The sequence below is a fragment of the Desulfobotulus sp. genome, from assembly GCF_034006065.1.
Lineage (GTDB): Bacteria > Desulfobacterota > Desulfobacteria > Desulfobacterales > ASO4-4 > Desulfobotulus.
Genome location: NZ_JAVETM010000022.1, coordinates 1 through 57,671 on the forward strand (window position 1 = coordinate 1; position 57,671 = coordinate 57,671).

The window sequence follows — 57,671 nt, forward strand, 5'->3', positions numbered from 1 at the left end:
TTGATGCAATTGAGTCTTTAAAAGAGATATTTATTGACTGTCTTAATTTGTTCTTTATTCCACAAGATTATATAGACAAGCAAAAGGACCAAATCTTATCTCAATAACTCAAGTCCGAAACTTGAGTAAAAGGTTGCGGACAAAACTTCCGCCACAAGGGCGTCCTGATGCTCATCTTTTTCTTCCTCAATTTCAGTAATTCCTTTTTCTGATAAAAATTTTTTCAATTTTTTCTTGGATATACGGGCTATATTCTCACCCCAGAGCGAAAATGCCATGGCATCCACCTCCAGACAGCCCAGACGAAAATCATCTTCTTCATCAAAATAAAAGGTAAGACCCTGGTCAAAATAATATAAAACCCTGGTTTTTCCGAATTCCTTATCTTCAAAGACTTCCTTAAAATCAGGAGATCCCAATTTTTTTTCAATATGCGTTTCATCCATACCAAAAAAAAGATCATCCATCCCTTTTCCAGGCAGAAGATTTACCGATGTATTCATGTATTTTCCTGTTTTTCATGGATCGCTTTTTATGGGGATCCGTGTTAATCCTTCATAAGGAATATCCTTCAAGGATATTCTCCCTTCCGTGTATGCAAGTGCTTTCCGGCTTTCCATGGATAACAAGGAAAGCTTAAAGTGACCTTTGCTGTATGCGCATCCTTTCATACACGCACCGTCTGAACATCTTATGCTGATCCTGTAATCTGAATGGAGCGCCATGGCCCTGCTTTCCAATGCAAATACCCTGACACGTTACCGCGTTGAAGGAAAAGATGACGACATTTCCCTTGAATCTATCCGGGAAAAACTTCAGCACAACCGCTTTCCGGAAATAGAAGACCCCGCCGCTGTTTTTACCAGCGGATGGACCCCTTTTGAGTCCCATTATTTATCCGATTTTTCAGAAAAAACAATTGTATTTGCTAATTTTATCCTTTTTTGCCTGCGCATTGACAAAAAATCAGTTCCTTCCAAAATTCTGAAAAAACAAATGATCCTTGAGACGCAAAAACGGCTGAAAGAATCCGGAAAGGAATTTTTGTCCAAAAATGAAAAAAAAGCCCTGAAGGAAGATCTTGAAGCATCCCTCTTGCTGCGAATTCCCGCCAGCCCCAATATCTATGATCTCTTATGGGATATGGAAAAAAAAGAAGTCTATTTCTTTTCCAGCCAGAAAGCTTCCAATGAAGAGGTGGAGACGCTTTTTACCAAAACCTTTGGACTTCATCTGATCCGTATATTTCCTTATACCGCTGCCATGCACAGCAAGACCCTCACGGATATGGAAAAAGACAGATTCACAACCCTCAGCCCCGTTCGTTTTTCGGAGTAAACATGCTGGATATTGCCGTTGCATACAATCGTTATATTTTCATAGGCCAGGAATTTTTGACCTGGCTGTGGTTCATATCCGAAAACCAAGACAGGCTTTTTCCTGAAATACATCCGGAAATGGGAGATCTGCGCCTTGGCAACCGCATCGTTCTCCAGAACCGCTACGGAGATGACCGCATTGAGACACTCACTATCAAGGGAGATACGGCAGGGCTTGAAGAGGGAATGGTTGCTCTTCAGAAGGGCGCCGTCGTCACAGAGCTTCATATGATTCTCGTATCTGGAGATCATGAATGGATTTTTACCCTGAAGGGCGAACATCTGGGATTTTCCGGTTTAAAAACGCCTGATACCGGTCATGTCACAGAAAAAGATGAGCTTGAGGGCGCTATCATAGAAAAAGTGTTTCTCATTCAGAAAGCCTTTGAGTTTATAGACTCTCTTTTTAATTATTTTATTAAAATCCGAACATCGGAAAAATGGAAAGACCATCTTCTTGAGATCAGAAATTGGGTGAAAAGGGAATCCCAAACCAGAAAAAGTTATTAACAACGACTGACAAAAAAACCATATTTCTTGATCATAAATTATCTTCTTTTAAACCAGAGAAAAAAACAGAATAAAAAAGCTCCCCTTACAAACAACGAGAATCAAAAAAATGAAATTTCAAAAATAATAAAAAAGAACATAAAAATAAATACATAAAACAGTTACCAACATAAATGACCAAGCTTATTATGATGAAGTTTTTATATAAAAAGAAAATCAAAACAAAAATTGAAAGGCCCATGTAAAAATGGTAAAAGGAAAAGCTTTTTTGCAAAAACTCCTTTAATTCCCTGGAATAGAAAAAACAGGAACAAACAAAGGCGAATAAAGCGGAGATACCCATGAAGTGCAGACTGATAAAAAAGGAAGTTCAGGAAACCCTGGGGAAAATACAGGGTATAACAGGAAGAAAAACAACACTTTTTATAACTTCCTCGGTCCGTCTTACAACCCAGGGCAGTGACACCATCTGTATCGAAGCCTCGGATCTTGAAACGGATTTTACGGGAATTTATCCTGCTGAAATCGAAGAGCAGGGTAGCGTCTGCATACATTCAAAAAAATTTTATGAGATTGTAAAAAATTATCCATCTGAATCCATTTTAATTCATGAAGTTGAAAATCGATGGATCGAAATCGGAGAAGATAAACTCTTGTTTCATATTGTAGGCATGAATCCCGATGATTTTCCGGAAATGGGAAAGGAAAACGATGACACCTTCATTTCCGTAGACAGCTTTCTTTTTAAAAAGCTCATAGAAAAAAATATAGCCATTCCTCCCATGATCGAAGAAAAACGCATATACACCCAGGGTCTTTTGTTTGAATCCATGACGGATGAAAACAACAAGCATATTCTTCGGGGTGTTTCCACGGATTCTAAGAGGATGGTAAAATATGACATGCATTCGGATAAACCTTTCATTTTCAAGGGAGAGGAAAAATCCGTTCTGATTCCCAAAAAAGCCTTAAGTGAGCTTTTAAAATTTCTCGATACTGCTACACCTGTAAAAATCGGGATGCTGAACAATCGTTTTGTGGTGATAAAAGATCTTGAAATTTTTTCCATCACCCTTCTTGAAGGTGGGTTTCCAGGGTATCAGGATATTATGAAATTCGATCCTGAAACGGTGGTTGTATTTAAAAAACAAGATCTTATTATGAGCCTTCGGAGAATGTCCATTCTTTCGGATGATGATTTCCGTTCTATTATTTTTTCCTTTGAAAAGGATAAACTCACACTCATGACCTCCAATCCGGATCTGGGGGAATCCCATGAGGAACTCAGTATTGTTTTTGACAGGGATCCCTTTGAAGTCGCTTTTAATCCAAAATTTTTCATGGATGCTTTAGCGCTGGTAGAAGAAGATACGGTTCATGTGTACATACGGAATAATCAGTCGCCCTGTATCATTCAAGGTGCGTCGGATCATCATTTTATTTCTGTAATCATGCCAATAAGAATTTGACTGAAATGATAGAAAAAAAAGAAAATACGTATACAGCAAAAAATATCAAAATCCTTGAGGGACTTGAAGCGGTTCGTAAACGTCCTTCCATGTACATCGGCAATATCGAGACCGAAGGTCTCCATCATCTTGTCTATGAAGTGGTGGACAACTCCATAGATGAGGCTATGGCCGGTTATTGTGATCGAATACAGATCACTATCCATACGGATAACAGTGTCACAGTGAGGGATAATGGCAGGGGTATTCCTACAGAGATTCATGAAAAGGAAGACGTACCCGCAGCGGAGGTTGTTTTAACAAAACTCCATGCCGGCGGAAAATTTGATAATGATACCTACAAGGTTTCAGGCGGCCTTCATGGTGTTGGCATTTCCGTTGTCAATGCCCTTTCTGAAACCCTTGAACTGACAATCTGGCAAAAAAATCAGATATTTCAGCAAACCTTTTCCAGAGGAAAGAAAACCTCTGAACTGACGGTGATCGGAGAAACGGACCTCCAGGGAACGCAAGTCCATTTCAAACCCGATACAACCGTAATGAATACGGATCTTTTTGTTTACGAAACCTTGAGTCGGCGTATGCGTGAGCTGGCCTTCTTAAACAGAGGCGTACGTATTATCATTGAAGATGAACGCTCCGATGAACGTGATGAATTCCATTATGAAGGAGGTATCCGCTCCTTTGTGGAATATCTGAATCGTCAGCATATTGTCCTTCATGATCCCATTGTCATCGAAGGACAACGCAATGAGGTACAGATCGAAGTAGCCATTCAGTATAATGATTCTTATAATGAAAAACTTCATTCTTTTGCAAATAATATAAATACATTAGAAGGTGGTTTTCATTTAAGTGGCTTCAAGGGGGCTTTGACAAGAACTCTCAATGCCTATGCTTCTGGAGATCATATCCCTAAGAATATGCAGACCAAAATATCGGGAGAAGATGTTCGGGAAGGCTTGACTGCCATTGTCAGTATTCGCATAAAAAATCCGCAGTTTGAAGGACAGACCAAGACCAAGCTCGGAAACTCCGAAGTCAAGGGACTTGTGGAATCTCTGGTCAATGAAAAGCTGTCTTTGTATTTTGAAGAAAACCCCTCCATTGCCAAGAAAGTTATTTTAAAAGCAGTGGAAGCTGCACGGGCCCGGGAAGCCGCACGACGGGCCCGAGATCTTGCGCGAAGCAAGGGGGGAATGGGGGATGCCACCCTCCCCGGAAAACTTGCGGAGTGCCAGTACGCAGATCCCAAGGAAAGGGAGCTTTTTCTTGTGGAAGGGGATTCTGCGGGAGGATCAGCCAAACAGGCAAGGGATAGACGATTCCAGGCGATTCTTCCCCTGAAGGGAAAGATACTCAATGTGGAAAAGGCGCGCTTTGATAAAATATTAAAAAGTGAAGAAGTTAAAAATATCATCACGGTTCTGGGCGCTGGTATCGGCAGGGAAGAATTTGATATCGAGAAGATCCGGTATCATAAAATTGTCATCATGACGGACGCAGATGTGGATGGTTCACATATCCGCACCCTTCTTCTTACCTTTTTTTACAGACAAACACCTGAAATTATATCCAATGGATATCTGTATATTGCCCAGCCTCCCCTGTACCGGATCGGAAAGGGTAAGGGCGGTATTTATCTTAAGGATGAAAATGAGTACAGCCGTTATCTTTTGAAAAGAATCTGTGAACTTAAAAATGTTTTCATTGGTGATCAGAAAGAACCGTTGCCGGAAGGAGAGCTGTATCCTTTTTTAAAGAATCTTGATGTCTTCATGAGAAACAAGGAAAAACTCTGGAGACGGGGATATGAACCTGAACTGGTGGATATTCTTCTTTCCGAAGGGATAAGGGAAAAAGATGATCTCAGAAATCAGGAAGTCATGACACGGATTCGTGACCGCTTACTGGCTTCGGATTACGAGGTGAATCAGTTTGTGTGGAATGAGGAAAGGGAGATATTTGAGCTGGTGGTAACGCCACCGGAAAGAAAAATATCCCTTGAAGAAGATTATGCAACGGTACGGGAAAAAAAATCGGTCCGAATTGGCAGAAGTTTTATTTTTTCCCAGGAATATCAAGTTTGTGCAGATCTCAGTTTACAGTTAAAGCCTTATGATCAGGCCCCTTTTAAAATAGGATCCAAAGAATCTCTTCATGTGGATTCTGTGGATAATATGCGGGCTTTTTATAAAAGAATCAGTGAGGAAGCGAAAAAAGGTATCAATATACAGCGTTACAAAGGGCTTGGAGAAATGAATCCGGATCAGCTCTGGGAAACAACCATGGATCCTGAAAAACGTCGCCTCCTCCAGGTAAAAATCGAAGATGCCCTTCTTGCGGACGAAATTTTTACACTCCTCATGGGGGATGAGGTGGAGCCCAGGCGTGAATTTATCCAGAACAATGCTTTGGAAGTTACAATGATTGATATGTAGACTTTTTGGAATTTTGGCTTAACCCAAGGGTAATTCGATCCAATTTTTGCACAAAGAAATCCCGCTCCTTGTTCAAAGGGCGGGATTTCTTGTTTGTCAGCCTATACTTTTTTTATTCAGGTTTTTCTTCTTTTTTCCGGGTATTGCGGCGGGGAGCTTTGGGTTCCGGTTCCAGGGCGATATCCAGCACATCCAGCATTTTATCCACAAAATAGAAGGCCATTTCCTTTTTCACTTTTTTGGGTATTTCTTCCATATCTTTTTCGTTCCATTTTGGAAGAATGAGCGTCTTTATGCCTGCCCGATGCGCGGCAAGCACTTTTTCCTTGATGCCACCTACGGGCAGCACCTCGCCTCTTAGGGTAATTTCACCTGTCATAGCGAGGTTTTCTAAGACTTTTCTTTGAGTTGCAAGGGAGGTAATGGCGGTGAGCATGGTCACACCGGCGGAAGGCCCATCTTTGGGTATGGCCCCCGCAGGTACATGGATGTGCAGATCATTTGTTTCGAAAAAGTCTTCTGGAATATGAAGTTCTTGAGAATCTGAACGGATAAAGCTCATGGCAGCGGATACGGATTCTTTCATGACATCTCCCAACTGACCTGTCAGGGTAAGACGGCCTTTGCCCTTCATGGCTTTGGTTTCCACCACAAGAACGTCTCCCCCTGCGGGAGTCCAAGCCAGTCCCACTGCCACTCCGGGAACCTTGATTTGGGTATTCACTTCCGTATGGATCTTTTTGGGTCCAAGGTAACGGGGAATGTTCATAACATTGATGGATATGGGGTCGGTCTCGCCCTCAGCAATGCGACTGGCCACGCCACGGCAAATGGAGGCAATTTCCCTTTCAAGATTCCTCAATCCTGCTTCCCTTGTGTAATCCTCGATGACGTGACGCACTGCCCCGCTGGTAAAAATAATCTGATTGCTGTTAATGCCATGGGCTTTCCGCTGCCTTGGAATAATGTATTTGTTGGCTATTTTAATTTTTTCATCAAGGGTGTAGCCAGAAAGTTCGATGACTTCCATACGATCCCGCAGGGCAGGCGGAATGGTATGTAATACGTTTGCGGTTGTGATGAACATGACTTTGGAAAGATCAAAAGCTACATCCAGATAGTGATCCACAAAGGCATGATTCTGCTCAGGATCAAGGACTTCAAGAAGGGCGGATGAGGGATCTCCCCGAAAGTCGTTTCCAAGCTTGTCCACTTCATCCAGGATGAAAACGGGATTATCCGTTCCGGATCTTCTCAGGGCCTGAATAATCCTTCCGGGAAGGGCTCCCACATAGGTGCGTCGATGCCCCCGGATTTCTGCTTCATCGCGTACACCGCCTAAGGCCATGCGGACAAATTCTCGGCCCAGGGCTTTGGCAATGGAACGTCCAAGGGAGGTTTTGCCCGTACCCGGAGGTCCGGAGAGGCAGAGAATCGGACCTTTGGAGTCGGGTTTCAATTTACGGACGGCAAGGTATTCAAGAATCCTTTTTTTTGCTTTTTCAAGGCCATAATGATCATCATCAAGAATTTTACGGGCTTTTTTGATATCAATGTTATCTTTACTCGAAATGTTCCATGGAAGAGAAACCATCCAATCCAGATAGGTGGTGACCACATTGTATTCAGCCGAAGAAGGATGCATTCTGGAAAGTCTCTTGAGTTCTCTTTCGGCCTCTTTCCTGGCTTCTTCGGGCAGATTTTTTTCAGCAATCTTTGCGCGGTAATCATCCACCTCAACGGTGGTTTCATCCGTTTCTCCCAACTCTTCCCGAATGGCTTTGAGTTGTTGACGAAGGTAAAATTCTTTTTGTTTCTGCCCCATGTCTTCTTTGACCTGGCTCTGTATTTTTGAGCCGATCTTGAGTATTTCAAGCTGGTAATTTACGATTTTTGTAACTTCTCTCAGCCTTTTTTTAAGATCCACCAGCTCAAGAATTTTCTGCTTCTCTTCATGTGTGGTGTTAATGGTGGATGTGACCATATCTGCAAGAATGCCAGGTTCTTCAATGTTTCTGGCCATTTGTCCCATTTCCTGGGGAAGACCTGGGGAGAGTTCAACCACCTGAATATAGAGATCCAGGAGGTTACTCATGAGAGCATCTATTTCTTTGCTTTTTGTATTGGGTTCTTCAATCTGTGTGATATTGGCCACAAGGTAGGGGGTGAGTTTATTGTACGCATTCACGGAAAAACGACTGATCCCCTGAACCAAAAGCTGGGCTTTGTTATCTTCTCCTTTGGCCATTTTCAGGATGATGGCCCCGCATCCCGTGTCGTATAACTCTTCAGGACTGGTAAAGCTTTGTCCCTTTTCCTTGTTTTTTTTCACAGCGATAAAGCCGACCAGCCTGTTTTTTCCCATAACCTCATCAATGAGGCGAATGGATTGTTCCTGGCGAACCACAAGGGGTAAAACCATTTTTGGGAAAAGAACCACGTCATGAAGAGGTAGAATGGGCAGGGTGTCAGGTAATCTTTCCTGGCTTAATTCCAGGGACGGCTGCTGCTCTTGCATCGCTCACCTCCGGATCGGATGTATTACATGGATAGGTATGGAGTCCAGATCCGAAAGATATCCTTCAGTTCTGGTTCGGATAGTTCTGATAAAAAACCCAGGATTTATCAATCTGTCTGGATTTCAATTTTATGAATGCGTCCACTGGCCTGTTTTGTCAGATGAATTTCTAAAAAACCATTGCTGTAAGAAGCAGAGACTTTTTCTGTATCAATGAGTGTGGGGAGAAAGAGAACACGCTCAAAACAGCCGTAGAAAATTTCCGCAAGCCTGTACGTTGCGTTTTTCATGGGAATATTGCAATTGCGGGTTCCGTGGATACGCACGGCCTTGTTGTCAATTTCAACCTCAAGATTTTCTTTTTCAACACCCGCAATTTCCCCAAGGATGATAATTTCTTCGGCTGTTTCATAAATATCCATGGGAGGATTCCACCGCCTCTGGGTAATGAAAAACATGGGGTTTACGGATCCAAACATTTCAGAAACGGACTTCCCACAGGTATGGGATTGGTCAAATCCCGATCCGAAACGAATTTTGATGTAACTCATGACATTCTCCTTCATCAATTCGGAAACTGGGTGAGAGGAGCCGTTTTTTGAAGATCCAGGGAAAACGAAATATAACGGCACCCGGGAAGGTTAAAAAAATATAGGAAGTTTTATTTTTTTTACAAGGAATATCCTGAAAAAAGACTTTAAAATTTAAAAAATGCCAATAATTTTTTAATTTAAGGTATGCTAATCACAAAATCAGCCCTTTAAATCTTTGTTTTTTGAAAATACCGTTGGTGTGGGGTCGGTTCGATCAGCATGAATTCGCTTATTGTCTGTATACCTTTATCAGATCCTATTCACATGAACTTTGAAATGAATGCGGAGACAGCAGTTTCAACACTTAAAATGCGATCTCCCATGGAAAAGGGCTGCATTCCCGCCTTGCTAAGAAGGTCCAGCTCAAAGGGAATAAAGCCTCCTTCAGGGCCTATGGCCAGAATCGCCGGTGTGCAAGGAGAAGTTGGAAGTTTCGGGCTGTTATGGGGATGGGCGACATAGCCCTTCTGTTTTTTCGTGAGAAGGGGAAGACGGTCTTCGACAAAGGGACGGAACCGTGGTTCCATATCTATGGTTGGAAAAATTGTATCCTTGGCCTGCTGAAGTCCTGCTGTACATTGCTCTGAAATGGACACAGGGGAAAGAAAGGGACTTTGCCAGTAACTTTTTTCAACCCTGAAACTATGGAGCAAGATGATGTGCTTCACCCCCAGGGCTGTCACGGATTGCAGAATGCGCCTGAAAACTTTGGGCCGGGGTAAGGCAAGAACAAGGGTCAGGGGAATGGGTGCAGGGGGTGAATCTGTGCAGGAGATGGCAAATATGTCGTTTTCCTTTTCCCTGTGAATGAGCTTTCCTTTTCCCATGGGACCGTTGACGATTCCCATGCTGAGGCAGTCTCCCGGGTTTATTTTCAGTACCTTTCGGATGTGAGCCAATCTTGAACCGGAAATACGGATTTCATGGTCCGAGATGAAATCTTCCGGGTGTAGGAGGATGAGGTTCAAAAAAAATCCTTTTTTCAGGTGAAAATTAGTTGACGTACAAAATAAAGATATTAATTTAGTTGCAGGTTTTTAGGTAAGACTAAAAAACGTTTTTTATGTACGCCAAGGAGGTGCCCCATGATTGTAAGACTTTTCAAGGGATTTTTTTCCCGTAATACTTTTATAGACAGATACTTTAACTTCTGATGCAAAGGAGCGGCATCCTTAAAGATGCCGCTTTACACAAAAATCCCCGCACTCTTCCCACAAGATCCTCAAAAGCCTGTGCGCACATCAGGCTCAGGATACTCCTTCATGATACTATCCATAAAAGAAGCCAAGTTTTCCTTATACACAATAATGATGTGGGTTTCAGCCTTCCCATAACGATCTGCCAGTATGGCAGTCACAAGCAGGGCCTTTGAATCCTCCCAGAAATAGGAAGGTTGAAAAAGACGCTGATCTTCAATCATTTGAGGGTCTCCGTAGCTCTCTTTGAGCGTATTCACAATACCCTTTCCATCCCCGGAGAGCCTCAGATTCAGAAATAAGGGTTTTTTCGTGTAATCACAGAAAACAAAGCGGATATCACTGAAAGGTACGTTGTAGTGATGGGCATAACGGTAATCAAGCTTGAGAGTTCGGCCGGAAATTGGATTTATAAGTCTGTTTTTATTGAAAAAATAACCTGCTTCCTTGAGATCTGGAAACCGCGAGGCCAGCCAGCCTCTGTGAACAAAATCCATGTACACAGGGGTAAGATTTTCGAGACGGTGTTGACCCAATATTTTGCTGAGCTCTCTTAGCTTCGATTTTGTGAGTATGGTGTTTTCGCCAACAGAAAAAAAGGTAAAACTTTCAGATTTTTTCTGTTCTGCGTTCCTCGGAAGTCGGATGTTCGATTGGTTGAGAAAAATAAGCAAAAAAGCAGTTCCGATGAGGCAGATCAGTATAAAGAAAAAAATAATTCTGTATTTTTGGGGAATTAAATCTCGCATTGTTCTGTCCTTAATCCAGTTTATGACAATAAAGATCGGTTTTCAGATACGCCGACCACCTTGCATGTTTATGAGATCACAGGCAGCCCATCTCCGCGCCTCTCTTTTTTATGAGTAAAACGAAAGGGGCGCATGATCAGGGGGACAAGGTCTCCTGCAATACTTTTTTTACAAGGGCTCCATCCGCTCTCTGACCGAAATGTTTCATCACAGGCCCCATGGCGTTCATGGGATTTTTAATGGCGGATAAATCCATATTTTCCCGGATCCATTTTCGGATTTCTTCCTCATTTGCGGGCTTTGGAATGTATTCCTGCAGCACCTCGAGAAAAAGGGATGAAGTTTCTTTTTTTGCTTCAAGGAGTATTTTTTCGGATTTGATAAGACTCCGTATAATACTCATAATATCTTCATTTGTGATTTCGTCTTCTTTTTTACAGCGAACACTTTTTTTACCCGAGTCCAGGGTGATGGGGACAGTCAGTTTCGGAAATTCGCTCATGACCATGCGGATGGTATCCCGGACGCCATCCTCTTTTTTTTTCATGGCGGTTTTGAGGTCTTCCCTCAGTTTTTCGTAAAGGCTTGCTTCGGAGTTCAGGCTCCATCCATAAAAGTATGTCATCATGTCTTCCTGTTTTTTTGTTCGGGATCAAGGGTTTTGATAAGGATTTAAGGAGTATGAAAAAGTAGTTTACGTAAACGGGTAGCCAGAATCTTGTTTTCGTGTTCACGGCCAAAGGAAAAACGCAAAAAACGGTCTGAAAGGCCTGGAATATTGCTGCAGTTGCGTATGATGATTCTTTCTTTTTCGAGCAGATGGCATACCGTGTCTGCTTTGGGATACCCGGCAATTCTGAGAAGCTGAAAAATGGTGCGGCTCGGATACAGGTAAAGTCCTGGAATGTCAGAAAGATGTTTAGTCATCTCCCTTCTTTGCCCCACAAGCCAGTCTTGGGTTTTTTTGATGAAATCCTTGGTTTTTTCCATTTGATCCGCCAGAAAGAAAACGGATTCCTGGGCCATGGCATTGACCGCCCATGGCATTCTGTGTTCCCGGAGAGGATGGATCATCATGGGGTCTCCCGTTGCAAAACCCAATCGAAGACCTGGAATGGTAAATATTTTTGATAAGGATATGAGAACAAGGAGATTTTCCTGGCAAAGCCTTGTCACGCTTTGTTTTTCCATGTCCGGAAGAAAGGGCATGTAGGTTTCATCAACAATGAAGCGGGTTTTGGGTGCAGCAACGCAGAGGGACCGGATGACATCATAGGAAAGGGTAATACCTGTGGGATTGTTCGGATTACAAATAAAAACGGTATCGTATAATCGGCATGTATCCGCAAAAAGACCAATATCCAGGTCAAAATCCTTTTCAGGGGATGTGGTGAATTCATCCACCTGTACCCCTGAAAGGAGACAGGCATGGTGATAATCCGCATAGGTGGGGGATAAAATGAGGGCTCTGCGGGATTTGAGGGCCCAGGGAAGGGCATAGATCAACGACGTGGTCCCATTACCCGCAAGGATGCGTTTAGGGTCTATGGAAAAAAGATGTCCTATGGCCTGGGAAATCCGCTGCGTATCCGTATCAGGCAGCATGCTGATTCTTTGGATGTGGGACATCAGATGATCCATCAGACCAGGGGGGGGACCCAGGGGGTTCAGGTTGCCACTGAAGTCTGTTATTTCCTCCACTGTGCACCCCAGCCTCAGGGCTGTTTCATGACGATTTCCACCATGGGTAAGAATCATTTCATTCATCCGATACAGTGCTGGAATCCAATGCAGGCAGCTTTGGGGTGCGCCTTGCCTCTGAAAAGAATTTTTATAGAGGTATCATATCTTAGATTTTAAAAAAATAGAGTTTTCCACTGAATTTTCAACTGAATTAAAAAACGGCTTTTCTCCAGGTTGGAAAAGAGCCGTTAAAAGTTCTTTTAAATCAGGCTGATACAGAGATTGTTTTCACTATAACGATGGGAGCGAAAACCTCGTTTCCGGGAAATTACCACGCCGTAGGCTGCCTTGGATGCTGATGGGGCCAGCGGGCCAAAAAAAACTTCTTTTGTGTCCTGTTCCGGTTAAGGCAAGGCTTCTGGGATTGCAAGCATGTGTGCTTCTGGGGGTGTGGAAAAAAATTGGCCGCACAGGATAAGGAGGGCGAACAAAGCGGACGCCCTTTTGGTGTGCGGCGTTTTTTAAAAGGGCTTTTAGGCTTTTAATGCACGCTCAGCATCTTCGTTGCTGCTGTAAAAATTCGGTTTAACCCGCTGCTGTTGCAGGCTTTTCCCCAAGTCATCGCGGAGAGAGCGGCTGGTGGTGTACCGGGTGACGCCTGCATAGAAATGTTCCATCAGACGGTTTACCATATTGGCGTAGTCATTCATAAGTTCTTGTTTGATATTGAAATTTTCATAGTTAATGATGGCGTCCACTCGCTTTCCGAGGTGGGAGAGGTGTTCTGCAACAAGGAATTCAATCCGCTGGATTTCCCTGAGGGTCTGAACGCTGTAGTTTTCAAAATTCACATAAAAACGATTTTTGTCAGGGTCGTAATGGAAGCGTTGTTCAAGGGATTTTTCTTCGGATGGATGCGTCATGGGGACCTCGCTTATTTGAAAGGGTGATGGATAGGATTACCGGATATGGCAGCTGGTAGGAAAGGTTTATCTAGAAAAGAGACCAGAATGCCCACCGCGAAAGGGCGAAGCTCACAGGGGATTAAAGGACTGTTATTGAAGAAAGTATCGATTCAGGATGGTTGTTTGATTTTTTAAAATCGTCTTGGTGAAGATAAAAACTTGTGGTGTCCATACTTGGGGAAAGGGTAGGTTTCCGTCTTAATGGCCCTATATTAAGCATAAGCCTGTTGCAGGATCAAGTGTTTTCAATGGAGACGAGAGGAAAATTTTTTTTGAAAGCATGGAAAATTTAAGTTTTTAAAATGTGCTCTTTCATGTCATGGAGATTGGACATGGAAAATATATTTTGCGTACATATCTTCGTGAAAGCCAACCACCAGTGTTTGGTTGAAAATCAGGGCAGGCGCTCGAAGGCTTTGGGAAGGGCCTGTTATTTTTTTTAAAAGAGCTTCTCTTTGATTTTCCGTATCGTCAAAAAGCGTATAGCCTTTTCCCGAAGCAACAACAACCCGCTGTACCGTGTGGAGCAGGGCGGACAGATCTGTTTCCAGGAGCTTTTTTTTCCGTGCATCTTCAATATGATTGAGGCGGAAAGCATGGGACTCGATCACGTCGAGTGCTTTTTTACAGGTCTGTCAACCTTTCCTCATATAAGCCCATGAAATATCCATGATACGTTTCCTTATGAATTCTTATTTTTGGATGGAGGATCGGCTTTTTCCGTTTTCATTGCGGAATCGGGTCTCATGAGATTCATGTTTTTCATGGTCTGCTCCCAGAACATCTTACCCACATGGCCTCCAGCGGGAAAAATGATTTTCATGAGCTCCTTGGGGTCTTGGGCTGCCTTGAGGCGTTTTTGAAGATCCGCCATGATTTCTTCATGGAAAAGTCTTAAATCGGGAAGTCCCATGGCTTCACGGATTTCTTCGGGGGTGGCTTCTATGGTGATATTGATTTTCATGGGCCCTCCTTCAATTTTTTATTTCAGATACGTCTTTCTTGGGAAACACAAAAGCGCTAAGGTCTGTTTTTTTGCAGGGGATATGGGGGCGACCCTGAAACCAAACATAACATGGGATGTGGGGGGATGCAGCTCTCTTTTTTTACAGAAACACAAAAAAAGAACTTTTTGTTTTCCGGAAACTATTTTTTTTATTTTCTGGTTCTGGGAGTTTATTTCCCGTACTTTCCCCTTTATTGTTATAAAATTGGCTTTTCCGAAAAAGAAGTGGGCATGATCTCAGGCTTAAGAACCTTTGCCTCCATCTTTTTTCCTCTGGGATGGGCCTTTCTTGTGGATCGTTTTCATCTGCATCGTTTCATATTTCTGTTCTGCCATACCCTGGCTGTTGCTGCGTGGAGCCTTTTTTTTTTCGCGGACACCTTTTTTTTTATGATGTTCATCATGGGGCTTTACGGCTTTTTTCACTCCCCCATCATTGGTTTCATGGAAGCTTTTACCGTTAATTTTCTCGGAAAAAAGAAATCCGGGTACGGAGGAATACGGGTCTGGGGGTCCGTGGGTTTTATTTTTTCCGTGTGGGGGTGTGGTTTTTTGCTGGATTTCTGGCCTTCCCGCACGGTGCTCTGGCTTGTTCTTTCAGGAAGCCTTGTGGGCGTCTGGATGGCCCTTAAAACACCGGTTTCGACCACAGGCGGTCTTCTGCTGAACCGCGGAGGACTGCATCGTCTTTTGACCGGAAATGGCCTGCTGTTCCTTTTCATCGCCTTTGTGATGGTGATGAGCCATGGCGCATATTATGGTTTTTTTTCCATTCACCTTTCAGAGGCAGGCTTTTCAGGCAGTTTCATTGGATTCACCTGGGCGCTGGCATCTCTTGCAGAAATAGTTGTTATGTTGGGATTTCGACGAATTTTTAAACGTTTTTCCTTAAAAAAAATGATGCTTTTTTCATTGGTCATGGCGGTTATACGCTGGCTTCTTCTGGCTTTTTCCATTCATCCTCTGGTCATTCTTTTCAGCCAGATTCTGCATGCCTTTACCTATGGTGTTTTCCACATGGCGGCCATCTTGTTTATGGACGCCCTTGTGGATCCGGGTGCCAAAACACTGGGGCAAACCCTTCTCAATGCCACATCCTATGGCGTGGGATTGATGATGGGATATGTCATCGGCGGTCTGGGCTTTGCCTCTCTGGGAGAAGGGATGTTTGTGATCAGTGCGCTCATGGCGCTTGTGGGGGGGGGATGTGCGGTGATCCTTCAGAACCCGGAGTCTTCAGTGCCGTGAAGGGGATGCGGCCCATTTCCCGTTTTCCGGTTCCTGGGCCGGAGGACCATGGAAAGAGGAGGAAGCTCTTTTCATGCCCCAGAGTGTATCTGTGAAAAACAGGCCATGAGTTCCGTGCGCGTGAGAACGGCCACCGCATCGCCGACTTCTTTACGAATGTTGTCCATTCCCCCCTCTTCCCTGTCCACAAGCACCACAACCTTGCATACTTCAAGACCCGTTTGCCTGGCCCGGTCAATGGCTTTGATGGTGGAGCCTCCGGTGGTCGCCACGTCATCAATGATGGCCACCCTGTCTCCGGGATGCATGTCCCCTTCCACCCAGCGGATTACGCCATGGTCTTTCTGTTCTTTCCGGATTGAAAAGGCCTGTATGGGAATATTGTTCAGCCCGGAAGCAAAGGCTGTGGCCATGGCCACGGGATCCGCGCCAAAGGTGAGGCCACCAACGCCGCGGACTCCTGCTGTTTTCAGCTCTTCAAGTACCAGATGACCGATGAGAAACATACCCCAGGGATCCAGGGCTGTGGGTTTGCAGTTGATATAAAAATCACTTTTTCTGCCTGATGCCAGGGTGAAGATGGGGCTTGGGGCAACCTGGACGGATTTTTTGCATAAAAGTTCCATCAGGGCCTTTTTCATGGCAGGGCGGCTTTCTTTGCATGCATGGATATTCATTGGCGGGTTTTTTCCTGGTTATGAAGGTAAGGAGAATGCGCCAAACCCCTGCCGGACTGAAAGAAGCCTTGGGGTTGGGGATCCGGCAGAGGTTTGCGGCAGGAAAAACCGTTGTGCGGCACTTCCCGCAGGTCTGTTGCATATCATGGAGACTGAATCAGGGTCAATGAAAGGTATGGGGGCTGTTTAAGGGGAGGATATTGTGTCAAGCTTCTGAAAAATAAGAGAAAGAGGGTAAAAAAATGCAGGGTCTGTGGCTTTGGAAGAATAAATATGGTAAGGATCTCCGGTTGTTTTGATTTTCTGGATCCCCCATGCCTGCCTGAAGTCCATGAAAATGCGTGCCCGGATCCTTAAAAGAGGGCTTTTAAGTTTTTTTGTGATCAGGATGGGATTTTGCAGTTTTTTTTAAGCCCATCCTCGGGCATTCTGACCTGAGCCTCCTTTGATGTCACAGAACCTGTGAAAATGGATATCTCCTTATCATGATGGATTTATCAAAAAATCAGATTATCCGTATGTTCAATGTATACAAAGCCTATGGCAAAACCTCCGCCCTGAGGGATATCTCCCTTGAAATTTACGCAGGAGAGATTGTTTTCATTACAGGGGCCAGTGGTGCAGGAAAATCCACGCTGCTGAAACTGTTTTACAAAGGAGAGCTTGCCAGCCAGGGGCAGATTCTTGTGGACGGTATGAACCTTGCCAGGATGGGTGCGAGGAAGCTTCCCGAGCTGAGACGGCGAATCGGCGTTATTTTTCAGGATTTTAAGCTGATCGCAGGCAGAACGGTATTTGATAATGTGGCCCTGCCCCTGGAAGCCGCCGGAGAAAAGCCTAAGATCATTGAAAAAAAAGTGATGAGTGTTTTAAGAACAGCAGGTATTGAGGACAAGGCCAAGGTCTATCCACCTTCCCTGTCCGGTGGGGAGCAGCAGCGGGTCGCCGTGGCCAGGGCTGTGGTGGGATCACCTAGCCTGATACTGGCGGATGAACCCACAGCGAGCCTCGACCCCCATTCCGCAGAACAGGTTATTCAATTGCTGGAAACCTTTCACGGGCGTGGGGCCACCTTGGTCATTGCCACCCATAATCGAAGGATGATTTCCCGCCTGAAGGGAAGGGAAATCCGGCTTGAGAACGGATCCATTCAGGAAAGACTCCATGGGTCTGACAGGGAAATGGAGGAAGCCTGATGCAAAAGGACCTCTGGATACGTCATTTCCGTCACGCACTGAAGGATATCCGCACCCATCGTTTTCTGCATGGCATTACCTGGATCACCATTGTTCTTTCGGTCATCCTTTCGGGCACATTCATTCTTTTTGCCTCCAATGCCGGTGATGTGATTGCATCCTGGAAAGCCGGGGTGCGCGTGATGGTGTATCTTGAAAAAGGTCTTACAGAAAAGGATCTGGTCCGGATCAAAAACAGTCTGGGTGAGATGGAGCTGATTTCCGATTTTCGTTTTGTGTCGAAAATGGAAGCCCTCGAGTTCTTGCGCATGCGCATGCAGCGGCACGCTGCGGTTTTTCATAATCTTCCGGAAAATCCCCTGCCCGATGCCTTTGAACTTCGGGTCAAAGTGGGAGAGCAGGGATGGGATATTGTGGAAAATGTTGCCCTTCATGTGGAAAAAATCCAGGGTGTTGATGATGTGGAATACGGCGGGCAGTGGGTGGGACGCTTTCTCCAGGTGATCGCCATGTTGCGCATGGCGGCGTTTGGAATGGGCAGTCTTTTTTTTCTTGTTTCCGTTTTCATTGTGGCCAACACCATCCGCCTTGCCTTTTATTCCCGCAAGGAAGAGGTGGAGATCATGCGTTTTGTGGGGGCTGAGGAAGGATTTATCAAGGCGCCCTTTTATATGCAGGGTTTTCTTCTGGGATTTTCCGGCGGCCTTGGGGGGATTCTGGTGCTTTTTGTGGTTTACACAACCCTGACCTTTCGCATGGACGCCACGTTTTCAGCTCTGGCCTTTGATTTTTCCTTTCTTTCCCTTCGGACGGCGGCGACCATGGTGGGGATTTCCGCCTTTGTGGGCTGGGTGGGAGCCTATCTTTCCTTTCGTCAGGAAGTGCTTGAATGAAGGTCGTTTTTTTTCTTTCAGTACTTTTTTTTCAGGTTTTCATGTGCGGAGTCCATGCCCATGAAATGGTGATGGTGGAAGCCGATCGCCTTAACCTGCGCAGCGCTCCGGATCGCAATGCCAGTGTTGTGCTGGTTCTTTCCAAAGGAGCGCGCGCCCGTATCCTTGGGGAAAGGGAAGGCTGGGTCCGTGTGATGGTGGGGGAAAAGGAAGGCTACCTCAGGGATCGTCCCGTGTATATACGCCGGGTATCTTTGCAGGACTTGGATCTGGAGAAAGCCAAAAAAGAAAGGGAAGGAATCAAAACCCAGATCCAGCAGCAGGAGCGTATGCTGACCCGGTATCGGGAAAGGGAAATGGATGTCATAGCGGGTCTGAATGCCATCGATAAAACACTCCATGAGGTGAATGGGAGACTTTCCCTCATCCAGAAGGAGCAGGCGGAGCTTCTGGAGCAGCGTAAAAAAACCCGTGAGGAAATGGCGGCCCTGGAAAGGGAGAACCGAAGTCAGAGGGATGTGGTGGGTAAGCGGCTCAGGGCTTTTTATAAGCTTGAGAGCACAGGTCGTATGGCCTTGCTCGGGGCAACGGATAATGTGTATGAATTTTCCATCCATAAACGGGCCCTGGAGCAGGTTCTGCATATGGATGACCGCATCCTCGGAGATCAGAGCCGACGGATCCTGGAGCTTACCCAGCTGTCTGACCGCCTCAAAAAAGAGGAGCAGCGCATTGCGGATGTGGCCCAGAAAGCGGCAGATCAGCTTCGCATTCAGAGGGCAGAAAAGGAAAAGCGTAAGGCCCTTCTCAACGACATCCGAACCCAACAGAAACATGGCCTTGCCGCTGTTTCCGCCCTGGAAGAGGTGAAAGCCTCTCTGGATCAGACCATTGAGAAGCTGGGCAGGCGAAAATCTGCGGTTTCACGGGCTTCCGGGGGGATGGAAAAATTCAGGGGCTTGCTTGATCTTCCGGTGAACGGTACAATCATTTCTCGTTTCGGGCATAAGAAAAATCCGAAACTCAATATCCAGACCTTCCAGAGTGGTATCGGCATCCGGGCGGATCGGGGAGAACCCATACGGGCTCTTTTTTACGGGACCGTGGTGTATGCAGACTGGTTCAGCGGCTACGGGAATATGATCATCATCGACCATGGGGACCATTACTACTCCGTGTATGCCCATGCCGAAGAGTTATTTAAAAAAACAGGGGACGGCGTGGAGCGCAATGAGGTTATTGCCACGGTGGGGGATGCGGGATCCCTTTCCGGGTCCATGCTGCATTTTGAAATTCGTCAACAGGGAAAACCGGTGGACCCCATGCTTTGGGTGAAAAGCGGTTAGCGAAGGAGTCTTCATGGCTTTTAAGTTTTTGAAAATGCGTCATCTCATGGTCGCCGTAAGCATTGTCGCCCTTGTTATTCTCGGCTCCGCCAGTTTTCACAGGACGGTTTCAGCAAAGGCCAATACGGAAACCTACAAAGGTCTTAAGGTTTTCAGCGATGTGATTGAAGAGATCGAAGCCAATTATGTGGATGAGGTGAAAACCGAAGACCTGATTCAAAAGGCCATCCAGGGAATGGTGGGAAGCCTGGATCCCCATTCTGCCTTTCTGCCACCTGAAGCCTTTGAAGAACTGCAGATGGATACCAAAGGAGAGTTTGGTGGTATTGGTATTGTCATCACCACCAAAAACGGACTTCTTACGGTCATCTCTCCCATTGAAGGTACTCCGGCTTTCAAGGCGGGAATTCAGGCAGAAGATGTGATTGTGGAGGTGGACGGCGAGTCCACCAAAGACATGATGCTCTGGGAAGCGGTGAAACGGATGCGGGGGCCCAAGGGAGAAAAGGTTCTCATACGGGTGGTGCGCAAAGGGGTTTCCGAACCCATAGAGTTTACTCTGGTGCGGGATCTGATTCCCATTGACAGTGTGCGATATGCCCTTTTAAGACCCGGATACGGCTATGTCTGGGTGACCAACTTCCGGGAAAACACCACAGAGGATCTGAAAAAAGCCCTTGAAGAAATCAAGCAGAAAGGGGAGCTTAAAGGTCTCGTCCTGGATCTGAGGGGAAATCCCGGAGGTCTTCTGGATCAGGCGGTTTCCGTATCCGATCTTTTCCTTGAAGGGGGCGATATTGTGTCCATTCAGGGTAGGAAGAATATCAGCCCTCAGATTTTTAAAGCGAGAAAACGGGGAACGGAGCCGAATTATCCCATTGTGGTGCTGATCAATGCGGGCAGTGCCAGCGCGTCGGAAATTGTGGCCGGTGCCCTTCAGGACCACAAGCGGGCGGTGATTCTGGGCACAACTTCCTTTGGTAAAGGATCGGTTCAGACGGTGCGGCCCCTGAAGGATGGGTATGCCCTCAAATACACCATCGCCCGGTATTTTACGCCCCTTGGCCGTTCCATTCAGGCGGAGGGTATTGAGCCGGATATCCGCGTGGCCCAGCGCATCCTGGAAGAGGACACGGAAGCGGAATCCCGCATGCTCCACGAACGGGATCTGAGAAACCACATTGAAAAAAAGGATGCGCCCCAGAAAGAAGAAACCAAGATGCCTGTTGTTGCTTCCTCCGGGTTGGATATGGAAAGGCTTATGAAAGATCAGCAAGTGCAGCGGGCCCTTGATATCCTTGTGGGTTACGGTATTTTTGGCAAGGGAAAATAAAGAGCTTGTCTCAAGCAGGGCTTTGGATATAAAAACCGCCGCATAGCTGATGATGCGGCGGTTTTTTGTTTTCAGATCAGAACCTTTATGGATGAAATCGCTTTATGACAAAGAAAAAAGCAGAAAAAAGCGGGACAAAAAAAACAAGGGCCTCCGGAGCCAGACCGAAAAAAAAAGCTGCACCCGCCAAGCCCCGAAGGGAAGTGGATCAGGGTCCCCTGGCCCTTCTGATCCTCCTTGTGCTGGTGGTAAGCCTTGGTCTTGGAGCGCATTTTTATTTTGCATCAAAGCCTGCTCCAGGGCTTTCAGCGGAAAAAAAATCCTTAACTCCCGGCCCCCTTACTCCGTCACATAAGCAGCCCTTTGTGGAAAAACCCAAGTCCTCGACCCGGGTTGTGGAAAAAGAAAAAAAGACGGACTCCCCTTCCCCTTTACAGTCGGAAAAAAAGGAAATTCCCAAATATGAGGTTTTCCCCAGGGTGGATGTGGAAAGAAAACGATCGGAACCCGCAGTTCCGGGCGATGGAAAGCCAAGGGTGGCTCTGATTATCGATGACATAGGCTATGATCCGGCCATGGCGGAGGCTTTCATGACCCTGGGGGTTCCCCTGACCCTTTCCATTCTTCCCCATAGCCCCCACGGAGTGCGCATTGCAAACAAGGCCCACATCAGAGGTTATGAAATCATGCTGCATCTGCCCATGGAACCGCAGGAGTATCCACGCATAGATCCTGGACCTGGAGGACTTCTTTTGCGTATGGATGCAGATGAGCTCATCAGTGTGCTGGAGACAAACCTTGCAGCCATTCCCCATATCCGGGGAGTGAACAACCACATGGGTTCCGCTCTTACGGCTTCAGAATCCCACATGAATCAGCTTTTTATTATTCTGAAAAAGAGAAACTTTTTTTTCATTGACAGCCGCACCGCAGCCCAGAGCCGCTGTCGGGCTGCGGCGCGGATGTTTCAGGTGCCCTTTGGCGAGAGGGACGTTTTTCTGGATCATGTTCAGACCCAGGAAGCCGTGGAAAAAGAATTGGAAAAATTTTTCCGCATTGCGAAAAAGCACGGAAGCGCCATAGGCATCGGTCATCCCCACCGGGTGACCCTGGAAGGCCTTCGTCGGGTGCTTCCTGAGGTCGGGGAAGCCTATACCTTTGTGTATGCATCGGAACTTACGGATTTTGTGGAATAACCAACATGGAAGGAAAAAGCATGGGACATGTGTCGGTTCTTGCGCTGCTTGCATCGGAAAAGGAGCTTTCGGATGTTACGGTCATGGGCTGGGTCCGGACCCGGAGGACAGGTCGGGATGTTTCCTTTCTTGAGCTGAATGACGGCTCCTGCCTTGCCGGACTTCAGGTGGTTGTGGAAGCCACCTTTCCCATGTACGAGGAAGTTTCCCGGATCACAACGGGAAGCTCCCTTGCGGTAACAGGCGATCTTATCCGTTCTCCGGGGGAAGGCCAGGCCTTTGAACTGAAGGCCAGAGACGTGGTTGTTTTTCAGAAAGCTCCGGAATCCTATCCCCTGCAGAAAAAACGGCACAGTGACGAATTTCTCCGCACCCTTGCCCACATCCGGCCCAGAACGAATAAATACGGGGCCATGTTCCGCATCCGCTCCGAACTCGCCTTTGCCATTCATCATTATTACCGGGAAAGGGGGTTTCATCTTTTACACAGCCCCATTCTCACAGGGTCGGATTGCGAAGGTGCAGGTGAGATGTTTGCTGTGACAACCGGGGAAAAAGATGCAAATTTTTTCGGAAAACCCGCCCATCTTACGGTATCGGGCCAGCTTTCCGCAGAAATGTTCGCCCTGGCTTTAGGCAAGGTCTATACCTTTGGCCCCACCTTCCGTGCGGAAAATTCCAACACCTCCCGTCATGCTGCGGAGTTCTGGATGGTGGAGCCGGAAATGGCCTTTGCGGATCTGAAGGATGCCATGGATCTTGCGGAAGATTTTCTGAAATATCTCGTTGCCTGGGCCCAGGAGCATTGCAGGGAAGATCTGGCCCTGTTCACCCGTTTTGTGGATAAGGATCTTTCCTTGCTTCTGGACAAGATTCTTGAAGGGGATTTCATTCGTCTTTCCTACACCGAGGCTGTGGATCTTCTGCAGAAAAGTGGAAAAACCTTTGAGTTTCCCGTGGCCTGGGGCCAGGATCTCAAATCCGAGCATGAACGCTTCATTGCAGAAACCCTTTTTGCAAAACCTGTGATTCTTTATGACTATCCCAAAGGGATCAAACCCTTTTACATGCGGCTCAATGGGGATGGAAAAACCGTGGCGGCCATGGATCTTCTGGTTCCTCGCATTGGTGAGCTCATGGGAGGCAGCCAACGGGAGGAAAGGGAAGATGTTCTGTTGGAAAGGATGGCGGCCCAGGGCCTTTCCCAGGAGGATTATGGCTGGTATCTGGATTCCAGGCGCTGGGGATCTGCGCCCCATGCGGGTTTTGGCATGGGATTTGAGCGTCTGCTCATGCTGGTGACAGGGGTTTCCAACATCCGGGATGTGATTCCTTTCCCAAGAACCCCTGGAAACATTGATTTTTAATCCTGTACTGCCCTGAAAAAGGGGGGATTGGATTTTTTAAAAAAAGGTTTTTTTGTGTCAGAAAACGTCTTTTCCAAAAAATACGTTCTTTTCTCGGTCTGTATGGCGCTTTTGTTTCTGGTTTCCTGCGCTACCCGGACTCCTCCTTCTTTTCAGCCCCCAGGGCAGCGGCCTTACAAGGTAATGGGAAAATGGTACTATCCCATTCCCGATGCCACGGGGTACAGGCAAAAAGGCCTTGCCTCGTGGTATGGTCCGGGGTTTCATGGAAAAACCACGGCCAATGGCGAAAAATACAACATGCATGCCATGACAGCGGCGCACAAAACCCTGCCCTTCGGCACGCTGGTGCGGGTGAGAAACCTTGAAAACAACAGGGAAGTGGTGGTACGCATCAACGACCGGGGGCCCTTTGTGCGGGGCAGAATCATTGATCTTTCCAATGCATCGGCCCAAGCCATTGGTCTGGATGTCCGGGGCGTGGGGCCTGTGGAGATCAAGGCTGTGGCTTCGGACAGAAAAAATGCCCTGGATATGGGCCAAGGCGATTTTTCCGTTCAGGTGGGGGCGTTCACACAGAGGATGAATGCGGATCGGCTTGCGGAAAAACTCAAACAGGAGGGACACAGGGTGCATGTGTTTGCCCATGACCGGGGAGATGCGGTTTTTTTCCGGGTTCGGGTAAAGGGGTATGGGCGACTGGAAGCTGCGGAAAGAGCGGAGGCGGATTTCCGGAAAAAGGGATATGGTGACGCCATGGTGGTGGCGGAGTGAGGACTGTGTTCGTGGCAAGGGAAAAAGCCGTTGTGTTTCTGGACAGGGATGGGGTTATCAATGAGGATTCTTCTTGCTATATCCGCAGCGTTCCGGAATTCCGTTTCATACCGGGAAGCGCCGAAGCAGTGGCCAGGCTGTGCGCCGCAGGTTTTGAGGTGATGCTTATCACCAACCAGTCCGTGATCGGCAGAAAGCTTGTGACAGAAAGTACCCTTTCATCCATATTTGAACACATGCGTCAAGGCCTTGCGGCTTTCGGAGGGACCATCAAAGACATCTTTTACTGTCCCCACAGACCTGAAGAGCATTGTCTTTGCAGAAAACCCCGGCCGGGTCTTTTTTTTCAGGCCCAAGCGGCCCATGATGTGGATCTGAGAAGCAGCATCATGGTGGGCGATAGTGCCAAGGATATGGAGGCCGCTCTGGCTGCGGGCGTGGGAACCCGTGTACTGGTGCGCACGGGTAACGGGAAAAGGGATCTGCTTTGTTTACAGGAAAAGGGCCTTGATCCGGATTTTGTGGCAAAAGATCTTGGCGAGGCTGTGGACTGGATTCTATTGAACCGGGAAGGACGGGCTGTAATGACCTCTAAGGATGGGACGGATCAGAGGACATGATTGTTCTGCAGGGAAGACTGGACAGTATCCGTTTTTCCAATGAGGAGAATGGATACACCGTTGCCCGTTTTACGCCGGATGGTTATCAGACGGAAATCACGGTGGTGGGCATCCTTGCGGGGGTGCGTCCCGGAGAAACCCTGCGCATTGAAGGCGACTGGGAAAAGCACATAAAATTTGGTGAGCAGTTCCGCATTGCAAAGATGGAGGTGATTCTTCCGGATACGGCAAGGGGAATCAAACGCTATCTGGCATCCGGCGTGATATCCGGCGTGGGTGAGGTGATGGCGGAAAAACTGGTGGCCTATTTCGGATCTCACACCCTGGAGGTGTTGGACGCAAGTCCGGAACGCCTGTGTGAGGTTCCGGGCATCGGTAAATCCAAGGCAAAGGCCATTGCGGATTCCTGGAAATCTTATCATGCCATCCGCACCCTGATGGCTCTGATGGCAAAAATCGGGGCCTCCCCCTCTTCCGGCGCAAAAATTCTGCATACCTATGGAGGAGAATCCCTCACTCTTGTACGGGAAGACCCTTACCGCATCTGCCGGGAAATTCCCGAAGTTCCCTTTGAGGTGGCTGACCGCCTGGGGCTTGCGGCGGGTATTTCAAGGGATTCTGCATCAAGAATCCGCGCAGGTCTTTTGTATGTGCTGGAAAAGGCCGGATATTCCGGCCATGTTTTTTTACCGGAAAAGGATCTTCTGGCAAGAGCCCTGAAGCTTTTGGGCGTTAACCGGGAAAGCCTGGTGCAGGCCTTTGAAAAGCTGGAGGAAGAAAAGGCCCTTGTGCTGGAGGGGGATCCTGGGCAGCGCCATGTGTATCTGAAGGAGATGCACGCAGCGGAATCGGGGATCGGAGCAAGACTTTCAGCCATGCTCAGCCTTGGGCCGCCGGGGTCCAATCCTACGGATCTTTCCGTTCTGGAGCTTTCCGTTCTGAAGGGATTGGCCCTTCGTCTTTCCGAAGAGCAGTTGGCCACCCTTTCAAAGCTTCTGGAAAGCCGGGTGGCCATTCTCACAGGGGGGCCAGGAACGGGTAAAACCACACTGATCCGCAGTGTCTGCGCTGTGATGGGGGAGAGGGGTGCCAGAATTCTTCTGGCAGCGCCCACAGGAAGGGCAGCGAGACGACTTTCCGATGTCACAGGTCGAAAGGCCCTCACCCTGCACCGTCTTTTGAAGTACAATCAGATGGAAAGCCGTTTTGAGGTGAACACGGATAATCCCCTGGATGTGGATATGCTCATCGTGGATGAAGCCTCCATGGTGGATATTCTGCTCATGTTTCACCTGCTCTGTGCTGTTCCCATGGCGGCCAGGCTGATTCTGGTGGGCGATGTTTCCCAGCTTCCTTCCGTGGGTCCGGGCAATGTTCTGGGGGATCTTATCCAGTCCGGAAACATCCCCGCCTTTACCCTGAAAACCATTTTCCGCCAGGCCCAGGAAAGTCCCATTGTCATGAATGCCCACCGGATTAATCAGGGAGAAATGCCGGATTTTTCCCTTGCCGGTGACGGGGCTTTGTCCGAATTCTACTTTATCCGTCAGAGCAGCCCGGAAAACGTGGTGCGTACCATTGTCACCCTTTGTGTTCAGCGGATTCCCGAACGCTTTGGTTTTGACCCTTTCCGGGATGTGCAGGTACTCACCCCCATGCACAAGGGAGAGGTGGGAACGCTGTGTCTCAATCAGGTTTTGCAACAGGCCCTGAATCCTCCAAAGGCGGGTAAGGGAGACGGAGCTTTCCGGGTGGGCGACAAGGTGATCCATCTGAAAAATAATTATAAGAAGGAAGTGTTTAACGGGGACATTGGCCAGGTTTGTGCGATTGAGGAAAAAGAAGGGCTTGTTCTGGTGGATTACAGCGATGGAGAGGGCGAGCGTCAGGTGGCCTATGCCCCCGAAGAGCTGGATGAGCTGGCTTTGGCCTATGCCATCAGCGTGCACAAATCCCAGGGATCGGAGTATCCTGTTGTGATCATTCCCCTGATGCCCGAGCATGCGCCGCTTTTGCAGCGTAACCTTGTGTATACGGCCATGACCCGGGGAAAACGGCTGGTGATTTTTGTGGGGATGTCCCAGGCTCTGGATATGGCCATACGCAATGACAGGCCTACCCGACGTTTTTCGGATCTTTGTCGTCGCCTGAAAAGTTCATGAAGGTTTCTGTGATCCGGAGAAGGGCCTGGATGATTTCGGCTGTGATGCCCCAGATCATGCCCTCGGGGCTGGACCAGAAGAGAACGGGGTGGCGCACCCCACCCCAGGGTCTGGAATAGTGCTCCGGAAGACCCAGGGCTTCTGCGGGAAGCAGAACCTCCCTTTCTCCGTTTCGTTTTTTGATCACAGGGTGGGCCATGATCTGTATGGTGTGAATCTCCGGAGGATTCCGGGCAAACCATGCAAGGGGCAGCGTAAAGATTCTGGCCACCTCATCGGGATTGGGGCTGAGTTCGTCCAATGTATCCATGGACACCCGGGCCACCACAGGGGCTACGGTAAGACCCATCACCGTGAGCAGGATGTCCATGCGGCCCAGAATCTCGATTTTATCCGGACGAAGTCCCAATTCTTCCACAGTTTCCCGGATGGCCGTCTGGCAGGGATCGGAATCTTCGCTGTCCATCATGCCGCCGGGAAAACAGACTTCTCCAGCCTGGCGGATGCCATCTGCGCGTTGTTCAAAGAGCAGATGGATGCCGTCGTGTTTCTCGATCAGGGGAATGAGAACGGCGGTGTTTCTGTAACGCCTGGCATAATGAAATCCCGGTCTTTGGGGCAGGCCTGCCCTGAGGTGTTCAAAGGGAAAGGGTATCATGGGAGATCCTTATTTTTGTCAGGATATCAGATTGTAAGGCTTCTGGGTTAAAGACCGTTTCTGTGCGCCGGAGGGTAAAAAAGAAGATTTTTCAGGCGGATTTCAGGTCTTCAGGAAAAGAGCGCCAAGTACACCCTGCGGAGAAGCATATTGACATGACGGGATTTTTCAAGGGTATTATGTTTTTCTGAAAAAGAAAGCACTTCAAAGTCAAAGGTTTTTTCTGACCGCTATCAAGCAGGCACCTTACCGATGGGGATGACGCATGGAACATTTTTTTCAGAAAAGCAGGTTCTTTTTCTGTTGTTTTTTCCTACTGACAGGGCATGCCCTGGCCCAGACCGCCTATGTAACGGATGAGCTGCAGTTCATGGTGCGAACGGGAAAGGATACGACCCATAAAATTGTCGCCATCGCCCGTTCCGGCGACAAGGTGGAAGTGGTGGAAACCGACGGCGACTGGACCTATGTGAAGCATGACGGCAAGGAAGGCTGGATGCTGGGCCGTTTTCTCGTCCCTGATCCTCCGGGTAAGGTGCGCATGGTGGCCTTTGAAAGGGAGCATGAACGCCTGAAACAGCGTTTGGCCAGACTTGAGGAAGAAGCGGCACAGTTGCGGGAAGAAAACCGAAACCTGAGTAAGGCGCTGGAAGAAAAAAAGACGGGGCTTGAATTGGTGGCAACGGCCCATGAGAAACTGAAAGAAGAGGCGGCAGAATTTCTCTCCTTAAAGGAAGAAGCCGGGCGCATGCGGGAGATCCTTGAGGAACAGAGGGCCATGGTGCAGGATCTGGATGCCCAACTTCTGGAACGCAATATTAAAATGTTCGCTTTGGGCGCCGGGGTTCTTCTGGTGGGGATGATCCTTGGCATATCCATGCGTAAAAAACAAAAAAACACCTATTATTGATGCATGCGTGTCCAGGAAAAGGCAATCCTGGGCATGGGGGGGAAGGTAGGGAAAGATGCGGATCCACAGCGATTTTCTGGTGTTGGGGTCGGGGGTAGCCGGTCTCATGTTTGCCCTTAAGGTGGCGGACCATGGTCGGGTGGCTGTGGTGACCAAAGCGGAGATTGCCGAGAGTAACACGGCCCGGGCTCAAGGGGGGGTGGCTTCGGTGTTCGGAGATACGGACTCCTTTGAGCTGCACGTGAAAGACACCCTGGACTCCGGTGCCGGGCTCTGTGATCCGGAAGTGACGGACATGGTGGTTCGCAGCGGGCCTGACCGGATCCGGGAGCTGATGGATCTTGGGGTGAAGTTCAACCATATTGATCCCGACCATCTGGATCTCGGCAGAGAGGGCGGGCATTCGGAAAAGCGCATTGTCCACGCCCTTGACATGACAGGCTGGGAAATCGAGTCCGTTCTGGTGGAAAGGGTCAAATCCCACCCCAACATAGATGTGTACGAACACCACATCGCCATTGATCTTTTAACCCATGCCACCCGTATCCGGAGAGGGCTTGTGGTGACCAGCCATGAAGAGCTCTGCTGCGGGGCCTATGTTCTGGATATCGTTTCAGACCGGGTATGCACCTTCACGGCCCCCATCACCCTTCTGGCCACAGGAGGGGCCGGCAAGGTCTATCCCTACACCAGCAACCCCGACGTGGCCACAGGGGACGGCGTGGCCATGGCCTACAGAGCCGGAGCCTCTGTGGCCAATCTTGAGTTTGTGCAGTTCCATCCCACCTGCCTTTACCATCCGGATGCCAAGAATTTTCTCATTTCCGAAGCCGTGCGCGGGGAAGGCGGAATTCTGCGCAATGCGCGGGGCGAGGCCTTCATGGAGCGGTATTCTCCTCTGAAGGATCTGGCCTGCAGGGATGTGGTGGCAAGGGCCATTGATACGGAGCTCAAACGCACGGGGGATAATTCCGCATACCTGGATATTTCCCACAAGCCTTCGGATTTTGTCAGAAACCGATTTCCAAATCTTTATGCCAACTGTATGAAGTTCGGCATTGATATGACGACAGATCCCATTCCTGTGGTGCCTGCGGCCCATTACATGTGCGGCGGTATTGCCACGGATCTTTCCGGGAGAACGGATATTCTGAGTCTCTATGCCGTGGGCGAGACGGCCTGTACGGGGCTGCATGGTGCCAATCGCCTGGCCAGCAACTCCCTTCTGGAAGCCCTTGTGTATGCCCACAGGGCAGCAGAGGATGCCCTCTCAAGGATCAAAACCGTGAGCCTGCCCCAGGATCTGCCGGAGTGGGATGAAATGGGCACCACGGACAGCGACGAGGCGGTGATGGTGGCCCACAACTGGGATGAGATCCGTATGTTCATGTGGAATTACGTGGGCATTGTGCGTTCGGATAAGCGGCTTGCCAGGGCCAGGCGGCGCATTGATAACATCCAGCATGAGATACAGGAATACTACTGGAATTTCCGGGTAACCTCCGACCTCATTGAGCTGCGCAACATTGCCCTGGTGGCGGAGCTGATCATCCGCAGCGCCCAGCGCCGCAAGGAAAGTCGGGGGCTTCATTATTCCATTGATTATCCCATGCGGGATGATGTGAACTGGTTAAGGGACACCGTGCTTAAACGGGGAAGCAAAGAGGGATGAAAAAGGCGGCCTTTGGGCCGCCTCAGATTTTGGAGGGCTGAAGATCAGAGGGGTTTTTTCCCTGTGTAGAGGGTGGAAACCCCCAGGGTGAGGGCGGTGTGGGAAACCTCCTGAAAGCCGCAGTTTCTGATGATCTCAGAAAAAATTTCCGGCTGCGGAAAGGCCAGGACAGAGTCCGGCAGGTAGCGATAGGCGAAGTTGCTGGAAAAAAGTCCGCCGATGAAAGGGAGGAGGCTTTGAAAATATAAAAGGTAGAGTTTTCTGAGAAAACCTTCCGGCGGTGTGGCCAGTTCCAGGATGGCAAGACGACCGCCGGGTCTGAGGCAGCGGAAAAATTCCCCAAGGGCCCCTTCCCTGTCCTGGATATTGCGGATGCCGAATGCGATGGTAATGGCATCAAAACTTTCCGCATCAAAGGGAAGATGGAGGGCATTGGCCGCCTGGAGTTCTATGGAATCCGTCATGCCCGCAGCAGCCACTTTTTCCCGGCCGATTTCCAGCATGCCTTCGGAAAAATCCACCCCCACTACCCGGGCTTCAGGATGCAGGCGTATGACCTCCATGGCCACATCCGCCGTGCCGCAGGCCACATCCAGCACGCGGCCTTTTCTGGGAAGGGAGAGGGCGCGTACGGCCTTTCTTCTCCAGAGGGTATCCTGGCGGAGGCTTAAAAGACGGTTCAGGAAATCATAGCGCGGCGCGATGGCGTCGAACATGCTCTGGACAAAGGGAATTTCTTTCTTTTTCATTGACAAGACCGTCACAGGTATTAGTTTTGGCGTCGTTATCAAAAGGTTCCGGTAAAGATAAAGAGTCTCCTGAGAATATAATTCTCAGCCTATGTAAAACAGTCAAAGCATGAAAACCAGCCTTTTTTCCCTTCCCACATGAGGGATTGGCGTTTTGGAGGAAAGGGGAATCAGGGTTTTGTAAGACACCCCTTTCCAGACCGGTACAGAATGGATTTGAATATAAACAATATCCGGACCTTAGGGCTCCGGCCTGACAAGCGGGTAAAACAATGGCGGAAAAGCGAGATTATTACGAGGTTCTCGGGGTAAGCCGGGATGCGGCTGTGGACACCATAAAAAAAAGCTACCGCAAACTGGCGATGCAATACCATCCGGACAAAAATCCGGGAGACAAGGAAGCCGAGGATCGTTTCAAAGAGGCTTCGGAAGCCTATGCTGTGCTTTCCGATGCGGAAAAACGGAAAATTTATGACCAGTATGGTCATAAGGGACTTGAGAGCACAGGCTTTTCCGGAGCGGGTGGTTTTGAGGACATCTTTTCCAATTTCGGGGATATTTTTGAGGAATTTTTCGGATTTGGCGGTCGTCGTGGCGGTGGTCAGCGCAGCCGCCGGGGTTCTGATCTCCGTTATGATCTGGAAGTGGAGTTCAAGGAAGCGGCCTTTGGTTCGGAAAGAGAGCTTGAGTTTGAAAAACTTGAAAACTGCGTCACCTGCGGCGGGGATGGCTGTGAGCCTGGCTCAGGCCCTGAAGTCTGCCCCCACTGTCGGGGAACGGGCCAGTATGCCCAGACACAAGGGTTTTTTACGGTGCGCAGCACCTGTCCTTATTGTAAAGGCTCCGGAAAAATTATCCGCAATCCCTGTTCCAAATGCCATGGTCGGGGCCGGATGCCTGCAAAGAAAAAGGTTTCTGTCCGCATTCCTGCGGGGGTGGACAATGGTTCCCGCCTTCGTCTGACCGGGGAGGGAGAACCCGGACCCAATGGGGGGCCTAAGGGCGATCTTTATGTTTTCATCCACGTCAAGCCCCACAAGCTATTCCAGAGAGACGGAATGGATGTCATCTGTTTTGTGGATGTCTCCATGGTGCAGGCGGCCCTTGGGGATACCATCACTGTTGAAACCCTGGAAGGCGAGAAAGAGCTGGAAATTCCCAAAGGGACTCAGTATGGGGATACCATACGCCTCAGGGGTGAGGGCATTCCCTCCCTGCGTACGGGGCAGAGGGGGGACCAGATCATCCAGGTGCATGTGAAAACGCCCACCCATGTGAACAAAAAGCAGGAAAAGCTTTTGCGGGAGTTTGCCAAGCTGGATGAGGAGAAGTTCACCAACAAGCTGAAAAATCTTTTTAAGGGCATATGACATGTATGAACTGCGGGTGACGGGGGATTTTGCAGCGGCGCACCAATTGAAGAATGTGACGGAAAAATGTGAGAATCTCCATGGTCATAATTTTCAGGTGGAGGCGGCTGTGGAAGGAGATCGGCTGAACGAGGCCTATGTACTTATGGATTTTGGCCTTTTAAAACGTCATCTCCGGGAAATTCTGGGTTCTCTGGATCACTGTTTCCTCAATGATCATCCCGCCTTTGCCGGAAAAAATGCTTCTTCGGAGAATCTGGCCCGGTTTATTGCGGAAAATCTTCAGCAGCGGCTTGCGCCTCTGGACCAGGGAGTGCGGGTCCGCCGGGTGCGGGTCTGGGAATCCGCCACCGCCAGTGCGGCCTATTATCCTTAAAAAAAGTTTTCAGCTCCCTTCAGAATTCAAGAACAAAAAGAAAAAAGGTGCTGGGCCATGACCATGGTCGAGCGCCTTTTTCATTTTTATGGCCTCAGCGAGTACGCGGTTTTTTACAAGAAAAGAGATCTCGACTGACGGGGTGCAGACTTCCCTCCCTTGGGAAAGCGCTTTGTACGGGCTTGTGCATGCCTGAAATTTCAGAGACTACAGAAATTTACCCAAGTTTACTTTTCAGGCGGAATATTTTTTCGTTATGAATGGAAAAAGGATTGGCGGAGAAGGAGCAACCGTCGGAAGCTTAGGTTTTGAAGGCTTTGTTGACCGTTTTTTCAAAGTGTCTGCGGGTTCCGGAAAACCTTGGAACAAAGGCTGACGCAGGGTATGGAGGATTCCGTGAAGCAGGTTGCAGGAAAAAAGAAAGGACGGCGGTGGGCGTTGTCTGTTTTATGGATCCTTTGTGTTCTTGGCGTCGGAAGTCTGGCCTTCTGGTACGGTTTTGTCAGAAGCAGCAAGGAAACCGCGCAATGGACCACGGCTTATGTCCAACGGGGGACCATTGAAGATCTGGTGGCTGCAACGGGAATGCTTCAGCCCAGAAGTTATGTGGATGTGGGGGCTCAGGTTTCAGGCCAGTTGCAGCGTATTGTGGTTGAAGTGGGGGATTTTGTGAAGGAAGGAGATCTTCTGGCGGAGATTGATCCCACCCTGTTTGTGGCCAAGGTGGATGCCAGCCGGGCTCAGCTTAAGTATCAGAAGGCCCAGCTTCAGGATCGCAGGGCCCAGCTCCAGCAGGCCATAAATCATCACGAACGTCAGAAAAAGCTTCTGGCCGAAGGGGCGACCACCATGGAAACCGCGCAGAATGCAGAAACCGCCCTGCTTTCTGCGGAAGCTCAGGTGGCCATGCTCCTTGCCCAGATTGAACAGACCGAATCCAGCCTGCGGGCGGATGAGGCCAGCCTTGGTTATGCGCGTATCTATGCGCCCATGGATGGCACCGTGGTCTCCATTTCCGCCCGCCAGGGCCAGACCCTCAACGCCACCCAGCAGGCCCCCACCCTTCTGCGCATCGCAGATCTTTCCACCATGACCGTGGAAACGCGGGTGTCTGAGGCGGATATCGGCAGGCTTTTTGTGGGAATGGATGCCTATTTCACCACCCTGGGCAGTCAGAACCGCAGATGGCGGGGAAAGTTGCAGCGCATTGAGCCCACGCCTGTGGTGGAAAACAATGTGGTACTCTACAACGCGCTTTTTGATGTGGATAACAGCGGGGGTGAGCTTTTTACCCAGATGACGGCCCAGGTTTTCTTTGTGGTGGCTTCGGCAAGAAACGCTCTTCTTGTGCCTGCATCGGCCCTCAGGGCCGGGGACGGCAGGCAGAAGATGCCATCCCCACCCCCCAGAGAAAGGGAGAGGATGTCCAAAACAGGGGGTGAAAGGCCTGAAAGGAACGGAAAATCTCAAGGGAGGGGTGCAGCAGATCTTCGGATTCTGGATGGGCAGGGACAGGTGCAAATCCGGGAGGTGCAGACCGGGGTGAGCAACCGCGTGCAGGTGCAGATTCTTTCCGGAGTGGAGGAAGGAGAACGGGTGATTACGGGGCAGAGTGCTTCGGAACGTAAAGAAACAACGCGTACGGGGAGTGGGCCCATGCCCGGAATGCCGAGGATGTGATGAAAAGCGAAAAAGAACCGCTCCTGAAGCTTTGCGGGGTTACCAAGACCTTTTGCAGCGGAGACATGGATGTGGAAGTGCTCCACGGCATTGATCTTTGCATTTATCCCGGAGAGTTTGTGGCCATCATGGGCAGCTCCGGGTCCGGAAAATCCACCCTGATGAACATCCTGGGGTGTCTGGATCGTCCGACCCGGGGTCGGTATCTCTTCATGGGGCAGGATGTGTCTTGCCTGGACAAGGGCGAGCTGGCCCGGATGCGGCGGGAGGAATTCGGTTTTGTTTTCCAGAGTTACAACCTCATTGCCACGGCCAGCGCCCGGGACAATGTGGCTGTTCCTGCGGTGTATGCGGGGATGAAATCAAAGGAAAGAAAGGAGAGGGCCACCCGCCTTCTTGAGGATCTGGGCCTTGGGGATCGGGTTTTTCACAGGCCTTCCCAGCTTTCCGGCGGCCAGCAGCAGCGGGTGTCCATTGCCCGTGCCCTGATGAATGGCGGCCGGATTCTTCTGGCGGATGAACCTACGGGTGCTTTGGACAGCCGGAACGGGGCTGAGGTGATGCGGCTTCTGAAATCCCTTTCGGAGCAGGGGCATACCCTCATTCTCATTACCCATGAACATGAGATCGCGGCCCATGCGGATCGCATCATTGAGATCCGGGATGGGCGGATTCTTTCGGATCCCGGACCCCAGAGGGAGGGAAAGGATCTGCCGGAGCGGGTGGTGCAGGGTGAAGAAGGTTCCGTTTTCGGAGAGCTTGGGGAAGCCGGTCTTACGGCGGTGCGTTCCCTGAGAAGCAATATTTTCCGAACCATTCTCACCCTTCTTGGCATTGTCATTGGCGTGGCCTCGGTGATTGTCATGATGGGAATCGGAGACGGGGCCCGGCAGACCGTGGTGGAAAGGATCAGCGCCATGGGAAGCAATCTTCTCACCGTGAGGCCCGGAGCCCCCAACATGCGAGGCAGGGGGGAGGTTGCTACCCTTGTGGCTGAGGATGTACTCGCCATCGGAGACGTGCCCAATGTGCTGGCTGCGGTTCCGGAACAGTCCGGATCTGTTACGGTGCGCCATGGAGGCATGGATCACAGGACGGAAATCAACGGTACCTCATGGAATTATGGCGTGGCAAGAACCTGGGAGCCTTCCCAGGGAACCTTTTTCACGGCAGAGGACGAGGCCGCCTATGCCACTGTGGCTGTTTTAGGAGAGACCGTTGCAAAGGCCCTTTTCCCGGACTCCGATCCCCTGGGAGCCTATATTCTCATCAACCGCATTCCCTTTCAGGTGATCGGGGTGATGGCCACCATGGGCGCAGGTTTCGGCGGCAGGGATCAGGACGATGTGGTGTTGGTGCCTTACACCACGGGCAGTCTGCGCCTCACGGGGCAAAGGCATCTGAGAAATATCACCGTGGCCGTGGAGGATGTTCGCCGGATGGATGAAACCCAGGCAGAGGTGCATGCTCTGCTTCTGGCCCGTCATGGGGTGGAGGATTTTCAGATCCGCAACATGGCTTCTCTCATTGATTCCGTATCCGAAACCCACAATACCCTCACCATTCTTCTTGGCTCCATCGCCGCCATCTCCCTTCTGGTGGGCGGCATCGGGGTCATGAACATCATGCTGGTGAGTGTGACGGAGCGTACCCGGGAGATCGGAATCCGCATGGCCACGGGGGCCAGGATGCGCAACATTCTTCAGCAGTTTCTCATAGAGGCCCTGGTGGTTTCCACTCTGGGTGGGGTCATCGGCGTGGCTGCGGGTCTTGGGGTGGCTGCGACCATTGCCGCCCTGGGTACGCCTGTGCAGTACACATCGGCTCCGGTGCTGCTGGCCTTTGGTTGCGCCTTTGCCACGGGTCTTGTGTTCGGCTACCTGCCAGCGCGGAAAGCCGCACAGCTGGATCCTGTGGTGGCCCTGGCCTCAGAATGATTACGGGGAAAATCCGCATGAAAACGATGCTTTGCCGGACATGGAAAATATTCTTTCCAGGCTTGTCCTTTCTTCTTTTTCTTGCCTGCGCAGGATTTCTTGCGGGGTGCGCTCTGAAGGATCCCAAGGCTCTGGCCTCACCCCCTGCAATGCCCTCTTCCTGGTCTGCGGAGATCCATGCACAAGGGATGGTTCCTGACGAAAACTGGTGGCGGACCTTTGATTCCTCCGGTCTGGAGGATCTTCTCAAGGAGGCCCTTGCCGCATCACCGGACATGGCCATGGCCGTGGAACGGGTGGTTCAGGCGGAAACCCAGCTGCGCATCGCAGGAGCCTCCCTCTTTCCTTCCCTGAATATCAACGGCGGAAGCTCCTGGCGCAGAAACTGGGCTTCCGGAGGTAAGACCGGCTCCACGGAATCCTCCACCCTTTCCCTGGGGGCCAGTTATGAGGTGGATGTCTGGGGAAAGGTGGCTGCGGATGTGCGGGCTGCGGATGCCCTTTTCAGCGCTGCGGCCTATGATGAGGAGGCTGTGCGACTCAGTCTGATGGCAGGTGTGGCTACCGGATACTTTCAGGTTCTTGCCCTTGAAAAGCGCCTGGACATTGCCCGGGATAACCTTGCCATCGCCAACCGGGTTCTCGATTTTGTGAATTCCCGATATCGGCACGGCAGTGCCACGGAGCTGGACGTGAAGCGTCAACAGTCGGCTGTGCTGAGCCAGGAAGCCACCTGTCTTTCCCTGGAAGAGCAGTACGCTCAGCAGCTTTCCGCTCTGGCCATTCTGGTGGGCCGTGCACCCCAGGATTTTCAGGTCAGGACCGAAGCTTTCCAGGATCTGAGAATTCCCGAAGTGGGGGCTTATCTGCCCTCGGACCTTCTTCTGCGCAGACCGGATATTGCCAGGGCAGAGGCCCAGATCACCGCATCCGAGGCCAATGTCACTGTGGCCAGGGCCGCATTTTTTCCATCCATCCAGCTTTCCGGTTCCGGAGGACTGTCCAGCACTGCCCTTCTCTCCCTTTCCGGACCCCAGAGCAGTCTGGGGCTTTCCGCAGCCATCGCCCAGACCCTTTTGGATGGGGGAAGGCGTAGAAATCAGGTTGAGGCTGCAGAATCCAGGCTCAGGGAGCAGGTGGAAACCTACCGGAAAGTCATCCTCACGGCCTTGAAAGAGGTGGAAGATGGCCTGAGTCGGGCGGGGTTTTCCGCCCGTCAGATGGCATTGCAGGAGGATGTGGTGGAAAAGGCTTCCCGCAGCCTTTTTCTTGCGGAGTTGCGCTACAGGGAAGGAGCCGATGATCTCCTGACCCTTCTGGAAGCCCAGCGCAGCCTGTTCCAGGCCGAAGATCAGGCGGTGCAGCTGAGACTTGGCCGTCTGAATGCGGCCCTGGACCTGTACAAGGTGCTGGGAGGTGGGTGGCAAAAGGAGGCTGAGGGGGGGTGATGGGGGTCGGGGAAATCCGCTGGGGCGCAGACAGTCCTTGAAATGTTTGCGACAATCCTTCAAAAAGATCCGAAAAAGATATTCCGGAACCGGCGGGCCCGGGCCCTCAGAGCCGTTTTGGACGGGATATCCGGGAAGCTCTTTTTTTTGAAAAATAGAGTAGAAGCTCCGTCGCGATGGCATCACACATATCCTGAAGGATCAGACCCATGGCACTCTCCGCACAGTGGGAAACGAACGAAAAATCTGAAAAATTCAACCTTTATAATCTGACGGATCTTTCGGACCTGAAAAAAGAAATGGTATTGCTGGACAGCCTTACCCCCCTTGAAAGGCGGGTGGCGGAAATCCATGCCATTGATTGCAGGCTTCTGAACCGAAGCGTCATCCTGGCAGCCCTTGCCGCACTGGAGTCCCCCGAGGAAAAAAAACATTCCCAGCTGCGGATTCAGGGAAAACCCAAAGAGAAGTTTGGAATTCTGGAGAAAATTCTTAAAGGGCTTCAGAACAAAAATATTCTTGAAATGCCTGGAAAGGGTCTCTCCTGCCTGACCAAACCCTGGCTGCGCGCCCTTGCCAGAATCCTTCTTGCGGAAAAGAGGTTTTCTTCCATGGTGAACACCCTCAGGCCCTGCCTGAACATGGAGAATACGGATTATCACAATACGGATAAAGCAAGGCTCACAGCAGAAACCCGGATTGTTCTCTATGAAAAGGGAGGGGATGCGGCCCTCGATTTTCTGACCCAAAAGAAAAAAGAATCCTTCATTTACGGTTTTTCCCTGCAGGACATTATGGAAGATCTCTGTTTTTCTCCCTTTGATCTCCAGCTTTTTTCCATGCTTCCTGCAAACTGGCATACGGAATACCTGGCCCCTCTCTATACCCATGCCCTTTTCTCTCTGGAAAGCGGTGTCAACCGACAGCCCTATGTGGAAAACCTTGCACTGGCAGGCTCAGACCGCTGTGACATGGATCTTGAGGCTCTGGTGCTCAGTTTCTGGCTGCTGCGGGATGAGAAAGAAAAGCTGGATCTCTGGGAAAAAAACCATCGGCCGGAACACAGGGAAAACCAGCTCTGCCTCCAGGGATGGCGGGCCTTTTGCGAAGGGAGAAACAAGGAGGCCATCCAGCTCTACGAAGAAGCCCTCCTTCTTCTCAAAAAAAGAAAAGGCAAGCGAAAGACCATTTTCTTCACCCATCCCATGGGGATCCCCTGCCTTCTGGCCCTGATCCGGGAAAAAAGCGGAGATTCTTTGGAAAAGGCCCGAACCCTCACCGAGGCCATCCTTTCTGCTGGTGCTTCAGGTGCCTTTCTCTATCATGAAATTCTTCATTTTATTCTTTTTCTGGAGGGAAAGGCCCTGGCTCAGGCTCAGGAAAAGATTTTCAGTTTATCCCTGAAACAGATGGGTGCGAACAGGCTGACCGCTTTTTTTTATGCCTTCATCCAGTCCTGGACAGATCCGGAAAGGGCGGCCAAAGAGCTCAAGGAAATCCTTCTGCTGAAGAAACATACCGAACAGGAAGGCTTTGGCTGGTGCGAAAGGGAACTGGATGCCCTGATCCTCATGCTGAAAGGCGGGGAAGAAAGGGAGGGGGCCTCTCTCCTCACCCTCACCCAGAAAGACAGCGCCTGGGAAAACGCCCTCAATGCCCTTTTGCGGATTCACAGGAAAAAGGGGGCTTCGGACGGAGAGGAAAAAGAAGAAGCCGACCCGGAATTCCGCATGGCCTGGTTTGTCAGCATCAGTGCTGCGGGAACCTGTGAGATTGCGCCCAAAGAGCAGAAAAGAACAGGAAAGGGCTGGACTGCGGGAAGGGCTGTGGCGTTAAAACGCCTTGCGGAAGAACCCGAAACCTTTTCCTACCTCACCTTGCAGGACAGGCGCATCTGCCAACACATTGAAAGCGATTATGTCCGTTCCAGCTGGTACGGCACCACCAAGACAAGCTATCATTTTAATGTCAGGGTGCTGCCCGAACTTACGGATCATCCCCATCTCTTCAAAGCAGAGGACGGCACGCCCATTGAACTGGTGGCGGGAAAGCCTGAGCTCATTGTTTCCAAGATAAAAGGTGGAAAAAACAAAGGGAGCCTCTCCCTTTCCCTTTCGCCCCCTCCCCATCCCCTTCACGATGCCTTCTCCTATGTTCTGGTTTCTGAAACGCCTGCCCGCTTCAGGGTGGTGCATCTGGATGCGGAGTATCGGGAAATGGCCGCCATTCTCGGAAAAGAAATGAATCTGCCCCAGAGTGCGGAAACCAGGGTACAGAAGGTGATGGAGACCCTTGCCGGTCATATTCCCATCAAGTCCGACCTTGATTTCGGAGGAGAGGCTGCGGGCTTCACCGAGGTTCCGGCGGAAACCCGTCTCCATGCCCTGCTTTCTCCCCTGGGGGACGGCCTGAAACTTGGGCTTGCGTCCCAGCCCTTTGGGGAGAATGGCCCGGTCTATCCGCCGGGAGAAGGGGGAAGGAATGTGGTGGCTTCCGTAAAGGGAGCCCAGCTCAAGACCACACGGGATCTGGCTGAGGAAAAAATGCGCAGGCAGACCCTCATTCTCGCCTGCCCCAGCCTTCAGACCGAAGAAAGCCATCCTTCGGAATGGATTTTTCCGGATACGGAAAGTGCATTGGAGCTTCTTTTGGAGCTGGAGGCCCAGAAAGAGGAAATCCGCATCGCCTGGCCCGAAGGCCAGAAGTTCCGCATGGCGGGAACCCTTTCCCCTTTACAGTTCAAGGCTGGCATCCGCCAGAAGGAAGACTGGTTTGCCATCAGTGGTTCTGCCCTTGTGGATGAAACCCTCACCCTCACTCTCCTGGATCTCCTGGACAGCAAAAAACGGGTGGGCCGTTTCATCGCCCTGGAAAACGGGGCCTTTGTGGCCCTGACCCGGGAATTTGAGAAAAGACTCCGTCAGATGGAGCGCTACACCACGAAAAAGGGCAAGGCCACGGGCTTTCACCCCATGGCGGCCCTGGCGCTGGAAGGGGTTTTCGAGGATCTGGGCCAGCTTACAACGGACAAAGCCTGGGAAGAGCATGTGGCCCGCATCCGGAAGGTCAGCGACACAGCACCGGAGCTGCCCTCCACCCTGGGGGCGGAGCTGAGGGACTACCAGAAAGAGGGCTTTAACTGGATGGTGCGCCTCTCCGAATGGGGGGTGGGAGCCTGTCTTGCCGATGACATGGGCCTTGGGAAAACCCTTCAGGCCCTGGCCATCCTCCTCCGTTACGCTGCCAAAGGGCCTTCCCTTGTCATTGCCCCCACATCGGTATGTGGCAACTGGATGACGGAGGCAAGGCGCTTTGCGCCCACCCTCAGCTTCCGGACCATGACGGCGGATACGGGAAAACAAGAGCTGGAAGCCCTTGGCCCCTTTGATGTGCTCGTGTGCAGCTATGGCCGGATGCAGCAGGCGAAAAGTGCGGAAATGCTGGCAGGTCTTTCCTGGCAGGTGGCCATTCTCGATGAGGCCCAGGCCATCAAGAACATGGACACCCAGCGATCCAGAGCCGCCATGAAGCTTCAGGCCGCCTTCAGGCTCATCCTCACGGGAACACCCATTGAAAATCACTTAGGAGAGCTGTGGAATCTTTTCCAGTTCATCGTTCCGGGGCTTCTCGGTTCCCTCGAAAACTTTAACCGGCGCTTTGCCCTTCCCATTGAAAAGTATCAGGATGCCCAGGCAAAAAAAGATCTCAAACGGCTCGTCCAGCCCTTCATCCTCCGCCGTACCAAGGCCCAGGTGCTGGAGGAACTTCCCCCACGGACAGAAGTGCAGCTTGAGATTGATTTCAGCCCCGAGGAAATGGCCTTTTACGAAGCCCTGAGGCGGCAGGCCCTGGAGCGCATTGCAGAGGATACGGGAAGCGGGCCCGGTCAGAAGCACCTCAAAATTCTTGCGGAAATCACAAGACTCCGTCAGGCCTGCTGTCACAGCTCCCTTGTGAACCCGGATATCATTCTTCCCAGCAGCAAGCTTGCCGCCTTTTCGGAAATTCTTGATGATCTTCTGGAAAACCGGCACAAGGCCCTGGTCTTCAGCCAGTTTCTCGGCCACCTGGCCTTGGTGCGGGAGCATCTGGAAAAAAAGGGTGTCCGCTATCAGTATCTCGACGGTGCCACCCCTGGAGATCAGCGTCAGGAATCCATTGCCGCCTTTCAGGCCGGAGAGGGAGATGTGTTTCTCATCAGCCTCAAGGCCGGGGGCGTGGGCCTGAACCTGACGGCAGCGGACTATGTGATTCATATGGATCCCTGGTGGAACCCGGCTGTGGAGAATCAGGCCTCAGACCGGGCCCACCGCATCGGTCAGGAGAGGCCTGTGACCATCTACCGGCTTGTCACCCGGAATACGGTGGAGGAAAAAATTGTGAAAATGCACGCCCACAAACGGGATCTGGCGGACAGCCTCCTTCAGGGCGCGGACGCAAGCGCCAAACTTTCTGCGGAAGTGCTGCTGGGGCTGATCCGGGGAGAAGACGGGGGGGCTGAGCGGCGATAAACGATGATGGATCACCGGGTGCCGTTTTCAAAGATACAAGGAAGGCCATGATCCATCATCATATGAGCGAGTAACTGAGCATCTCTTTTGTGTGGAAACAACACAAGGCATCTGAGCCCATCAGGGGGCAGATGCCTTGTGCTGTTTATGGGATGGAAAGGTATTTTTTTTCAGCCTTCCTGGCTGGTTGCATGTTTTCTCCGCTGGTTGCGGATATTCCGTTTCATTTCCGGCTCCGTCATATTGCCCCAGGGAATAAAGGTGAAAACGCCACTGGTTTCAAAGGCCTCTGATGGAGGATTCTGGGGCAGAGTCTGGAAAATATAACGCCTCAGGGCCGTGCGGCGCTGCTGCTCCACCTCCCCAGCGGGGGCTGCGGATGAACAATAGGAATCCGCTGTGGAAGCAATGTCCTTTCTCAGGCTGACCGTAATCCCCTGCAGGGTGGATTTGCGATAAAACTGGAGTACATAGTTTTCCATGCCGCTGTCCAGACCCGCAGGCGGCCAGGTGCGGTTGGCGGGGTTACCTCCCTTGAGGATGAAATCCAGGGTATCCAGAGGACCGCCACCGATACGGCTCATGACCACGAGATCGTCCAGATCCGGTGTATCTTCCCCAAAAAGGGTGTCAATGCCGTAGCGGATGGCAATGAAGCTCAAAACGGTACCTGGGCAGGTTTTTTTATAAAAATCGAGTACATCGGTGAGGTGGATGATGCGGATCTCCCCATTCTGCATGGCGGTGAGGGGCGGAAGGTTTTTAAGGCTTTCCGGATATTGCCGTACTTCCTCCGCAAGGAGGGGGGGGGCCGAGCAGAGGCAGAGCAGGGCAATGGTGAGAAGGGTTTTGCGTAAACGGATGGATGTCATGGCGTGTTTCCTTTTTTGGGTTTTCGTCACGAATGGATTCAATGAAGTCCTGAGCCGGAGACTTTCCGGATATTTCTGCTCTCTGGTTGTCAATCCTGGGGAAGGAAAAGGCAGAAGATCCGTTCAATGCGAACACCTCTTCTGGCTGGTCCTTGGTTCTTCATTTTTTATTCTCCAAACATAGTTTTTTAGGTCTATTTTGAAAAATTTAATTTTACATATTATTGAATCCTTCCGAAATCAAGTTTAAAAAAGATATTTTTTAGCTGTGACGTAGTTGTTGTTGACACTAAAAAAATTCCGGATTATCACTCTCCGAATAATGAGCCATATCCTGAAACAGCGTCGGCATTCCGGAATACCTGGATTCCTGCTTTTTTTTCAGGATCTTTGCAAATGTAACTAAAGGAGAGGGGAAAATGGGCCGAAGCTCTTTCAAATCCGGAATGTTATGTGTTCTTTTTTTCTTGGCCGCAGGTGGACTTCAGGCCAGGGAGGCAGGGGATACGGAACTGGGTCAGGTGGTGGTCAGTGCCAGCCGTACGGAGCAGCGCCTTTCGGATACGCCCCGGCCCACCTATGTGATCACCGCAGAGGAGATTGCCGCGCGTCAGCCCCAGAATATTCAGGTGCTTTTAAGGGAAGTTCCCGGTTTGCAGGTGGTGGAGCGAACAGGCTCCTGGGGTGGAGGCGGCAGTGTGCGGCTCATGGGGCTGGATGCCCATCATACCCTGGTGCTGGTGGATGGACAGCGATTCATCGGTGGCAATGACGTGGTGGACATTGCCAGCATTCCCGTGGAAGCCATAGAGCGCATCGAGGTTGTAAAGGGGCCGGGTTCCGCCCTTTACGGCAGTGATGCCCTGGGCGGTGTGGTGCAGATTTTCACAAAAAGGGCAAAGGAGGGCACAGCCCTTCGCGCGGGGGTGGCCGCAGGCAGCAGCAACCGTTTCCGGGGACATGTTGGTGCGGATTACGGAACAGAAAACTCCGGTATCCGCATGGACTATACCCACCGCAAGGATGACGGCATCACCCAGCCCAAGGATGAGAGTCGCTGGGAGGCCTTTTCCGCAACCCTTCACCACAAGCCTTCCGATACCCTTCAGCTCAGTCTGACGCCCCTTTTTACCCGTCAGGTCTCGACGGATGATTCGCAGAAAAAAAGTGGGCAGACCGTCATTCAGGAAAGAATTCAGGAGCGAAGCGCCATCAACGCCAGGGCGGATTTCAGCCCCAGCCCTTTAACACGGATGCATACCCGGGCCAGCTACATCGCCCACGACCACCGCAGGGAAGACGGCTCCCTGGAACAGCTGGCCCAGTCCATGGAATTTGAGGCCGGGGTATCGGGGATGTTCAGCCTGCATACCCTGAGTGCGGGCTATGCCTATCTGGGGGAAAAGGTGGAAGACAAGGCCACCCATATCCCCGTAAAAGACAGAACGCACAGCATTCCCGGTGATTCTGCGGATCAGCAAACGCACAGTCTGTACCTTCAGGATGAAATGGATTTTGGCCGCACCCTCCTTACCCTCGGGGGCCGGGTCAGCCATCATGAGGACTGGGATACGGAATTCAATCCCCAGGCAGGCCTTGTGTTTCGGGCAAAAGACACCCTGCATCTGCGGGCATCCGTGGGAACGGCCTTTGCCGCACCCTCCCTTCAGAAAAGATATGCGGAAATGCCCCGGAACAAGCGTCAGTTTATTGTGCAGCCCAATGCGGATTTAAAGCCGGAAAAGTCCCTCTCCTGGCAGGCGGGGCTGGACTGGGAAGCCACCTCCAGCCTTCTGTTCCGGGCCTCCTTTTTCCGCAACGAGATTGAGGATCTCATTGTAACGGTTCCTGTGGATTACACGCAGAATCCAAAGCTTGAGACCTACGCCAATATCGGTGAAGCCCTCACCCAGGGCGTGGAGTGGAGCCTCTCCTGGCGGGCTTTTCAGGGATTCAGGGCCACCTTGAGCCACAGCTACACCGAAACCGAAGACAAAAGCACGGGAAAACGGCTTCTTGAAAGGCCGGAGCACCGGGCGGGCCTGGATCTCGACTATCACCTTTCCCGTCCGGATCTGCGTTTTCGCCTTACGGGTTCCTGGATCGGAGAGCGGGACATGATGGACGGTAACAAGCGAAAAACCCTTTCCGACTATGGCACCCTGGATCTTGCCGTAACCTGGCAGGCCAGCCCGCAGATGGAGGTTTTTACCCGTATTGAAAATCTTACCGATGAAAAGGCCAAAGAGGATGAATGGCGGCTTGACGGTGTGGCCTGGATGGCGGGGATGAAGTTTACGTTCTGAAAACAGATTCCATCCACAGGCCCTGGCAGAAGATAAAAAAACAACACACCAGGAAAGAACCTGAAGGCTGGTCTGAACACGAGACTTCAGGTTCTTTCACGTACTGTTTTCTTTCCGGAGAGATCCATGACGCATTTCAGTTTTAAAAAATGGACCAGCCTGACCCTCTTTTTCGCCTTCATCACCGCCAGCATCAGCGGGATTGTGCTTTGTATCATGCCACCGGGCAGAATCGCCTACTGGCTGAACTGGAAATTCATGGGGCTGACCAAAGAGGGATGGGAAACCCTCTATCTCCCCTTCGCCATCCTCATTCTGGTTCTGGGAACCCTGCACCTTCTTGCTTACAACTGGAAGCTTTTTGTCTCCTACTTCAAAGGAAGGGCAGACCGAAAACCCTCCATGGAGTTTTTTGCGGCCCTGCTTTTTTTTGCCCTCATTTTTGTTTCCGCCATTACCGACCTGCCTCCGGCCTCCTGGCTGATGGCAGGTATGCATTCGACCAAGGAATCCTGGGTTTCCGAAGAAACCAGACCCCCCTTTCCCATGGCGGAAATCCTCAGCATCCGGGACATCAGTCAGCGGACGGGAGTTCCCCTGGACAGGGCCATGCAGAAAATTCGTGCAAAGGGTCTTGAGGTGAAAAAACCGGAGCAGTCCATCGCCTTCATTGCAAGGGATAACCGGGTCAGCGCCAGGGAAATTTATCTCCTGATAACGGATGGAGAGCCTTAGGCGAAGAGGTTTTTTTGAAAAATTCTTACGGACATGCGGATCTTATGGAAAGGAAAAAAAGCGTTGAAAACCTTCAGTATCAAAAAATGGACAAGTCTTTGTCTCTGCTTCACCTTCATCCTTGCCACCTTCAGCGGCATCATCCTCGCCATCATGCCCCACGGACGCCAGATCCACTGGACCGGCTGGCAGCTCATGGGCGTGGAAAGGGAGGCCTGGCAGGCCATGCATGTGGCCTTTTCCCTTCTGATCCTCCTTGCCGGGGTTCTGCATCTTGTGGCCTACAACTGGAAGCTTTTTGTCTCCTATTTCAAAAAAAGGGACAAGATGGAGGGCGACTCCGGAAAGGGGCTTTCCAGGGAATTTTACGGAGCCCTTGTACTGACACTCTTTTTCTTATTCTCGTCTCTGAGCCATACTCCGCCCGTATCCTGGCTCATGAATGGGGTGGAGCAGGTCAAGGATGCCTGGATTACGGAGGACAGACTGCCTCCCTTTCCCAGGGCGGACAGCGCAAGCTTAAAGGAAATCTGCCAGAGGGAGGGAATTCCCCTGGAAACGGCTCTCGAGAGAATAAGGGAGAGAGGGCTTTCCCTGCGTAAACCGGACCAGACCCTGGCTGCCATCGCCAGGGCCAATGGTCTCAGTCCAAGGGATGTCTATCTTGTGGTGAAGGGAGAGTGAGGTCTGGGCCGGAAATCATCGGCCAGATTCAGGCAAAAGTCTTTTTCTTCATGCCGGGAGTTTCCGTATCCATTCCTGATTCATACCCGTAAAGCCCCTGCATCCCTTTCATGGTGCAGGGGTTTTGGCGTATCTGATTGCCACTCTGCCTCAGCCATGACGAGTAACCTTTGTGACATATTCAGCCGATTTACAAAAAATCAATCTTTCAGGGATCAAGGCGTTAAACGGCTTTGAGAAGTACTTTTTCACGAAGAATCCGTATCAGAAAAACAAGGCGCATGAATCTTTTTCAGGGTTTCATACGCCTTGTCCTTTTCCTGGGGTGTCGGCCGGTCAGCTTTCCTCATCTGCCGCATAGCGCTGCGGATGACCAATAAGTCGGCTGTGGAATCCATGCCCTTTCTCAGGCTGACCTGCAATCCATGCAGATCAGAATTTTGCGGATACGCTGGCAAAAATGTTCCGGCCCTTGCCGACACGGGAGGTGGTTTCCACATCCCGTGCATTGATATAGGCCTGATCAAAGGCATTGTTCACGCCCACAAGGACTTCAAGATCCCTTGCAAAGAGATTCAGGGATTGAATTTCAGGTGTCCAGGCGGCAAGGAAATTGGCCTGGGTGTAGCTGTCTCTCGCGTACCAGTAGGTCTGGCCCCCGCTCACAAGGGTTTCCGGATTCTGATCCGGCTTGAGCCAGTGGGTGACGGTGGTGCTGACTTTCAGACTGTCCAGAGGGCGGACATAGGCGCTGAGGGTGGCTTTGTCCGCAAAGGCCTGGGGGGTTTTTTTGCCCGTGGCATCATCGGTCAGATTCACGTGGGAAAAGCCTGAGCTTATGCCCGCCCGGAAAGCCTCATAGGCCACGGAAATCTCATACCCGTCACGGGAAACCTTATCAACGTTCTCATAGGTGGCATAGACGGCCTTCGGATTCATGGGATGATCCGGGTTCGGCCTGTCATTGTCCGGGGTCAGCTTGATCATGTCCTCAATTTTTCCATCAAAGAACATGACCTTGACGCGAATCCTGTCGTTTTCCGTGAAGGTGTCTTTGCGGGTATAGGAAAAACCGCCCTCAAACTCCTTGGCGACTTCCGGTTTCAGGTTCGGGTTGGGCAGATACCAGTAGTGGCGGTTGAGGGGGCCTTCCGAGGAGGTTTCGTGGGGTGTGGGGGCGCGGAAGGATTCGGAGTAGTTTCCAAGAAGGTTGAAGCCTTCAAAGATGCGGGCGCTGAACCCTATCCTTGGCGAAAAGTGATCCCCGGAATAACTGCCGCTCTTTCCCGTCACTTCACGGTCAAAGCTGTCGAAACGGCCGCTGGCCTGAAGGATGAGGATTTCATCCAAAAAGGCGGATTCCAGGTGGGCGAAGTATCCCGTGTCCTTGTAGGTGTTGGGCATGGAGCCAAAATCCGTTTTTTTCTCGTTAAGAACGTAGATGGCGTCTTCTTCCCGGTTTTCATGGTCGATGCCAAAGAGAAGACGGTTCTGCGCGCCAAGGCCGGAAAACCGCATCTGATTGCGAAGCCGGATTCCCCAGCATTCGTCCTTGTTTTCATAATCGAGCTTGTTTCTTACGGATTTGGCATCGGTATAGTCATAGCCGCGGTCGTAGCTGGAATCGGCCCGGTACACCGTTGCATTGAGGTGAATCCAGGGGGAGTCTTCGGGGTGATAGGTGTAGTTTGCAACCATATCCCGCTGTTCCAGGGTACCGATGACAGGTCCGGTCGTGGTGTTGTATGCGGAATGGTAGAGGCTCTGCCAGGTGACTTCGGAATCCTGAGAGAAATCATAGTAGGAGAGGCTCAGGCGGGAGGCGTCGGTGAAATTGTAGGCGCCCTTGATGAAGAGCACCCGGAGATCTTCCTTGTCATCCACGCGGTCGGAATAGGTATCGTTTCCGGCATCATATTTTTTGGCAAGGGTCTTGTTTCCATGGCTGCCCTTTTTACCATAGACCAGCATTTCGTATTTCTTGTTTTCCGGCGCTGCGGCAAGGGCCACATAGCCCTCCCGATAGTTGTTGTCCTCATAGCGGAACTTGGTGGCAAGACCGTAATCCCTTCCCGGAGTGAGGAAATCATAGGCATCCTTGGTGCCCATCTCCACAACCCCGCCGATGGCCCCGCTGCCGTGGGTTACGGAGGATGCACCCTTGACCACCTCCACCCGCTTGAGAAGATCGTTGTCGGAGCGGAAGCTTGAAACCAGGTTGGAGAAAAGGGAGGCGGAGCGACGAACCCCATCCTGCAGAATGATCACGCGGTCTTCCGACTGATACCCAAAACCCCTTATGTTGAATTGCTGGCCCATGCCCCTGCCGGAGTCTCCGCCGGTGCTGACACCGGGAATCTGGGTCATGGCTTCAATCACCGTGCTGGAGCTTTTCAGATCCTCTTCCTTGAGAATGGTGACAGAACCCGGATATTTCTGCACATCTGTTGCAAGATGGGTACCGATGACGGTGATTTCTTCCGTCACAAGGCCTTCCCTTTCCTCCCCTGCGGCGGCATTCCGCGTGGCCTTTTCGGCAAAGGCCGGGGAAATGAGGAAGGGATTTGCCATGGCAAGGCAGAGCAGAAGTTCGCAAAAGCGTCTCTGAAAAGTATCCTTGCCTGCCGTATTCTGTTGTTGTTTGAAAACCCGGTTTTTTTTCCTGGAACTGAACATAGCCTGCTCCTTTTTTGACTTAATTCTTTACCCTTCCCCAGTATGAGAGCAGACACTCGTACAACTATTTTTCTTTGTCAATAAATTTTTTAGCCCTGGTTAAAAAAATAAAAATTTATAAAATTTATATTTTGAATAAAAGATAAGAGTTCCTCAATAGCCTGTGGAGATGGAACTCGTCAGAAGTGGTCAGAAAAATCTGGTACTGAAAAAGGAAACTCCCGGAACCTATGTGAGCGAACCGGGAGAATATTGGGAACAATGCTTTGGACGGCGGGAGTTATGACCCAGGGGAAGATACGTAAGGCAGGGGCTCAGGGAACCCGTCTGTCCAGGATCACTTGAATCCTTCCGGCCTGATCCGGCCGCAGGTAAAGGCGCAAGCCGCTTTTCATGGCCACCACAATGGGGGTACGGCCGCCGCCGCCAACGGACTGGGCCGGAGTCACGGAATCCAGCACAAGGATTTTTCCCGCTGCAATGGAAAGGCCTTCCAGCATGGCAAGGGCCCGGCTGCCGCCGAGGAGCTTTTTTACATGAAAGGGCTTACCCCGGCCCGTTATGGCAAACTGCATTTCGCTTCCGTCCACCTCTCCCCAGATTTTGGCGGCGGTTCCTTCGGTGAGATGGATCATCCTGCTTTCCAGAAGGGCGTGATAACTCATGGGCGGTACCCGGTGCAGCATGCGCAGGTTGTCGTTTTCCCGGATTCCGAGGATTTCAAGCCCATGGGCCAGGCTGCTGCCGCAGACCAGTCCTTCCACATGGCCGGTTTCGCCGGGCCGCATTTCAAGAACCGGGGTCTTGTGGCCGTCGTCGTGGTGGACAATCACCTTGGCGGCCATGCCCCCTGCCAGCACCACATCCCCCTTTGGTCCCTGCACCCGGACAGGTCCGAGATGAATCTCTTCGTCAAGGCGCATGAGTCCGTCACCGGGGTAAACCCCCATGCGGGCCAGCCTGTCGCTGAGAAGGGCATCCGTGACCTCGGACAGGATGAGGGGCGTATCAAGGGGGGCCTGATCCAGGGTGAAAAGCATTCTTATTTTTCTCCTTTGTTCATGGCCGCGTAGGCCAGAATACCGATGGTGGAGGCATTGTGCAGGGCTGCGGATGTGAGGGTGCGGATGCGGCCCATGCTGGCAAGGATGAGGAGCGTTGAGTTGATGCCCACCGCAGACCACAGGGAGTTGTGCAGCACCTTTTCCGTATTTCGGGCAAGGCTTCTGGCAAGGGCAAGGCCTTTCAGGTCGTCCTTCAGAAGCAGCACCTGGGCTGTGTCCCTGGCGAGATCCGCGCCTTCGGCCATGCAGATGCCCACATCCGCAGCAAGGAGGGCCGGAGCATCGTTGACACCATCCCCCACAAAGGCCACTTTTCTGCCCTCCTCTTTCAGCCTTGCGATGATCATGGCCTTGTCTTCGGGCTTCAGGCCCGCATGAACCTCATCCAGCTCAGGAAGCTGATCCGCAATGGCCATGGCGGGTTTCGGCTGATCCCCGCTGAGCATCACAAGGTGGGAAAACCCTTTGGCCTTCAGCTCCCTCAGGATGGCGCCCGCCTCACTGCGCAGGGTGTCCCGCAGGGCCATGAGCCCGATAAGGCGGTTTTCCAGGGCCAGATAGAGGAGGGTCTTGCCTTCCGTATGCAGCTTCTCCACATGAAGGTCTGCCGCAGTACAGGAAATCCCCTCGTCTTCCTCAATGAAGTGACGGCTTCCCACCAGCACCCGTTTTCCATCCACATAGGCGGAAACGCCGTGGGCCACGATGAAGTCCACCTGGCTTGCGGACGGCAGGGGGAGGCCGCGTTTTTTTGCCGCCTGTACCACGGCTTTGGCCACGGGATGACCGTAATGCTCCTCAGCACCTGCGGCCAGGGCGAGGATTGCCTCTTCCGTGAAGTCTTCCAGGGGAAGGATGTCCGTCAGTTCCAGAAGACCGTGGGTCAGGGTGCCGGTTTTATCGAAAATCAGGGTGTCCACACCGCTCAGGGCTTCAAGGGCCTGGGCGCCCTTGAGCAGCACCCCGTTTTGTCCCGCACTGTGCATGGCCGTGCGCACGGCCACAGGGGTGGCGAGCTTGATGGCGCAGGAATAGTCCACGGCCAGTACCGACGAGGCCCTGGCTGCGGAGCCCGTGAGCAGGTAGATGCCCATGCCCACGCCGAAGGTGAGGGGTACCAGCCGGTCGGCCAGGGTTTCACTCCATCGCTGACGGGAAGACTGGGTACGCAGGGATTTTTCAAGAAACTTTCCAATGCGGGCCATGCTGGTTTCCTGACCTACGGAAAGGGCTTCAATGCAGAGCCTGCCGTCTTCAATGATACCGCCGGAAAGCACCTCGTCTCCGGGTTTTGCGTGGATGGGCGCGGATTCGCCGGTGATGGAACAGGCGTTGACCGCCGCTTCTCCGGAAAGCACCCGGCCGTCCACAGGAATCATTTCTCCGGAGCCGCAGATCACCCGATCCCCCACCCTGGCCTGATCCGGAGTGATGAAGACCTCCACCCCTTCCCTTTCCACCCTCAGGCTTTCCACCTGGGGACGGAGCAGGTTTTTGAGCAGGTCATTGGCATCCCGGGTGGTGCTTTCTTCCATGTAGGCGGCAAAGGAAAGCATGGCGCCAACGGTGTTTCCGATGAAATAATCCCGGCGGGCAAGGGACATGAGCCGTACACAGGCATCCAGCACTTCCACCTTGAGACCTTCGGTGACAAGGGTTTCCGCGCCGTTGACCAGGGTGGGAAGGGCGAGAAACCAGGAAAAGGGGCCTTGTACGGATCCGGGCAGAAAGGGCGTGAGGGCTGCGGCAAAGGCGCGGGTGCCCACCTCAAAAAGATCCGGCCCGCCCCTCCTTCGGCCTTCGGGCAGAAAGGCTTCCCGAGGCAGGGTTTTCAGGCGCAGGACAACCTCATCCTTCAGGTCAGCGGCAGGAGCATGGCTCACCACCATGGAACCCGCACCTGGGTTCAGGCGCACCTGTACCACTCCCGGAAGGGCTGCGATGAGGGCTGTGACATAATCCGGATCCAGGGAAGGGTTGGTGAGAGCCCGGCTTTTCACCCGGAACCTTCCCGGCAGACTGTGAACCACCTTGAAGGGAGGATCATCCGGCAGATAGCGGACACGGGTCATGGGGATTTTTTCCCTTTAGGGGTATAAAGGAGGTGGTGCCAGGCGCTCAGGCCCACCAGGGCGGCTCCTGCGATCACATGGAGACGGCGCGAGGTTTTGGAACCTCCCATGCCCGTGATCACGGTGGCTCCCAGACAAAGGGCCAGCCCCAGTTTCACCGCATCCCTTTTTTTCCGGATTTCTGCGGACCTTGATACTTTTCCTCCGGGTCCTCTTCCCTGATATTCCATGGGATTCATGAAAACCTCCTCACGTATGAAATCGGAGCTGGGCAGGGGCATCCGTCCCTCCCCGGCTTTCCATGGCAGGGATTTCCCCGCCATGGAAGGCATGGAAATCAGGATTCCTTCTGGCTCATTTCCGCCCGGATGTCCTGGATCTGTTCCTTAACCTCCTCCACTCCGCCCTGCACCGCAGACCAGATTTTCACCACACCGCCCACAAGGGCCTTCTGGACAGTGGGGTTGGTCAGGATGAGGGCTGCGGCGGCACCCACCACAAAGCCCTTGAGGTAGCCGGAGTTGCGGAAATCCACCCAGCTTTCAAAGGTTCCGGGGGCCTGGGGAGGATAGTAGGCGGGATCGTCCGTATGCACGAGATAGGAATTGGGAAGGGCCTGGTAGCCGTAGGCATAGGCCGCATTGTATTCCTGGGGAGCGTAGGCATAGGTGCCCTGGGGATAGTAGGCATAGGGTGTGCTGTTATGGCTCATGGGGGCTTCTCCTGTAAAAAGCTGAAGATTCAGGATTTTTTGGCGGAAACGGTCTTGTCCGCAAGATACTTCACGCCAATGGTCACGGAAACAAGCCCCAGAAGGGAGAGGGTTCCCCGCAGGCCCACCGCAGAGACCGCAGCCGTTCCAAGGGCGGTGGCAATGCCCGTGGTGGCGCTTTCCTTTAAGACATCCTTTACGGCCTCATCCTTTGTGATTTCCTCTTCCTTCACTTTGCGGATGTTTTTCGCCGTTGCGATGCTGCCGCCCACAAGGGCTCCTGCAACCCCCATGGCCAGGGAGGCTCTGGGCGCGACACCGATGTGCAGGCTGGTGGGAGTTGTGTTCTGCATATCCATGCGGCTCATAGGTCTGCCTCCTCTTCTTTTGGGGCATTGTCGGTTTGGGGGGGATTTTCATGGGATTTTTCGGAGGCTGCGCCGGAGAGTCCGGCAAGTCCCCGGGCCAGAATGGCCTTGGGTGCATCCGTGGTGAAGAGCAGGGCGATGCCCGTTCCCACCAGAGCGCCTTTCCAGAAGTCGGAGCTGACGCTCTGGAAGAAGTTCAGGAAGCCTGAAATATCGGGCTGTCCATTGGCAGCCTCACGGATGAGTCCATAGAGATGACCGTAGTGCATGGCCATTTCCTGCTGGGATGCGCTGTTGGGCGGTCCGTAGAAGGGCGCTCCCTGGTATCCGGGTGCATAGCCCTGGGTAAAGGGAGGGGCGTAACCCGGCATGGGCTGAGCACCATGGGGAGAAGTTCCTGCGGAGCCTTTGCAGCATCCGCCTCCGTGACCGGATTTTTCCGCAGCACTGGCTGCGGGATTTTCCTTGGCTCCCTTGCCGCAGGATTCTTCCGCAACCGGAGCCCCCTGGGGCGCAAACTGAGGGGCCTGCCCCGGCATGGGATAACCCTGAGGGGGAAATTTTGGAGGCTGTCCTGGCATGGGATAGCCCTGGGGCGCAAACTGAGGGGCCTGCCCCGGCATGGGATAACCCTGGGGCGCAAATTTTGGAGGCTGCCCCGGCATGGGATACCCCTGGGGCGCAAACTGAGGCGCCTGTCCCGGCATGGGATAGCCCTGGGGTGCGAACTGAGGAGCCTGCCCCGGCATGGGATAGCCCTGGGGTGCGAACTGAGGCGCCTGTCCTGGCATGGCATAGCCCTGGGGCGCAAACTGAGGCGCCTGCCCTGGCATGGGATAGCCCTGGGGTGCGAACTGAGGCGCCTGTCCCGGCATGGCATAGCCCTGGGGTGCGAACTGAGGCGCCTGTCCCGGCATGGGATAGCCCTGGGGTGCGAATTGAGGAGCCTGCCCCGGCATGGGATAGCCCTGGGGCTCGGCCTGGACGCTTTGGGTTTCCCCACACCCTCCCCCTGCCGCCTGATCCCCGCCCTTTTCCCCGCCGCCTCTGGCAGCCGGAGCCTGAGGCTCCTGGGATGCCCCCATATCCGCCTTTTCGCCATAGGCATACCGGGCCTGAATGGCATCGGGTGCCATGGGAGCCCCCTGATAGGGGGGGGCACCGGGGAGTTGGGAGGCATAGTGGGGCTGGCCCATATCCGGGCCCTGAGGCACGGATTTTGCCGCCATGGCGGCACCCTGCATGCCCACCTGGGAAATCTCACCTGTGGCATGTTCTGTCATGTGACCATGGCCCTGTCCGGAACTGCCGGATGGCGGCTGGGCCGGGGCAGAGGGAGGGTAGACTCCGCCCTTGCTGCTCTCTTGATGGCTCATCGGTTCTTCTCCTTAAGGTTGAGGGGTGGGACAAAGGGGCTTGATGTTCAACCCGGTCTGCCTGGCTGGGAACTGCAAAAGAGCTGTACAGATGAAAAAAGGAAGGAATCTTTTTCAGGTATCAACATAGCGGGAGCGAAGCCCGGGTCTGAAGGCTGCTGCGATACAAAAAAGCGGGCCCTCGGGCTCCATGAATAGAGGACCCGTGTTTTGCCCTTCCTGAATAAAAATTACTGAAATCAGAGCTTTATTTCTGGTTTTTTCTGTGCATCACAAGGCCTTGCCCCCTTTTTTTTCTGAAAGCGGAGCAGCCGTGAGGAGTTGGCCAGAACCCCCAGGCTGTGACCCATGTGTACCAGTCCTGCGGCAACGGGGGACAGAAGCCCCAGCGCACCCAGGCTGACCCCCACCAGGTTGGACCCTGTGGCAATCCAGAAATTCTGTTTCACGATGCCGAGGGTGTCCTGGCTCAAGCCATAGATATCGGCAAGGGCTGAGAGGTCATCGGCAGCCAGGGCGATGTCCGCCGCTTCCACGGCCACTTCAGACCCCGCTGTTCCCAGGGCCACTCCCACGTCGGCCTGGGTGAGGGCCAGGGCATCGTTGATGCCGTCTCCCACCACCATGGTTTTCCAGGATGCAGCCATGGCCTGACGTACGATTTCCGCCTTTTCCTCGGGCATGAGGGAGGCGTGGCACTCCTCGATTCCCAGACTGTCCGCCAGCTGTCTTGCCGTGTTTTCCTCATCGCCGGTGATGAGCACCATGCGGCGAACGCCCATTTCCCGGAGCCGCTCCACCACACACCGGGCTTCGGGCCTCACCTTTGAGGCAAATCCCATGAGTCCCATGGGGATTTTATCCTGAAACACATGCAATACCGTAAGGCCCATGCGGCTCATCCTTTCGGATTCTTCCGAAAGAAGGCCTGGGTCCGCATCAAACATGCGCAGAAGCTTGGCATTGCCCACCAGCATTTCCCGACCGTCAATGACGGCCCGCATGCCCATGCCCAGGTGGTATTCACAGACTTCATGGGGAAGGGGCGCAAGCCCCCTGCGCTCGGCCTCGGCCACAACGGCCTGGGCCAGGGGGTGATGGTTATGGGTTTCCGTGGAACAGGCCAGCTGGAGAAGCTCCGTTTCTGCGATGCCGGGCCGGGTGACCACCTCCTGGAGCACGGGCTCCGTTGTGGTGAGGGTGCCGGTTTTGTCAAAAAAGACCAGATCGCATTTACCCGCCTCTTCCAGATAACGTCCGCCTTTGATGAGGATGCGGCTTTTTGCCGCCGCACTGATGGCCGCACTGATGGCCGTGGAGGCGGCCAGTACGGTGGCGCAGGGACAGGCCATGACGAGCAGCACGGTAAAGGCCCGCCAGGCGCTGCCCGTGGTGATGAAGGTGAGAGCGGTGACCCCAAGTCCCACCCGCACCAGGTTGGAGGCCAGCCTGTCGGCAACCCCTTCGATGGGAGCCCGGCTTTCCAGGGCACACTCCACCTTGTGCATGACCCGTGCGAGATAGGTGCTGTCGCCCACAAACTCGGCCCGCACCTGAATGACCCCCTGACGCACAAAGGTACCCGCATGTACCCTGTCCCCTTCCTGGCGGAAAACCTGTTCGTCCCGTCCGGTGATGGGCGCTTCGTTGATGAGGGCCTGACCATGGACGATGACACCATCCACGGAAATCTTTTCGCCCGTGTGCAGAACGACAATGTCCCCGACCCGAAGATCGGATACGTGGCGCTCCACTTCCACTCCGTCGATGAGCACAAAGGTGTGGTGGGAGGTAAGATCCAGAATGGCGGAAATGCTCTTTCTGGAACGTTCCGCAATCCATGCGGAAAGAAGCTCCGCACCGGCGTTGATCCAGAGGATCTCCAGGGCGGTCATGGCTTCCCCGGCCGCGATGGCTGCGGTGCTGCCTGCGGCGAGAAAACCGTCCAGGGTGAGCCGTCGTTCACGGGTTCTTTTCAGGGCAGAACGGATCAAAGGAGCGGTGAGGGCGAAGGTGACAAGGCCGAGGGGGCTGAAGGCCGTCTGCAGGGTGGCGGTTTTGAGGAAGGCGTTGCGCAGTACCACTCCCCCCAGCACCACGGAAACGGCGGCAAAACGGGTGAAGGCCTTACGGACGGCGTGTTCTTCCACGCAGACGCATTCGGGCTTGTCCGC

General features: G+C 51.9%; 46 protein-coding genes (1 of these 46 running past the window's edge). 25 read left to right on the forward strand and 21 right to left on the reverse strand.

Features of this window, described 5'->3' with window-relative positions; all coding sequences use genetic code 11:
- Positions 1–95: 95 nt before the first annotated feature.
- A complete protein-coding gene (locus RBR60_RS09495; RefSeq protein ID WP_320356097.1) occupies positions 96–503 on the reverse strand; it encodes a hypothetical protein in 408 nt (135 codons plus the stop codon).
- Positions 504–723: 220 nt separating this feature from the next.
- On the opposite strand from RBR60_RS09495, the gene rdgC reads away from it, so the two are divergent.
- The 4 genes from rdgC to gyrB all read left to right on the forward strand — a co-directional run bounded on the left by rdgC (position 724) and on the right by gyrB (position 5,799).
- The gene (gene rdgC, locus RBR60_RS09500) at positions 724–1,338 is read left to right on the forward strand and encodes a recombination-associated protein RdgC (protein ID WP_320356099.1); all 615 of its coding nucleotides are present in this window, start codon (positions 724–726) and stop codon (positions 1,336–1,338) included.
- A gap of 2 nt (positions 1,339–1,340) precedes the next feature.
- Complete coding sequence (locus RBR60_RS09505) at positions 1,341–1,889, forward strand: hypothetical protein (RefSeq protein ID WP_320356101.1); 549 nt, start codon at positions 1,341–1,343, stop codon at positions 1,887–1,889.
- Positions 1,890–2,230: 341 nt separating this feature from the next.
- Positions 2,231–3,358 (forward strand): DNA polymerase III subunit beta, encoded by a 1,128-nt coding sequence (dnaN, locus tag RBR60_RS09510; RefSeq protein WP_320356103.1) that lies wholly within the window; start codon positions 2,231–2,233, stop codon positions 3,356–3,358.
- Positions 3,359–3,363: 5 nt separating this feature from the next.
- A complete protein-coding gene (gene gyrB, locus RBR60_RS09515; protein ID WP_320356105.1) occupies positions 3,364–5,799 on the forward strand; it encodes a DNA topoisomerase (ATP-hydrolyzing) subunit B in 2,436 nt (811 codons plus the stop codon).
- Positions 5,800–5,911: 112 nt separating this feature from the next.
- On the opposite strand, the gene lon is transcribed toward gyrB, so the two are convergent.
- From lon to RBR60_RS09555, 8 genes are all read right to left on the reverse strand, one after another.
- Positions 5,912–8,317 carry an endopeptidase La gene (lon, locus tag RBR60_RS09520; RefSeq protein WP_320356107.1) on the reverse strand — a complete coding sequence of 802 codons (2,406 nt, stop codon included), beginning with the start codon at positions 8,315–8,317 and terminating at the stop codon, positions 5,912–5,914.
- Positions 8,318–8,424: 107 nt separating this feature from the next.
- On the reverse strand, positions 8,425–8,868 hold the full coding sequence (locus RBR60_RS09525; RefSeq protein ID WP_320356109.1) for an Hsp20/alpha crystallin family protein: 444 nt from the start codon (positions 8,866–8,868) through the stop codon (positions 8,425–8,427).
- A 302-nt stretch (positions 8,869–9,170) separates the two neighbouring features.
- Positions 9,171–9,878 (reverse strand): 16S rRNA (uracil(1498)-N(3))-methyltransferase, encoded by a 708-nt coding sequence (locus RBR60_RS09530; RefSeq protein WP_320356111.1) that lies wholly within the window; start codon positions 9,876–9,878, stop codon positions 9,171–9,173.
- Between the two features lie 254 nt (positions 9,879–10,132).
- Complete coding sequence (locus tag RBR60_RS09535; protein WP_320356113.1) at positions 10,133–10,780, reverse strand: hypothetical protein; 648 nt, start codon at positions 10,778–10,780, stop codon at positions 10,133–10,135.
- Between the two features lie 211 nt (positions 10,781–10,991).
- A complete protein-coding gene (locus RBR60_RS09540; RefSeq protein WP_320356115.1) occupies positions 10,992–11,483 on the reverse strand; it encodes a GatB/YqeY domain-containing protein in 492 nt (163 codons plus the stop codon).
- A gap of 44 nt (positions 11,484–11,527) precedes the next feature.
- Positions 11,528–12,622: a threonine-phosphate decarboxylase gene (locus tag RBR60_RS09545; protein WP_413815459.1), complete on the reverse strand. Its 1,095-nt coding sequence runs from the start codon at positions 12,620–12,622 to the stop codon at positions 11,528–11,530.
- Positions 12,623–13,071: 449 nt separating this feature from the next.
- Positions 13,072–13,461 carry a hypothetical protein gene (locus tag RBR60_RS09550; RefSeq protein WP_320356119.1) on the reverse strand — a complete coding sequence of 130 codons (390 nt, stop codon included), beginning with the start codon at positions 13,459–13,461 and terminating at the stop codon, positions 13,072–13,074.
- 724 nt (positions 13,462–14,185) lie between these two features.
- Positions 14,186–14,467, reverse strand: coding sequence for a DUF6489 family protein (locus RBR60_RS09555; RefSeq protein ID WP_320356121.1), 282 nt, complete (start codon positions 14,465–14,467; stop codon positions 14,186–14,188).
- A gap of 126 nt (positions 14,468–14,593) precedes the next feature.
- On the opposite strand from RBR60_RS09555, the gene RBR60_RS09560 reads away from it, so the two are divergent.
- On the forward strand, positions 14,594–15,757 hold the full coding sequence (locus RBR60_RS09560) for an MFS transporter (protein WP_320356123.1): 1,164 nt from the start codon (positions 14,594–14,596) through the stop codon (positions 15,755–15,757).
- Between the two features lie 71 nt (positions 15,758–15,828).
- Here RBR60_RS09560 and pyrE read toward each other — a convergent pair whose 3' ends face one another.
- Positions 15,829–16,434 (reverse strand): orotate phosphoribosyltransferase, encoded by a 606-nt coding sequence (gene pyrE, locus RBR60_RS09565; RefSeq protein WP_320356124.1) that lies wholly within the window; start codon positions 16,432–16,434, stop codon positions 15,829–15,831.
- 485 nt (positions 16,435–16,919) lie between these two features.
- On the opposite strand from pyrE, the gene ftsE reads away from it, so the two are divergent.
- From ftsE to RBR60_RS09610, 9 genes are all read left to right on the forward strand, one after another.
- Positions 16,920–17,630 (forward strand): cell division ATP-binding protein FtsE, encoded by a 711-nt coding sequence (gene ftsE, locus RBR60_RS09570; protein ID WP_320356126.1) that lies wholly within the window; start codon positions 16,920–16,922, stop codon positions 17,628–17,630.
- Positions 17,630–18,523: an ABC transporter permease gene (locus RBR60_RS09575; protein WP_320356128.1), complete on the forward strand. Its 894-nt coding sequence runs from the start codon at positions 17,630–17,632 to the stop codon at positions 18,521–18,523. The genes ftsE and RBR60_RS09575 overlap by 1 nt, the downstream gene beginning before the upstream one ends.
- Positions 18,520–19,869, forward strand: coding sequence for a peptidoglycan DD-metalloendopeptidase family protein (locus RBR60_RS09580; protein WP_320356130.1), 1,350 nt, complete (start codon positions 18,520–18,522; stop codon positions 19,867–19,869). Before RBR60_RS09575 ends, RBR60_RS09580 begins: the two co-directional genes overlap by 4 nt.
- Before the next feature lie 13 nt (positions 19,870–19,882).
- Positions 19,883–21,202 carry a S41 family peptidase gene (locus RBR60_RS09585; RefSeq protein WP_320356131.1) on the forward strand — a complete coding sequence of 440 codons (1,320 nt, stop codon included), beginning with the start codon at positions 19,883–19,885 and terminating at the stop codon, positions 21,200–21,202.
- A gap of 104 nt (positions 21,203–21,306) precedes the next feature.
- A complete protein-coding gene (locus RBR60_RS09590; protein WP_320356132.1) occupies positions 21,307–22,398 on the forward strand; it encodes a divergent polysaccharide deacetylase family protein in 1,092 nt (363 codons plus the stop codon).
- A gap of 20 nt (positions 22,399–22,418) precedes the next feature.
- A complete protein-coding gene (asnS, locus tag RBR60_RS09595; RefSeq protein ID WP_320356134.1) occupies positions 22,419–23,765 on the forward strand; it encodes an asparagine--tRNA ligase in 1,347 nt (448 codons plus the stop codon).
- A gap of 54 nt (positions 23,766–23,819) precedes the next feature.
- Positions 23,820–24,539, forward strand: a complete 720-nt coding sequence (locus RBR60_RS09600; protein WP_320356136.1) for a septal ring lytic transglycosylase RlpA family protein — start codon at positions 23,820–23,822, stop codon at positions 24,537–24,539.
- Positions 24,540–24,550: 11 nt separating this feature from the next.
- On the forward strand, positions 24,551–25,159 hold the full coding sequence (gene gmhB, locus RBR60_RS09605; RefSeq protein WP_320356139.1) for a D-glycero-beta-D-manno-heptose 1,7-bisphosphate 7-phosphatase: 609 nt from the start codon (positions 24,551–24,553) through the stop codon (positions 25,157–25,159).
- Positions 25,156–27,321 (forward strand): ATP-dependent RecD-like DNA helicase, encoded by a 2,166-nt coding sequence (locus RBR60_RS09610; protein WP_320356141.1) that lies wholly within the window; start codon positions 25,156–25,158, stop codon positions 27,319–27,321. The genes gmhB and RBR60_RS09610 overlap by 4 nt, the downstream gene beginning before the upstream one ends.
- Here the strand turns inward: RBR60_RS09610 and RBR60_RS09615 are convergent.
- On the reverse strand, positions 27,275–27,979 hold the full coding sequence (locus tag RBR60_RS09615; protein ID WP_320356143.1) for a CoA pyrophosphatase: 705 nt from the start codon (positions 27,977–27,979) through the stop codon (positions 27,275–27,277). The genes RBR60_RS09610 and RBR60_RS09615 overlap by 47 nt on opposite strands.
- Before the next feature lie 265 nt (positions 27,980–28,244).
- Here RBR60_RS09615 and RBR60_RS09620 point away from each other — a divergent pair, with 265 nt between their 5' ends.
- Both RBR60_RS09620 and nadB read left to right on the forward strand, forming a co-directional pair.
- Positions 28,245–28,889, forward strand: a complete 645-nt coding sequence (locus RBR60_RS09620) for a TIGR04211 family SH3 domain-containing protein (protein WP_320356144.1) — start codon at positions 28,245–28,247, stop codon at positions 28,887–28,889.
- Positions 28,890–28,944: 55 nt separating this feature from the next.
- Positions 28,945–30,561, forward strand: a complete 1,617-nt coding sequence (gene nadB, locus RBR60_RS09625; protein ID WP_320356146.1) for an L-aspartate oxidase — start codon at positions 28,945–28,947, stop codon at positions 30,559–30,561.
- 44 nt (positions 30,562–30,605) lie between these two features.
- Here nadB and ubiE read toward each other — a convergent pair whose 3' ends face one another.
- Positions 30,606–31,310 (reverse strand): bifunctional demethylmenaquinone methyltransferase/2-methoxy-6-polyprenyl-1,4-benzoquinol methylase UbiE, encoded by a 705-nt coding sequence (gene ubiE / locus RBR60_RS09630; protein ID WP_320356148.1) that lies wholly within the window; start codon positions 31,308–31,310, stop codon positions 30,606–30,608.
- A 272-nt stretch (positions 31,311–31,582) separates the two neighbouring features.
- On the opposite strand from ubiE, the gene dnaJ reads away from it, so the two are divergent.
- The 6 genes from dnaJ (at position 31,583) to RBR60_RS09660 (ending at position 42,632) form a co-directional block, all read left to right on the forward strand.
- Positions 31,583–32,680, forward strand: a complete 1,098-nt coding sequence (gene dnaJ, locus RBR60_RS09635) for a molecular chaperone DnaJ (protein ID WP_320356150.1) — start codon at positions 31,583–31,585, stop codon at positions 32,678–32,680.
- A 1-nt stretch (position 32,681) separates the two neighbouring features.
- Positions 32,682–33,056 carry a 6-carboxytetrahydropterin synthase QueD gene (gene queD, locus RBR60_RS09640; protein WP_320356151.1) on the forward strand — a complete coding sequence of 125 codons (375 nt, stop codon included), beginning with the start codon at positions 32,682–32,684 and terminating at the stop codon, positions 33,054–33,056.
- Positions 33,057–33,452: 396 nt separating this feature from the next.
- Positions 33,453–34,736, forward strand: coding sequence for an efflux RND transporter periplasmic adaptor subunit (locus RBR60_RS09645; RefSeq protein ID WP_320356153.1), 1,284 nt, complete (start codon positions 33,453–33,455; stop codon positions 34,734–34,736).
- Complete coding sequence (locus RBR60_RS09650) at positions 34,736–36,673, forward strand: MacB family efflux pump subunit (protein ID WP_320356159.1); 1,938 nt, start codon at positions 34,736–34,738, stop codon at positions 36,671–36,673. Before RBR60_RS09645 ends, RBR60_RS09650 begins: the two co-directional genes overlap by 1 nt.
- A 17-nt stretch (positions 36,674–36,690) precedes the next feature.
- Positions 36,691–38,121, forward strand: a complete 1,431-nt coding sequence (locus RBR60_RS09655) for an efflux transporter outer membrane subunit (RefSeq protein ID WP_320356161.1) — start codon at positions 36,691–36,693, stop codon at positions 38,119–38,121.
- 209 nt (positions 38,122–38,330) lie between these two features.
- Positions 38,331–42,632 (forward strand): DEAD/DEAH box helicase, encoded by a 4,302-nt coding sequence (locus RBR60_RS09660; RefSeq protein ID WP_320356163.1) that lies wholly within the window; start codon positions 38,331–38,333, stop codon positions 42,630–42,632.
- Between the two features lie 170 nt (positions 42,633–42,802).
- On the opposite strand, the gene RBR60_RS09665 is transcribed toward RBR60_RS09660, so the two are convergent.
- On the reverse strand, positions 42,803–43,504 hold the full coding sequence (locus tag RBR60_RS09665; RefSeq protein ID WP_320356165.1) for a hypothetical protein: 702 nt from the start codon (positions 43,502–43,504) through the stop codon (positions 42,803–42,805).
- A gap of 419 nt (positions 43,505–43,923) precedes the next feature.
- On the opposite strand from RBR60_RS09665, the gene RBR60_RS09670 reads away from it, so the two are divergent.
- The 3 genes from RBR60_RS09670 (at position 43,924) to RBR60_RS09680 (ending at position 47,229) form a co-directional block, all read left to right on the forward strand.
- Entirely contained in the window at positions 43,924–45,810 is a 1,887-nt protein-coding gene (locus tag RBR60_RS09670) for a TonB-dependent receptor (protein ID WP_320356167.1), read from the forward strand.
- 126 nt (positions 45,811–45,936) lie between these two features.
- Complete coding sequence (locus tag RBR60_RS09675) at positions 45,937–46,545, forward strand: DUF4405 domain-containing protein (protein ID WP_320356169.1); 609 nt, start codon at positions 45,937–45,939, stop codon at positions 46,543–46,545.
- Between the two features lie 63 nt (positions 46,546–46,608).
- A complete protein-coding gene (locus RBR60_RS09680; RefSeq protein ID WP_320356171.1) occupies positions 46,609–47,229 on the forward strand; it encodes a DUF4405 domain-containing protein in 621 nt (206 codons plus the stop codon).
- Positions 47,230–47,661: 432 nt separating this feature from the next.
- Here the strand turns inward: RBR60_RS09680 and RBR60_RS09685 are convergent, their stop codons facing one another.
- The 8 genes from RBR60_RS09685 to RBR60_RS09720 all read right to left on the reverse strand — a co-directional run.
- A complete protein-coding gene (locus RBR60_RS09685) occupies positions 47,662–49,905 on the reverse strand; it encodes a TonB-dependent receptor domain-containing protein (RefSeq protein WP_320356173.1) in 2,244 nt (747 codons plus the stop codon).
- 314 nt (positions 49,906–50,219) lie between these two features.
- Complete coding sequence (locus RBR60_RS09690; protein ID WP_320356175.1) at positions 50,220–50,945, reverse strand: hypothetical protein; 726 nt, start codon at positions 50,943–50,945, stop codon at positions 50,220–50,222.
- Between the two features lie 2 nt (positions 50,946–50,947).
- Positions 50,948–53,041 (reverse strand): heavy metal translocating P-type ATPase, encoded by a 2,094-nt coding sequence (locus tag RBR60_RS09695; RefSeq protein ID WP_320356177.1) that lies wholly within the window; start codon positions 53,039–53,041, stop codon positions 50,948–50,950.
- Positions 53,038–53,280 carry a hypothetical protein gene (locus RBR60_RS09700; protein WP_320356178.1) on the reverse strand — a complete coding sequence of 81 codons (243 nt, stop codon included), beginning with the start codon at positions 53,278–53,280 and terminating at the stop codon, positions 53,038–53,040. The genes RBR60_RS09695 and RBR60_RS09700 overlap by 4 nt, the downstream gene beginning before the upstream one ends.
- Before the next feature lie 98 nt (positions 53,281–53,378).
- Positions 53,379–53,753: a YtxH domain-containing protein gene (locus tag RBR60_RS09705; RefSeq protein ID WP_320356180.1), complete on the reverse strand. Its 375-nt coding sequence runs from the start codon at positions 53,751–53,753 to the stop codon at positions 53,379–53,381.
- A gap of 29 nt (positions 53,754–53,782) precedes the next feature.
- Positions 53,783–54,121, reverse strand: coding sequence for a hypothetical protein (locus RBR60_RS09710; RefSeq protein WP_320356182.1), 339 nt, complete (start codon positions 54,119–54,121; stop codon positions 53,783–53,785).
- Entirely contained in the window at positions 54,118–55,497 is a 1,380-nt protein-coding gene (locus tag RBR60_RS09715) for a hypothetical protein (protein ID WP_320356184.1), read from the reverse strand. The genes RBR60_RS09710 and RBR60_RS09715 overlap by 4 nt, the downstream gene beginning before the upstream one ends.
- A 239-nt stretch (positions 55,498–55,736) precedes the next feature.
- On the reverse strand, positions 55,737–57,671 hold the 3' portion of the coding sequence (locus RBR60_RS09720) for a heavy metal translocating P-type ATPase (RefSeq protein ID WP_320356186.1). It continues 261 nt past the right edge of the window; only the last 1,935 of its 2,196 coding nucleotides appear in the window; its start codon lies off the right edge, out of view; the stop codon is at positions 55,737–55,739.

Bases quoted from the DNA above. Each gene is read 5' to 3' on its own strand.
- RBR60_RS09495 (WP_320356097.1), bottom strand. From the start codon at position 503: ATGAATACATCGGTAAATCTTCTGCCTGGAAAAGGGATGGATGATCTT.
- rdgC (WP_320356099.1), top strand. From the start codon at position 724: ATGGCCCTGCTTTCCAATGCAAATACCCTGACACGTTACCGCGTTGAA.
- RBR60_RS09505 (WP_320356101.1), top strand. From the start codon at position 1,341: ATGCTGGATATTGCCGTTGCATACAATCGTTATATTTTCATAGGCCAG.
- dnaN (WP_320356103.1), top strand. From the start codon at position 2,231: ATGAAGTGCAGACTGATAAAAAAGGAAGTTCAGGAAACCCTGGGGAAA.
- gyrB (WP_320356105.1), top strand. From the start codon at position 3,364: ATGATAGAAAAAAAAGAAAATACGTATACAGCAAAAAATATCAAAATC.
- lon (WP_320356107.1), bottom strand. From the start codon at position 8,317: ATGCAAGAGCAGCAGCCGTCCCTGGAATTAAGCCAGGAAAGATTACCT.
- RBR60_RS09525 (WP_320356109.1), bottom strand. From the start codon at position 8,868: ATGAGTTACATCAAAATTCGTTTCGGATCGGGATTTGACCAATCCCAT.
- RBR60_RS09540 (WP_320356115.1), bottom strand. From the start codon at position 11,483: ATGATGACATACTTTTATGGATGGAGCCTGAACTCCGAAGCAAGCCTT.
- RBR60_RS09545 (WP_413815459.1), bottom strand. From the start codon at position 12,622: ATGAATGAAATGATTCTTACCCATGGTGGAAATCGTCATGAAACAGCC.
- RBR60_RS09550 (WP_320356119.1), bottom strand. From the start codon at position 13,461: ATGACGCATCCATCCGAAGAAAAATCCCTTGAACAACGCTTCCATTAC.
- RBR60_RS09555 (WP_320356121.1), bottom strand. From the start codon at position 14,467: ATGAAAATCAATATCACCATAGAAGCCACCCCCGAAGAAATCCGTGAA.
- RBR60_RS09560 (WP_320356123.1), top strand. From the start codon at position 14,594: ATGCAGCTCTCTTTTTTTACAGAAACACAAAAAAAGAACTTTTTGTTT.
- pyrE (WP_320356124.1), bottom strand. From the start codon at position 16,434: ATGAATATCCATGCATGCAAAGAAAGCCGCCCTGCCATGAAAAAGGCC.
- ftsE (WP_320356126.1), top strand. From the start codon at position 16,920: ATGATGGATTTATCAAAAAATCAGATTATCCGTATGTTCAATGTATAC.
- RBR60_RS09575 (WP_320356128.1), top strand. From the start codon at position 17,630: ATGCAAAAGGACCTCTGGATACGTCATTTCCGTCACGCACTGAAGGAT.
- RBR60_RS09580 (WP_320356130.1), top strand. From the start codon at position 18,520: ATGAAGGTCGTTTTTTTTCTTTCAGTACTTTTTTTTCAGGTTTTCATG.
- RBR60_RS09585 (WP_320356131.1), top strand. From the start codon at position 19,883: ATGGCTTTTAAGTTTTTGAAAATGCGTCATCTCATGGTCGCCGTAAGC.
- RBR60_RS09590 (WP_320356132.1), top strand. From the start codon at position 21,307: ATGACAAAGAAAAAAGCAGAAAAAAGCGGGACAAAAAAAACAAGGGCC.
- asnS (WP_320356134.1), top strand. From the start codon at position 22,419: ATGGGACATGTGTCGGTTCTTGCGCTGCTTGCATCGGAAAAGGAGCTT.
- RBR60_RS09610 (WP_320356141.1), top strand. From the start codon at position 25,156: ATGATTGTTCTGCAGGGAAGACTGGACAGTATCCGTTTTTCCAATGAG.
- RBR60_RS09615 (WP_320356143.1), bottom strand. From the start codon at position 27,979: ATGATACCCTTTCCCTTTGAACACCTCAGGGCAGGCCTGCCCCAAAGA.
- RBR60_RS09620 (WP_320356144.1), top strand. From the start codon at position 28,245: ATGGAACATTTTTTTCAGAAAAGCAGGTTCTTTTTCTGTTGTTTTTTC.
- nadB (WP_320356146.1), top strand. From the start codon at position 28,945: ATGCGGATCCACAGCGATTTTCTGGTGTTGGGGTCGGGGGTAGCCGGT.
- ubiE (WP_320356148.1), bottom strand. From the start codon at position 31,310: ATGAAAAAGAAAGAAATTCCCTTTGTCCAGAGCATGTTCGACGCCATC.
- dnaJ (WP_320356150.1), top strand. From the start codon at position 31,583: ATGGCGGAAAAGCGAGATTATTACGAGGTTCTCGGGGTAAGCCGGGAT.
- queD (WP_320356151.1), top strand. From the start codon at position 32,682: ATGTATGAACTGCGGGTGACGGGGGATTTTGCAGCGGCGCACCAATTG.
- RBR60_RS09650 (WP_320356159.1), top strand. From the start codon at position 34,736: ATGAAAAGCGAAAAAGAACCGCTCCTGAAGCTTTGCGGGGTTACCAAG.
- RBR60_RS09655 (WP_320356161.1), top strand. From the start codon at position 36,691: ATGAAAACGATGCTTTGCCGGACATGGAAAATATTCTTTCCAGGCTTG.
- RBR60_RS09660 (WP_320356163.1), top strand. From the start codon at position 38,331: ATGGCACTCTCCGCACAGTGGGAAACGAACGAAAAATCTGAAAAATTC.
- RBR60_RS09665 (WP_320356165.1), bottom strand. From the start codon at position 43,504: ATGACATCCATCCGTTTACGCAAAACCCTTCTCACCATTGCCCTGCTC.
- RBR60_RS09670 (WP_320356167.1), top strand. From the start codon at position 43,924: ATGGGCCGAAGCTCTTTCAAATCCGGAATGTTATGTGTTCTTTTTTTC.
- RBR60_RS09675 (WP_320356169.1), top strand. From the start codon at position 45,937: ATGACGCATTTCAGTTTTAAAAAATGGACCAGCCTGACCCTCTTTTTC.
- RBR60_RS09685 (WP_320356173.1), bottom strand. From the start codon at position 49,905: ATGTTCAGTTCCAGGAAAAAAAACCGGGTTTTCAAACAACAACAGAAT.
- RBR60_RS09690 (WP_320356175.1), bottom strand. From the start codon at position 50,945: ATGCTTTTCACCCTGGATCAGGCCCCCCTTGATACGCCCCTCATCCTG.
- RBR60_RS09695 (WP_320356177.1), bottom strand. From the start codon at position 53,041: ATGACCCGTGTCCGCTATCTGCCGGATGATCCTCCCTTCAAGGTGGTT.
- RBR60_RS09700 (WP_320356178.1), bottom strand. From the start codon at position 53,280: ATGAATCCCATGGAATATCAGGGAAGAGGACCCGGAGGAAAAGTATCA.
- RBR60_RS09705 (WP_320356180.1), bottom strand. From the start codon at position 53,753: ATGAGCCATAACAGCACACCCTATGCCTACTATCCCCAGGGCACCTAT.
- RBR60_RS09710 (WP_320356182.1), bottom strand. From the start codon at position 54,121: ATGAGCCGCATGGATATGCAGAACACAACTCCCACCAGCCTGCACATC.
- RBR60_RS09715 (WP_320356184.1), bottom strand. From the start codon at position 55,497: ATGAGCCATCAAGAGAGCAGCAAGGGCGGAGTCTACCCTCCCTCTGCC.